The organism is Streptomyces sp. NPDC044063, assembly GCF_056434285.1.
Genome location: NZ_JBWKFM010000039.1, coordinates 1 through 55,144, shown reverse-complemented (window position 1 = coordinate 55,144; position 55,144 = coordinate 1). Strand labels below are relative to the sequence as shown.

Annotated in this window: 56 protein-coding genes (1 of these 56 cut by a window edge); 24 read left to right on the top strand and 32 right to left on the bottom strand. The window is 72.0% G+C overall.

Features of this window, described 5'->3' with window-relative positions; genetic code table 11:
• The 12 genes in view from AC07BS_RS31885 to AC07BS_RS31830 are tightly spaced (at most 52 nt apart) and all read left to right on the top strand, a layout consistent with a single transcriptional unit that may run on beyond the window.
• Window positions 1-524, top strand: the 3' portion of a protein-coding gene (locus AC07BS_RS31885) for a DUF6668 family protein (protein WP_478935236.1). It extends 667 nt beyond the left edge of the window; the window shows 524 of its 1,191 coding nt (coding positions 668-1,191); its start codon lies beyond the left edge, outside the window; the stop codon is at window positions 522-524.
• Window positions 521-778 carry a hypothetical protein gene (locus AC07BS_RS31880; protein ID WP_478935235.1) on the top strand — a complete coding sequence of 86 codons (258 nt, stop codon included), beginning with the start codon at window positions 521-523 and terminating at the stop codon, window positions 776-778. The genes AC07BS_RS31885 and AC07BS_RS31880 overlap by 4 nt, the downstream gene beginning before the upstream one ends.
• Before the next feature lie 34 nt (window positions 779-812).
• Window positions 813-1,580 carry a DUF8175 domain-containg protein gene (locus AC07BS_RS31875; RefSeq protein ID WP_478935234.1) on the top strand — a complete coding sequence of 256 codons (768 nt, stop codon included), beginning with the start codon at window positions 813-815 and terminating at the stop codon, window positions 1,578-1,580.
• Entirely contained in the window at window positions 1,580-3,025 is a 1,446-nt protein-coding gene (locus AC07BS_RS31870) for a TrbL/VirB6 family protein (protein ID WP_478935233.1), read from the top strand. The genes AC07BS_RS31875 and AC07BS_RS31870 overlap by 1 nt, the downstream gene beginning before the upstream one ends.
• On the top strand, window positions 3,015-4,544 hold the full coding sequence (locus tag AC07BS_RS31865; protein WP_478935232.1) for an SCO6880 family protein: 1,530 nt from the start codon (window positions 3,015-3,017) through the stop codon (window positions 4,542-4,544). Before AC07BS_RS31870 ends, AC07BS_RS31865 begins: the two co-directional genes overlap by 11 nt.
• Before the next feature lie 52 nt (window positions 4,545-4,596).
• The gene (locus tag AC07BS_RS31860; protein WP_478935231.1) at window positions 4,597-6,198 is read left to right on the top strand and encodes an ATP/GTP-binding protein; all 1,602 of its coding nucleotides are present in this window, start codon (window positions 4,597-4,599) and stop codon (window positions 6,196-6,198) included.
• Complete coding sequence (locus AC07BS_RS31855; RefSeq protein ID WP_478935230.1) at window positions 6,195-8,186, top strand: type IV secretory system conjugative DNA transfer family protein; 1,992 nt, start codon at window positions 6,195-6,197, stop codon at window positions 8,184-8,186. The genes AC07BS_RS31860 and AC07BS_RS31855 overlap by 4 nt, the downstream gene beginning before the upstream one ends.
• The gene (locus AC07BS_RS31850; RefSeq protein ID WP_478935229.1) at window positions 8,183-8,827 is read left to right on the top strand and encodes a hypothetical protein; all 645 of its coding nucleotides are present in this window, start codon (window positions 8,183-8,185) and stop codon (window positions 8,825-8,827) included. Before AC07BS_RS31855 ends, AC07BS_RS31850 begins: the two co-directional genes overlap by 4 nt.
• A gap of 35 nt (window positions 8,828-8,862) precedes the next feature.
• Complete coding sequence (locus AC07BS_RS31845; protein ID WP_478935228.1) at window positions 8,863-9,345, top strand: hypothetical protein; 483 nt, start codon at window positions 8,863-8,865, stop codon at window positions 9,343-9,345.
• Between the two features lie 9 nt (window positions 9,346-9,354).
• Complete coding sequence (locus AC07BS_RS31840) at window positions 9,355-10,542, top strand: zeta toxin family protein (protein WP_478935227.1); 1,188 nt, start codon at window positions 9,355-9,357, stop codon at window positions 10,540-10,542.
• 32 nt (window positions 10,543-10,574) lie between these two features.
• Complete coding sequence (locus AC07BS_RS31835) at window positions 10,575-11,042, top strand: hypothetical protein (protein ID WP_478935226.1); 468 nt, start codon at window positions 10,575-10,577, stop codon at window positions 11,040-11,042.
• Between the two features lie 19 nt (window positions 11,043-11,061).
• Window positions 11,062-12,372, top strand: coding sequence for a zeta toxin family protein (locus tag AC07BS_RS31830; RefSeq protein ID WP_478935225.1), 1,311 nt, complete (start codon window positions 11,062-11,064; stop codon window positions 12,370-12,372).
• 4 nt (window positions 12,373-12,376) lie between these two features.
• On the opposite strand, the gene AC07BS_RS31825 is transcribed toward AC07BS_RS31830, so the two are convergent.
• The 7 genes from AC07BS_RS31825 to AC07BS_RS31795 all read right to left on the bottom strand — a co-directional run bounded on the left by AC07BS_RS31825 (window position 12,377) and on the right by AC07BS_RS31795 (window position 21,262).
• On the bottom strand, window positions 12,377-13,822 hold the full coding sequence (locus AC07BS_RS31825; RefSeq protein WP_478935224.1) for an amidohydrolase family protein: 1,446 nt from the start codon (window positions 13,820-13,822) through the stop codon (window positions 12,377-12,379).
• Window positions 13,823-13,924: 102 nt separating this feature from the next.
• Window positions 13,925-15,439 carry a DEAD/DEAH box helicase family protein gene (locus AC07BS_RS31820; RefSeq protein WP_478935223.1) on the bottom strand — a complete coding sequence of 505 codons (1,515 nt, stop codon included), beginning with the start codon at window positions 15,437-15,439 and terminating at the stop codon, window positions 13,925-13,927.
• Entirely contained in the window at window positions 15,439-16,857 is a 1,419-nt protein-coding gene (locus tag AC07BS_RS31815) for an ATP-binding protein (protein WP_478646694.1), read from the bottom strand. The genes AC07BS_RS31820 and AC07BS_RS31815 overlap by 1 nt, the downstream gene beginning before the upstream one ends.
• A 10-nt stretch (window positions 16,858-16,867) precedes the next feature.
• Window positions 16,868-18,424, bottom strand: a complete 1,557-nt coding sequence (locus tag AC07BS_RS31810; RefSeq protein ID WP_478935244.1) for an SCO6880 family protein — start codon at window positions 18,422-18,424, stop codon at window positions 16,868-16,870.
• 2 nt (window positions 18,425-18,426) lie between these two features.
• Window positions 18,427-19,812 carry a hypothetical protein gene (locus AC07BS_RS31805; protein ID WP_478646691.1) on the bottom strand — a complete coding sequence of 462 codons (1,386 nt, stop codon included), beginning with the start codon at window positions 19,810-19,812 and terminating at the stop codon, window positions 18,427-18,429.
• Window positions 19,802-20,656 carry a DUF8175 domain-containg protein gene (locus tag AC07BS_RS31800; RefSeq protein WP_478935222.1) on the bottom strand — a complete coding sequence of 285 codons (855 nt, stop codon included), beginning with the start codon at window positions 20,654-20,656 and terminating at the stop codon, window positions 19,802-19,804. The genes AC07BS_RS31805 and AC07BS_RS31800 overlap by 11 nt, the downstream gene beginning before the upstream one ends.
• Before the next feature lie 294 nt (window positions 20,657-20,950).
• Window positions 20,951-21,262: a hypothetical protein gene (locus AC07BS_RS31795; protein ID WP_478646687.1), complete on the bottom strand. Its 312-nt coding sequence runs from the start codon at window positions 21,260-21,262 to the stop codon at window positions 20,951-20,953.
• Window positions 21,263-21,660: 398 nt separating this feature from the next.
• On the opposite strand from AC07BS_RS31795, the gene AC07BS_RS31790 reads away from it, so the two are divergent.
• The 3 genes from AC07BS_RS31790 to AC07BS_RS31780 all read left to right on the top strand — a co-directional run bounded on the left by AC07BS_RS31790 (window position 21,661) and on the right by AC07BS_RS31780 (window position 25,263).
• A complete protein-coding gene (locus AC07BS_RS31790; RefSeq protein ID WP_478935221.1) occupies window positions 21,661-23,124 on the top strand; it encodes a serine/threonine-protein kinase in 1,464 nt (487 codons plus the stop codon).
• Between the two features lie 138 nt (window positions 23,125-23,262).
• Window positions 23,263-24,270 carry a bifunctional lytic transglycosylase/C40 family peptidase gene (locus AC07BS_RS31785; RefSeq protein WP_478646683.1) on the top strand — a complete coding sequence of 336 codons (1,008 nt, stop codon included), beginning with the start codon at window positions 23,263-23,265 and terminating at the stop codon, window positions 24,268-24,270.
• A gap of 237 nt (window positions 24,271-24,507) precedes the next feature.
• Window positions 24,508-25,263 carry a phosphatase PAP2 family protein gene (locus AC07BS_RS31780; RefSeq protein WP_478935220.1) on the top strand — a complete coding sequence of 252 codons (756 nt, stop codon included), beginning with the start codon at window positions 24,508-24,510 and terminating at the stop codon, window positions 25,261-25,263.
• A gap of 59 nt (window positions 25,264-25,322) precedes the next feature.
• Here the strand turns inward: AC07BS_RS31780 and AC07BS_RS31775 are convergent, their stop codons facing one another.
• Window positions 25,323-26,912 carry an FAD-binding oxidoreductase gene (locus AC07BS_RS31775; RefSeq protein ID WP_478646753.1) on the bottom strand — a complete coding sequence of 530 codons (1,590 nt, stop codon included), beginning with the start codon at window positions 26,910-26,912 and terminating at the stop codon, window positions 25,323-25,325.
• A gap of 139 nt (window positions 26,913-27,051) precedes the next feature.
• Window positions 27,052-27,228, bottom strand: a complete 177-nt coding sequence (locus AC07BS_RS31770) for a hypothetical protein (protein ID WP_478646679.1) — start codon at window positions 27,226-27,228, stop codon at window positions 27,052-27,054.
• A 90-nt stretch (window positions 27,229-27,318) separates the two neighbouring features.
• Here AC07BS_RS31770 and AC07BS_RS31765 point away from each other — a divergent pair, with 90 nt between their 5' ends.
• The gene (locus tag AC07BS_RS31765; protein ID WP_478646678.1) at window positions 27,319-28,356 is read left to right on the top strand and encodes a hypothetical protein; all 1,038 of its coding nucleotides are present in this window, start codon (window positions 27,319-27,321) and stop codon (window positions 28,354-28,356) included.
• Between the two features lie 111 nt (window positions 28,357-28,467).
• Complete coding sequence (locus AC07BS_RS31760; protein WP_478646676.1) at window positions 28,468-28,656, top strand: hypothetical protein; 189 nt, start codon at window positions 28,468-28,470, stop codon at window positions 28,654-28,656.
• 128 nt (window positions 28,657-28,784) lie between these two features.
• Here the strand turns inward: AC07BS_RS31760 and AC07BS_RS31755 are convergent, their stop codons facing one another.
• Complete coding sequence (locus AC07BS_RS31755; RefSeq protein WP_478646673.1) at window positions 28,785-29,159, bottom strand: metal-sensitive transcriptional regulator; 375 nt, start codon at window positions 29,157-29,159, stop codon at window positions 28,785-28,787.
• Window positions 29,160-29,435: 276 nt separating this feature from the next.
• Here AC07BS_RS31755 and AC07BS_RS31750 point away from each other — a divergent pair, with 276 nt between their 5' ends.
• Complete coding sequence (locus AC07BS_RS31750) at window positions 29,436-30,056, top strand: DUF47 domain-containing protein (RefSeq protein WP_399932210.1); 621 nt, start codon at window positions 29,436-29,438, stop codon at window positions 30,054-30,056.
• Between the two features lie 6 nt (window positions 30,057-30,062).
• Window positions 30,063-31,061: an inorganic phosphate transporter gene (locus AC07BS_RS31745; RefSeq protein ID WP_478646671.1), complete on the top strand. Its 999-nt coding sequence runs from the start codon at window positions 30,063-30,065 to the stop codon at window positions 31,059-31,061.
• Between the two features lie 118 nt (window positions 31,062-31,179).
• Here AC07BS_RS31745 and pstB read toward each other — a convergent pair whose 3' ends face one another.
• The 4 genes from pstB to pstS form a co-directional block, all read right to left on the bottom strand.
• Window positions 31,180-31,959, bottom strand: a complete 780-nt coding sequence (gene pstB, locus AC07BS_RS31740) for a phosphate ABC transporter ATP-binding protein PstB (RefSeq protein WP_478646668.1) — start codon at window positions 31,957-31,959, stop codon at window positions 31,180-31,182.
• A gap of 33 nt (window positions 31,960-31,992) precedes the next feature.
• Complete coding sequence (pstA, locus tag AC07BS_RS31735; RefSeq protein WP_478935243.1) at window positions 31,993-33,057, bottom strand: phosphate ABC transporter permease PstA; 1,065 nt, start codon at window positions 33,055-33,057, stop codon at window positions 31,993-31,995.
• An 11-nt stretch (window positions 33,058-33,068) separates the two neighbouring features.
• A complete protein-coding gene (gene pstC, locus AC07BS_RS31730) occupies window positions 33,069-34,064 on the bottom strand; it encodes a phosphate ABC transporter permease subunit PstC (RefSeq protein ID WP_478646666.1) in 996 nt (331 codons plus the stop codon).
• A gap of 123 nt (window positions 34,065-34,187) precedes the next feature.
• Window positions 34,188-35,315 (bottom strand): phosphate ABC transporter substrate-binding protein PstS, encoded by a 1,128-nt coding sequence (gene pstS / locus AC07BS_RS31725; protein ID WP_478646663.1) that lies wholly within the window; start codon window positions 35,313-35,315, stop codon window positions 34,188-34,190.
• Between the two features lie 420 nt (window positions 35,316-35,735).
• On the opposite strand from pstS, the gene AC07BS_RS31720 reads away from it, so the two are divergent.
• Entirely contained in the window at window positions 35,736-36,857 is a 1,122-nt protein-coding gene (locus AC07BS_RS31720) for a C40 family peptidase (protein WP_478646662.1), read from the top strand.
• A gap of 266 nt (window positions 36,858-37,123) precedes the next feature.
• On the top strand, window positions 37,124-38,389 hold the full coding sequence (locus AC07BS_RS31715; protein ID WP_478646660.1) for a PP2C family protein-serine/threonine phosphatase: 1,266 nt from the start codon (window positions 37,124-37,126) through the stop codon (window positions 38,387-38,389).
• Between the two features lie 21 nt (window positions 38,390-38,410).
• Here AC07BS_RS31715 and AC07BS_RS31710 read toward each other — a convergent pair whose 3' ends face one another.
• The 3 genes from AC07BS_RS31710 to AC07BS_RS31700 all read right to left on the bottom strand — a co-directional run bounded on the left by AC07BS_RS31710 (window position 38,411) and on the right by AC07BS_RS31700 (window position 39,885).
• Window positions 38,411-38,755, bottom strand: a complete 345-nt coding sequence (locus AC07BS_RS31710) for a DUF2516 family protein (RefSeq protein WP_478646658.1) — start codon at window positions 38,753-38,755, stop codon at window positions 38,411-38,413.
• Window positions 38,756-38,857: 102 nt separating this feature from the next.
• On the bottom strand, window positions 38,858-39,472 hold the full coding sequence (locus AC07BS_RS31705; protein ID WP_478935219.1) for a hypothetical protein: 615 nt from the start codon (window positions 39,470-39,472) through the stop codon (window positions 38,858-38,860).
• 17 nt (window positions 39,473-39,489) lie between these two features.
• On the bottom strand, window positions 39,490-39,885 hold the full coding sequence (locus tag AC07BS_RS31700) for a helix-turn-helix domain-containing protein (RefSeq protein WP_478646655.1): 396 nt from the start codon (window positions 39,883-39,885) through the stop codon (window positions 39,490-39,492).
• Between the two features lie 196 nt (window positions 39,886-40,081).
• Here AC07BS_RS31700 and AC07BS_RS31695 point away from each other — a divergent pair, with 196 nt between their 5' ends.
• On the top strand, window positions 40,082-40,957 hold the full coding sequence (locus AC07BS_RS31695; RefSeq protein WP_478646653.1) for an AraC family transcriptional regulator: 876 nt from the start codon (window positions 40,082-40,084) through the stop codon (window positions 40,955-40,957).
• 22 nt (window positions 40,958-40,979) lie between these two features.
• On the opposite strand, the gene AC07BS_RS31690 is transcribed toward AC07BS_RS31695, so the two are convergent.
• The 6 genes from AC07BS_RS31690 to AC07BS_RS31665 all read right to left on the bottom strand — a co-directional run bounded on the left by AC07BS_RS31690 (window position 40,980) and on the right by AC07BS_RS31665 (window position 46,854).
• Entirely contained in the window at window positions 40,980-41,783 is an 804-nt protein-coding gene (locus AC07BS_RS31690) for a putative protein N(5)-glutamine methyltransferase (RefSeq protein ID WP_478935218.1), read from the bottom strand.
• Window positions 41,784-41,997: 214 nt separating this feature from the next.
• Entirely contained in the window at window positions 41,998-42,930 is a 933-nt protein-coding gene (locus AC07BS_RS31685; protein ID WP_478935217.1) for an LAETG motif-containing sortase-dependent surface protein, read from the bottom strand.
• Window positions 42,931-43,071: 141 nt separating this feature from the next.
• Window positions 43,072-43,662, bottom strand: coding sequence for an NADPH-dependent FMN reductase (locus AC07BS_RS31680; protein WP_478646647.1), 591 nt, complete (start codon window positions 43,660-43,662; stop codon window positions 43,072-43,074).
• A 68-nt stretch (window positions 43,663-43,730) separates the two neighbouring features.
• On the bottom strand, window positions 43,731-44,981 hold the full coding sequence (locus AC07BS_RS31675; protein ID WP_478646646.1) for a GNAT family N-acetyltransferase: 1,251 nt from the start codon (window positions 44,979-44,981) through the stop codon (window positions 43,731-43,733).
• A 148-nt stretch (window positions 44,982-45,129) separates the two neighbouring features.
• A complete protein-coding gene (locus AC07BS_RS31670; RefSeq protein WP_478935216.1) occupies window positions 45,130-46,167 on the bottom strand; it encodes an asparaginase in 1,038 nt (345 codons plus the stop codon).
• A 60-nt stretch (window positions 46,168-46,227) separates the two neighbouring features.
• A complete protein-coding gene (locus AC07BS_RS31665) occupies window positions 46,228-46,854 on the bottom strand; it encodes an RsiG family protein (protein ID WP_478646643.1) in 627 nt (208 codons plus the stop codon).
• Window positions 46,855-47,007: 153 nt separating this feature from the next.
• Between AC07BS_RS31665 and dtd the strand changes: the two genes are divergently transcribed.
• Window positions 47,008-47,433: a D-aminoacyl-tRNA deacylase gene (gene dtd, locus AC07BS_RS31660; RefSeq protein WP_478646641.1), complete on the top strand. Its 426-nt coding sequence runs from the start codon at window positions 47,008-47,010 to the stop codon at window positions 47,431-47,433.
• A gap of 4 nt (window positions 47,434-47,437) precedes the next feature.
• Here the strand turns inward: dtd and ygfZ are convergent, their stop codons facing one another.
• The 6 genes from ygfZ to AC07BS_RS31630 form a co-directional block, all read right to left on the bottom strand.
• Window positions 47,438-48,418 carry a CAF17-like 4Fe-4S cluster assembly/insertion protein YgfZ gene (ygfZ, locus tag AC07BS_RS31655; protein WP_478935215.1) on the bottom strand — a complete coding sequence of 327 codons (981 nt, stop codon included), beginning with the start codon at window positions 48,416-48,418 and terminating at the stop codon, window positions 47,438-47,440.
• Between the two features lie 9 nt (window positions 48,419-48,427).
• Entirely contained in the window at window positions 48,428-48,865 is a 438-nt protein-coding gene (locus tag AC07BS_RS31650; protein WP_478646638.1) for a Fur family transcriptional regulator, read from the bottom strand.
• Between the two features lie 19 nt (window positions 48,866-48,884).
• Window positions 48,885-49,925 (bottom strand): ABC transporter substrate-binding protein, encoded by a 1,041-nt coding sequence (locus AC07BS_RS31645; RefSeq protein WP_478935214.1) that lies wholly within the window; start codon window positions 49,923-49,925, stop codon window positions 48,885-48,887.
• A gap of 7 nt (window positions 49,926-49,932) precedes the next feature.
• On the bottom strand, window positions 49,933-50,700 hold the full coding sequence (locus tag AC07BS_RS31640; RefSeq protein ID WP_478646634.1) for an ABC transporter ATP-binding protein: 768 nt from the start codon (window positions 50,698-50,700) through the stop codon (window positions 49,933-49,935).
• Window positions 50,700-51,803: a FecCD family ABC transporter permease gene (locus tag AC07BS_RS31635; protein WP_478935213.1), complete on the bottom strand. Its 1,104-nt coding sequence runs from the start codon at window positions 51,801-51,803 to the stop codon at window positions 50,700-50,702. Before AC07BS_RS31635 ends, AC07BS_RS31640 begins: the two co-directional genes overlap by 1 nt.
• Before the next feature lie 167 nt (window positions 51,804-51,970).
• Entirely contained in the window at window positions 51,971-52,567 is a 597-nt protein-coding gene (locus AC07BS_RS31630; protein ID WP_478646630.1) for a heme-binding beta-barrel domain-containing protein, read from the bottom strand.
• Window positions 52,568-52,850: 283 nt separating this feature from the next.
• Here AC07BS_RS31630 and AC07BS_RS31625 point away from each other — a divergent pair, with 283 nt between their 5' ends.
• The gene (locus tag AC07BS_RS31625; RefSeq protein WP_478646627.1) at window positions 52,851-53,216 is read left to right on the top strand and encodes a DsrE family protein; all 366 of its coding nucleotides are present in this window, start codon (window positions 52,851-52,853) and stop codon (window positions 53,214-53,216) included.
• Here the strand turns inward: AC07BS_RS31625 and AC07BS_RS31620 are convergent.
• The 3 genes from AC07BS_RS31620 to AC07BS_RS31610 all read right to left on the bottom strand — a co-directional run bounded on the left by AC07BS_RS31620 (window position 53,210) and on the right by AC07BS_RS31610 (window position 54,822).
• A complete protein-coding gene (locus AC07BS_RS31620; protein WP_478646626.1) occupies window positions 53,210-53,491 on the bottom strand; it encodes a DUF3099 domain-containing protein in 282 nt (93 codons plus the stop codon). The two genes, AC07BS_RS31625 and AC07BS_RS31620, sit on opposite strands and share 7 nt — an antisense overlap.
• Window positions 53,492-53,656: 165 nt before the next feature.
• The gene (locus AC07BS_RS31615; protein WP_478646624.1) at window positions 53,657-53,947 is read right to left on the bottom strand and encodes a DUF1416 domain-containing protein; all 291 of its coding nucleotides are present in this window, start codon (window positions 53,945-53,947) and stop codon (window positions 53,657-53,659) included.
• A gap of 32 nt (window positions 53,948-53,979) precedes the next feature.
• Complete coding sequence (locus AC07BS_RS31610; RefSeq protein WP_478646621.1) at window positions 53,980-54,822, bottom strand: sulfurtransferase; 843 nt, start codon at window positions 54,820-54,822, stop codon at window positions 53,980-53,982.
• Between the last annotated feature and the right edge of the window lie 322 nt (window positions 54,823-55,144).

Below are 55,144 nucleotides of genomic sequence, written 5' to 3'. Positions count from 1 at the left end.
CCGCCGGCCCGTCGGCCGAGCACGCATCCGCTCCCGTGGCGGGACCGGTGAACAGCCCGGCCCCCGGCCCGGTGAACAGCCCGGCCCCCGGCCCGGTGAACGCCTCGGTGCCCGGCCCGATGCCGGTGCCCACGCAGCCGGTCGTGCAGCAGGCCGCCCCGGGGGACTTCTATCTCCAGCAGCCGACGGCACCTCAGCCGGATCGACCGCAGCAGGCGCACCAGCCGCAGCCCGGGCACCCCGCGCAGGCGGTTTACCAGGCGCAGCCCGTTCCATCGGCGCAGCCCGGCCCGGCTGCACCGGCCGCAAGGCCCGAACCGCCTGTGTACGTACCGCAGCCGCTGCATCCGGCACCGCCCGCGCCGCAGGCGTACCAGCAGCATCCGCCGTACCAGCCGCATCCGGCCCCGCCGGCGTACGCGGCACAGCCCACGGCCGACGAGGCCGTGCTCCCTCCACCGGACCCGGCGACCCGTCTGGACGCCCGGCCCGCCCATCACCCGACCTCGGAAGGTAAGCGATGAACGACAAGATCGCCCTCGCCATCGGCAGCTGCCCGCCCGGCGCCTGCGGCAAGATCACCACCATTGGCTCCTGGATCACCTACCTCGCCGCCTGGGCGGCCGGTGTCGCGTTCGTGATCTCCGGCGCGATCCTGTGCTGGGCCTACTTCTCGGGCCACGGCTCCTCGCGCGCGATGAAGGCGCTGGGTGGCGCCTGCGGCGGCAGCATCATCATCTCGGCCGCGTCCGCCCTGGCCAACGCGCTGCTGGCGTAGTGAGGCCCAGCAGCGACGCCTAGGGGGAGTTCAGATGGCTGACAGGAACGAGGGGCGGGACCGGGGAAGGCTCGGCGGCGCCCTGTTCATCACAAGCGCCGTGTTCATCTTGTTGGTGGTCGTGCTCGGTGTGTTCGTGGTCGTCACCGACGACGACACCAAGGGGGACAACAGCGCCGCTTCGGGGGCGTCCGCCACTCCGGCGGCGCCCGCTTCCGGGGGCGGCAATGCTTCGTCGTCCGCGCCGCAGAAGCCCGCGGACGGCAGCTGTACGCCCACCGACACCGACACCAAGGTCCCCACGACAGCACCCAAGGACGTCTCTTGGGAGCTCTTCAACTCGGCCGCACTGCCGCGTTCGAAGAGCGCGGGGCCCATGAAGTTCGACGGCCTGACAGCCAGCTGTTACGCGCACACGCCCCGTGGTGCGCTGATGGCGTCCATCAACGGCTACTACCGCAGCATCGTCGCGTTGCCGGACAGCAAGCCGATGCAGGAGATGCTGCTCCCCGGTCCCGGCCGAGACAAGCTGCTGGAAGGCGCGAAGAAGGTCACGCAGCCGGTCCCTGCCGGTGAACTGGCACAGCTCGCCGGATTCCAGGTGGTGACGTACACCGCGGAGACCGCGGTCGTGTCCCTGGTCAACGGGGAGGCGGCCGGCGGCACGCTGAAGGTCTTCCAGGTGACCGTGCGCTGGGCGGACGGGGACTGGAAGGTGGTTCCCGCCGATGACGGCCATCTGACGTCGTCGAGCAACGCAATTGGTGACATGGCCGGTTACACCCAGTTCAGGGGGTTGTGATGCCGAGTTGGAATCCCTGTGACTGGGAATATGTCTCGACCGGGTGCAAGAAGGTCAAGGAGGTCGCCGGCAAGGTGTCCGACACGGTCACCGACGCCGTCGGCGGCGTGGTCGGCGGCTTTGTCGAAGACCTGCTGAAGATGTTCGCCGCGGGTCTTGGCAAGATCGTCGCCGCCATGACCTCGTTCTGGGTCTACGCCCCGACACCCGGTGTGGCCTCGACGGACGGCGAGGGGAAACCGATCAACCCCACCGGGGCCGCCGATGTGGCCAAGTGGCTGGCTGATCACACCCTGTGGCTCACCTTCATCCTCACCGTCATGTCGCTGACGTTCGCCGGCGCCAGGATGGCCTACGAGGCGAAGGGCTCCGGCGACCAGCTGCGCAACATCGGCCAGGGCATGGTCAAGCTGGTCCTGCTCAACGGCACGTTCACCGTGGGTGTGCAGCTCGCCATCGAGGCGGGTGACGCCTACAGCAAGTGGATCATCAAGGAATCGCTCGGCGGGGATGCCGACGCGAAACTGGGTGCCGCTGTCGTGGCCATCAGCGAACTGTCCAGCGCTCTCGGCGGCCCGATCGTGCCGCTGCTGCTGGTGATCGTCTGCGTCTGCGCCTCCCTGCTGCAGCTCATCCTCATGTACTTCCGCGCCGCCATCCTGGTGCTGCTCGCCGGAACCATCGCCATCCCGGCGGCGACCGCGTTCACCAGCATGGGTTCGCGCTGGCTCAGCCGCTGGCTGACCTGGGTGCTGGCCTTCCTCTGCCTCAAGCCCGCCGCCGCGACCATCTACGCGGCCGCGTACCGGCTTCTGGGCTCGGGCGTCAACAAGGACCTCGGGTCCGGCATCACGGGCTTCGTCCTGCTGGCCGGTGCCGTGGCCGTCCTGCCCGCGCTGCTCAAGCTCTTCCAGCCGGCGGGTGTCGCCATGGCCGGCGGTAGCGGCTTCAGTAGCGGCGGTGGCGGCGGCGACAGCTCCTCGAGCTCCTCCGGCAAGGGTCCCTCGGGCTCCGCTTCGTCCCCGTCCGGTGGCCAGGCGTCGTCCGGCGGAGGCTCGCCGAGCGGTGCGGGCCAGGCGGGTCTGTCCTCCCCGGGTGCGTCCGGCATCTCCGGTGGTGGCGGCGGCCTCGGCGGCAACATCTCCGGCGCCGCGGGTGGATCCGCCGGCGGTATGGGCGGAGGTGCGGGCGCCGGTGCCGGTGCGGGCGGCGCGGGCGCTGCCGCGGGTGGTGGTGGCGCGGCCGCCGGAGCCGGTGCGGGTGCCGGTGCGGGCGCGGGTGCCGCGGCCGGTGCCGGTGCGGGTGCCGCGGGTGGTCCGGCCGGTGCGGCGGCCGTCGTCGCCAAGAAGGCGGTCGACACCGCCAAGGCCCAGATGATCAACGGCCTGAACGATTCCGCAGCTGGTCTGCACCAGGAACTGGACGGAGGCCCCAGTGGGTCCTGAAGTGCAGCAACTCCGCACTTACGGCAACTTCCGGCGGCCCCGTTCGGCCGGTCTCGGCGGGCTGGGGCTCGTCCCCACCGCCGTGCTGTTCGTGTTCATGGCCATCGCCGGCACCCTGGCGCCGCTCGACATGCTGATGGCCGCAGTCGTCGCCCTCATCGGTGCCGTCGTGCTCGTACCGCTCGCCGTGCGCGACCGGTACGGGCGGCACCTGGGCACGCTGATGTATTCGCGCCTCGCGTGGGGCGTGGGAGTGATGAAAGGTCAGAACGTGTACCGCTCCGGAGTGCTCTCGAAGGTCCCCGGCGGCAAGTCGCTGCTGCCGGGCCTGGCGATGGCCAGTGACATGTACGAGGCCACCGACGGCCTCGGCCGCCCCTTCGGGATGATCCACTACCACGACGTGGAGCACTACGCGGTCACCATCACGTGCAGCTCCCAGGGCGGCAGCCTGGTCGACCAGGGCGACATCGACTCCTGGGTCGCCAACTGGGGCCAGTTCATGCGCACCATGAGCGGCGAGCCCAGCCTCGTCGGCTTCCAGGTCGTCGTCGAGGTGGCCCCGGACAGCGGCGAGAAGCTGCACAACGAGATCAACCACCAGGCGGCGGACACCGCATCGCCGCTGGCCCGCCATGTGATGGCCGACATCGACCGCGACTACCCGTCCGGTTCGCCGACCATCAACACCTACGTCTCGCTCGTCTACGACGCCTCCTCGGCGATCGGCCGCAGCAAGCGTGCAGCCAGCGACATGGCCGTCGAGATCGGTCGTCGTCTGCCGTCGCTGACCGCCCGCCTGGCCACCACCGGCGCCGGCGCCTGCGCCCCGCTGTCGGCGACCGAGATCGCCGAGGTCGTGCGCACGGCCTACGAGCCGGGCGTCTCCCAGCTCATCGACCAGGCCCACGCGGCCGGCCGGGACTCGGGGCTCACCTGGTCGCAGGCCGGGCCGACCACCCACATCGCCCGGTCCAAGTCGTACTGGCACGACGGCGCCACCAGCGTCACCTGGATGATGGGCGAGGCCCCGCGCGGCGAGATCTTCTCCGACGTGCTGCGCAACCTGCTGTCGGCCCACGGCGACATCGACCGCAAGCGGGTCAGCCTGATCTACCGCCCGCATTCGCCGGCCGAGGCCGCCACCATCGCCGACCGCGACTTCCGCGCGGCCCGCAGCCGTACGGAGACCACCCGCAACGGCCAGGCCCACGCCGAGGCCGAGTACGTCGCCGCGGCCCAGACCCGCCAGGAGGAGGCCCGCGGCGCGGGTCTGACCCTCTTCGGCCTGGTCGTCACGGCCACCGTGCTCGACCACGACGAGGAGCCGGGCGCCGGCGCCGACGGCAAGAACCGGCTCCAGGCCGCCGAGGTGGCCGTCGAGAACCTCTCGGCGCCCGCCCGTATCGCCCTGCGCTACGCCTGGGGCAGCCAGGACGCCGGATTCCTCGCCGCGCTGCCGATCGGCGTGATCCTGCCGGAGCACGTGACGCTGAAGCTGCCCAAGACGCTGAAGTGACCCGTTCCGGGTCCGACACCTGGTCCATTCGTACGTAAGGGGGAGTGCGCTGATGTTCCGGCGCTCGAAGAAGTCCGACGAGGCGGCCGGAACCGGTCCCGCCGGGGTGGCCGACGGCCCTGTGCTGAGCGGTCGCAACTGGGGCCTGGCGCCCCGCATCGGCGGCCGCGGCATGCGCGGCGCCGGTGGCGGGCGCGTCTCGTACCTCGACATGCCCACCGAATTCCGCGGCACCAGCCGCCAGGTGTGCGGCCTGTGGCCGTACGTCGTCGGCGCGGGCACCCCCATGGTGGGGGTGCCCCTGGGCCGCAACATCATCACCGGCGCCACGCTGTGCTGCGACCCCATCGCCTGGTTCGAGCGGGCCAACCTGATCTCCAACCCGTCGATGTTCACGCTGGCCAAGCCGGGTCTGGGCAAGTCCACGATCAACCGGCGCATGATCGTCGGCCTGGACTTCCGGGGCACCGTCTCGCTCGTCCCCGGTGACACCAAGGGCGAGTACACCGCCCTGATGCGCGCCCTCGGCGGCCAGGTCATCCAGCTCGGCCGCGGCATGGGCGCCCTCAACCCGCTGGACCTCGGCGAGATGGGCTCCGCCGCGTCCCGGCTCGTCGGCAGCGCCCGGCACAGCCTGCTCCAGGAGGCCACCGGCCGCCGCTCGACGATGGTCGCCGCGCTCATCGCGATCGTCCGCAAGTCGCTGATCACCGGTGACGAGGAGGCCCTCCTCGGCCGCGCCATCGACCTGCTGGACGACACCGACCTCGGCCGCCCGGCCATCCTGGGCGACCTGGCGCAGCTGCTGAAGGACGGCCCGGAGGCGCTGCGCCGCATGGTGCTGGCCGACGGCAACGACGACAAGTACCGGCTCGCCATCGAGCCGCTGCTCAAGTCGCTGATGTCGCTGGTCGAAGGCCCGCTCGCGGGCACCTTCAACCGCCAGACCAGCGAGCGGCTCTCGCTGGACCGGCCGGTGTCCATCGACCTGTCCTCGATCCCCGCCAGCGAGAAGACGCTGGAGGGAGCCGTCCTGCTGACCTGCTGGGCCGAGGCGTTCGCGTCCATCGAGGCGCACGACCGGCTCACCGCGGCCGGGCTGGAGCCGCGCCGCAACTTCTTCCTCGTCCTCGACGAGCTCTGGCGCATCCTGCGGGCCGGCGTGGGCCTCGTCGACCGCGTCGACGAGCTCACCCGCCTCAACCGCCAGATCGGCATCGGCCAGTCGATGACCACCCACTCCACCGCCGACCTGCTCTCCCTGCCCAACCCGGAGGACCGGGAGAAGGCCAAGGGCTTCGTCGAGCGAAGCGGCATGGTCTTCCTCGGCGGTCTGCCGCGCGCGGAGATGGACGCGCTGAACGCGATCGTGCCGCTCTCCAGCCGGGAGCGCGAGCTGATCGTCGAGTGGTCCATCCCGCCGGGCATCGACAACAAGACCGGCAAGGAGATGCCGCCCCCGGGACGTGGAAAGTTCCTGGTCAAGGCCGGTGCCAACGCGGGCATCCCGATCCAGACCGCGCTCACCCAGGCCGAGATCAAGCTCAACGACACCAACGAGCGCTGGGCCAACCGCATCGCCGACGACGACGAGCCGGTGCCCGCGGGCCCGGCCGGCGGCCGGGGCGTGTTCACCGCGGGGGCGAAGCGATGAGCTCGATGGGCCCGATGGGACCGCGCCGGCCCGACCAGGCCGGCGCCGGGCAGATCTTCGCTCTCGTCGGTGTCGGCGCGGTCGTGCTGCTGGTCGGCGGCTGCTACCTCGCGCTGGTCGGTGCCCAGTGGTGGGCCACCGGCGAGTGGCCGGCCGTGGGCCTGTTCGTCCCGCTGTTCGGCCTGGCCACCGGCGACTGGCACTGGACCACCGCCGCCACCGTCATCGCCCTCCTCGAACTGGCCGTCGTGGCCGGCGCGGCGTTCGCGGTCGTACGGGCCGTGCGCCGGAGCTGGCGGGCCGGCGTGTCGAAGAAGTCCAACAACGACGCCGCCCGCCGCATGACCACGCGCCGCGACCAGGTCGCCCTCCAGGCCGCCGCCGAGCGCACGGCCGGACGGCTGGGGATCGACACGCCCGAGCCCGGCCTCCGCATGGGCCGCTCCGTGACGACGGGCCAGCGCGTCTACGCGCCGTGGGAGTACCTCCACCTGACCATCGCCGGCCCCGGCCGGCACAAGTCCGTGGCCCAGGTGATCCCCGCGATCCTCAGCGCCCCGGGCGCCTGCGTCGCCTCGTCCAACAAGAACGACATCGTCACCCTCACCCGCCTCGCCCGCTCGTACAAGGGCAACACGTGGGTCTTCGACCCGCAGCAGATCGCCGAGGAACCGACGAGCTGGTGGTGGAACCCGCTGCGCAGCATCCGCACCCTCTCGGACGCGGAAGAGCTGATGAACACCCTGGTCGACGCGAGCAAGGACGCGGAGGCCAAGGCCCGTTCCGACGGCTTCTTCGACCCCAAGGGCCAGCAGCTGCTCAGCTGGTGCCTGCTGGCCGCCGCATTGGACGGCCAGCAGATGACGAGCGTCTACCTCTGGCTTTCCGACTCACAGAACACCGAGCCGGACGCCATCCTGCGCGCCCACGGCGCCGCGGTCGCGGCGACGGGCCTGGAGACGATGCGGCGGCTGCCGGACAAGACCCGGGAGTCCATCTTCGCGACCGCCGAGATCTTCGTGCGGTGGCTGACGAACGACCAGATCACTCGCTGGGTGACCTGCCGGCCGGAGGAGCTGGCCACGCGCCGGGAGTTCCGCCCGGACGAGTTCGTGGCCTCCGCCGACACGGTCTACCTGCTCTCCCGCAAGGGCGTCGGCTCGGCGGCACCGCTGACCACGGCGCTGTCCGCCGCGATCCTCACCACCGCCGACCGCACGTCGGAGAAGATCCCCGGCGGCCGCCTCAACCCGCCGCTGCTGGCGGCGCTCGACGAGGTCGCCAACACCTGCCGCTGGAGCCAGCTGCCCGACCTCTACACCCACTACCGCTCCAAGGGCATCATCGTGATGGCCTGGCTGCAGTCCTGGGCCCAGGGTGAGGACACCTTCGGCGAGTTCGGCATGAAGACGCTGTGGGACGCGGCCGCGTGCAAGACGTACGGCGGCGGCTCGTCGGACACCGACGGCCTGCTGAAGAAGGTCTCCGAGCTGATCGGCCAGTGGGACGCCCCGCAGATGACCCGCAACAAGGACTCCCGTACGTTCATCGGCGGCGAGACGTCGACCTCCGAGACCACCCGGCGCGAGGACATCCTGACGGTCGCCGACCTGGCGGCGTTGCCGGAGCGGCGGATGGTGGTCATGATGCACGGCATGCGGCCGATGCTGATCGAGGCGGAGCCGTACTGGGAGACGGACCAGGGCGCGATCGTGGACGAGTCGAAGCGGCTGTACGGGGCGCAGGCGGTGCCGGTGGCGGCTGCGCCGGTGGTGGAGGCGGTGCCGCCTGGCGCGTATGCGGCGCCGGCGTCGTATGAGGCGCCCGCCTCGTACGCGACGCCTGTCGCGCCTGTCGCGCCGGCGGTGCCGCCGGTGGCTCCGCCGGCCGTTCCGCCCGCTGCCCCGCCCGTTCCGCCGGCTCCGCCCGGGCTGCCCATGCCGCAGATGCCCTCGATGCCGACGATGCCGTGGGAGAAGCGACCGTGAGCGAGGCTGTCGAGCAGGACTTGCCGGTGGAGCAGGTCGAGCAGTACGAGCCGCCGACGATCGGGGGGCTGGAGGCCCAGCTGATCGAGGTGGTCGAGCTGGTCGGCCAGATCGCCGACCAGGACTACGAGCGCGCGCAGCGGCTCGAGGACCTGATAGCGGGGTTGCAGGAGCAGATCGACGAGCTCGCGGGCGGTGTCGCGAACGCCGGGGGTGCCGGCGCGGCGATGCCTGTCGGCCTGGCGGGCCCGGACGGCGCGGAGGAATCGGAAGAACCTATTCCGAGCCCGTGGGCGGCACGCGCCACGGCACGTGAGTGGTCGGAGCTCGCCGACTGGGTCGACTGGCTGCAGAACTACTACCAGCTCAACGGCGAGCAGCAGGTGCCCGTGTGCTGGCCGCAGCACGGCGGGGCGGTGGAGGAGCTGGCGGGCCTCTACTCGTCCTGGAAGGCCGCGATGCTCGCCGACGAACGGGCGGAGGGCACGGGCGACCAGTCCGCCTACTGGCACGACCGCGGCCTGTGGGACACGCTGACCCGCGTCGCCCAGGCGGTCCCCAACGCCTGCCGCAACACCGGTCACATGCCGCCCCGCCCGCTCCCGGTCACGGACCGCCGCATGCTGCCGCAGCCGCGGTGACGCGACCACACGTACAGCACCACCTTGGAGGAACCATGTCCGCGCACCTCGACCGGGCCCGCGAGGCCTACGAGTCCGAGCGCCGCGTCCAGGCGGCCGGCAAGGCCCGGGAGACCCTGGCCCACGAGCGCAAGGCCGCGGCGGCCCTGGCGGCCGCCGAGGCCGGCGAGAGCCTGGAGGCGATCGGCGGCGCCGTCGGGCTCAACCCCGCGGACACCGCCGCCCTGCTCGAGGAGGCCCGCCGCCTGGAGCCGGACCTCCCCGGCCGCCCGGGCCGCAGCCCCCGGCACGTGGTCACGCGGTACGTGGCGGGCGAGATCGGCCGCGACGAGATGATCGAAACGCTGTCGACGTGGCCGTACGCCGCGGCCGGGCCGGTCGCGGAGAACCTGCTGAACGACTTCCGGCCGCGTGTGTCGGGGAGCTTCGACGACGTGCGATCCGCCGTCTACCAGGGCCACATCGACGACGACGCGTTCGACACCATCGTCGAGCGTTTCGCCGCGCGGCAGCGGTAAGGGCGCGGGATGGCACCGAACGTGGATCCCGAAAAGGTCACGGCTCACCGGGAAGCCCTGGAGAAGGCCGCGGCCGATGGGCGCATCGGCCTCAAGGCGCCGACCGCGACCACCAACAATCCCGCGTGGTTCACCCGCGCCGGCGACGAGCTGATCCCCACGAGGGAGCGGCGTGCCGTGCACAACCAGATCCTGGCCGAGTGGAAGGACAAGGTCCCCAACCCCGGCAAGGACCGCATCGCCATCGTCACGGCGGGCCCGCCCGGCGCGGGCAAGTCGTCGGTGCTGCCGGGCGTGCAGGAGCGCCTCAGTTCCGAGGGCTGGCGCCAGGTGGACCCGGATGCCTTCAAGGACAAGCTCCTCGAACAGGCGCTGCGCGACGGGTCGTTCGAGAAGATGATTCCCGAGGGGCTCGGGCAGCCCGGGGAGCAGTTCTACCCGCGTGAGCTGGCAGCCCTGGTGCACACCGAGTCCGGCATGCTGGCGATGGAGGCCCAGGCGCAAGCGCTCCAGGCCGGTGAGAACGTCGTCATCGACGGCACCCTGGCCAGCGAGCAGTGGTCCAACGACCTCGTCGGCATGCTCGACGAGGCCGGCTACACGGTCCACGTCGTCGACGTCGAGACGTCCCAGGACGTCGCCCAGGGACGCGTCAATGGTCGTTGGCAGGAACCGTACGAGGAGGTCCTGGAGAAGGCCGAGAACGGTCAGGACACTTCGAAGGAGCTCGGCGGCCGCTGGGTGCCGAACGAGGTCGTCGGGTACATGTACCCGAACGGCAGCGAAGGCCGGGCGATATCCGCCGACAACGCCGAGAAGCTGATCCAGAACCACGCCGCGGTCAAGGAAGTCGACCGCTACTACACGCCCCACGCCAAGGCCGCCCCCGAGCGCCAGGAGAGCTGGCAGCGCGACGCGAGCGGCAAGGTCACCCACAAGACCTACGAGAACTCGCAGACGAAGGAACAGTCGACCGAGAAGTCGAAGGAAGCGCGGAGCGTCGCCTCCCAGTCGCGGATCGATCAGCTGCGGGACAAGGTCGGTGGCCGGGAGACCGAGTCCCGCTCCGTCGCCGGCGGCCGGGCTTCCGGGCGGCAGCAGCAGTCGCAGGTGAAGAATCTGCCCCAGGCCCAGCGCAGCGCGCAGCAGCGCGACGACCGGCGGCGCCAGGAGCGCGGCCGCGGCCAGGAGCGCTGACGACGATGAACGAACGTACTACCGGAGGAACGATGCCGACTCATCGTGAGCGGATTTTCGAGGTGTGCGAGGACGAACGCCGTGTCCTCGCCGTCAATAAGGCACGCGCCGGTCTCGCGCGTGAGCGGAAGGCGCTGGCGGTGCTGGCCGCGGTGGAGGACGGCGAGGACAAGGCCGCACTGGGTCTGCACCCCGCGATCGTCGACGAGCTGGTGGAGGAGGCGCGCAAGCTCTCCCCGGTGCCGCCGGGGCGTCTGGGACGCAGCCCGTGGCACGTCGCCATGCGGTACGCGGCGGGTGAGATCGGCCGGGAGGAAACCGTCGAGGAACTGGCCACGTGGCCGTACCTCCCGTCCGGGCCTCTGCTCGAAGGCCCCTGGGACGACCTCGCGGTGACGCAGCCGGGGACGTTCGACGAAGTCGAGATCGCGGCCGACCAGAAGTACATCGACGACGAGACCTACGAACTGATTCTGCGCCGCATCGCGCAGCCGTTGTGAGGGGGGAACGGGGGAACAGGTGGATGCCGAGAAGATAGCCGCGCATCGCGCGGCGCTGGAGCAGGCGGAGAAGGACGAGCGGCTGGGCAGCAGGGCCCCGACCGCTTCGGTCAAAAATCCCGAGTGGTTCGTTCGCCAGGGCGACCAGCTGCGCCTCACCCCGAGTCGGCGTGCGGTCCACGACAAGATCCTGAGCGATTGGACCAACAAGGTCTCGAACCCCGGCCGGGACCGGATCGCCATGATGACGGCCGGCCCGCCGGGCGCGGGCAAGTCGTCCGCCCGGGACGCGGCGATGAAGCGCCTCAGTCCGGACGAGTGGCGGGTGATCGACCCGGACGAGTTCAAGGAACAGCTCCTCCACCAGGCCCTGGAGGACGGCTCCTATGCCCGGATGGTGCCCGAGGGCATGGGGCAGCCGGGTGAGCGGTTCTACCCGTTCGAGCTGGCGCCTCTGGTGCACGAGGAGTCCGCCATGCTCGCCGACAAGGCGAGGGAGCGGGCGATCGCGGCCGGTGAGAACGTCGTCATCGACGGCACGCTCGCCGGTCGCGCCAAACCCGACGCGCTTGCCGAGAGGCTCAGCGCCGAGGGCTACACCATCCACATCGTCGACGTCGAGACCACCGCCGATGTCTCCCGCGAGCGCGTCATGGGCCGCTGGCAGGGTGGCTACGAAGCCGTGGAGAAGGACGCGGCGGAGGGCAAGGACGTCTCCAAGGAGATGGGCGGCCGTTGGGTGAACGGTCAGGTCGTCGACTTCATGTACCGCGACCGCGGTCCGGACGACCTGAGCATCTGCGCCGACAACGCCCAGGCGCTGATCGACAAGCACCCGGCGGTTCAGGAAGTCGACCGCTACTACACCCCGTACGCCCAGGGCGGGGCCGAGCGGCTGGAGAGCTGGGAGCGGGGCGAGGACGGCAAGGTCACGCACCGAACCCACGAGGGCTGGCAGACGCGCGAGCGGGTGAACGAGGAGCGGGCTCAGCAGCGGGCTCAGCAGCAGGCCCCTCAGCAGCAAGCTCCTCAGCAGCGGGCTCAGCAGCAGGCGCCCCAGGAGCGGACCCAGCAGCAGGCCCCCCAGGAGCGCTCCGCGAACACCCGCAGTGCCACCGCCCAGTCGCGGATCGAGCAGGTCCAGAACAGGGTCGGCGGCCGGGAGGCCGAGCCGCGGGCCGTCGCCGGTGGCCGGGCCTCCGAGCGGCAGGCACCGGGGCAGGGGCAGACGAGGAACCAGCCCCAGGCCCAGCGCGGCGGCGCGCAGCAGCAAGCCGCGCAGCGCGACGACCGGCGGCGTCAGGATCGCGGGCGCGGCCAGGAGCGGTGAGGGGCTAGGCCTCCGCCTCCGCCGCCTCCTCCGCCGCCCGCTCCAGTTCGGTCAGTAGGCGGTGGCGCTCCTCGGTGTCGATCAGGCGGCCGCGGGTCACCACCGCCTCCACGCACCGTGTGTTGCGGATGTCCGTGAGCGGGTCGGCGGTGAGGATCACCAGGTCGGCGGCGCGGCCCGGGGCGACGGCGCCCAGGACGGAGCCCTTGCCCAGGGCCGCGGCCGCGTCGGTCGTCGCGCAGCGCAGGGCCTCGGCCGGGGTGAGGCCCGCCGTGACCAGGAGGTGGAGCTCCGTGTGGAGGGAGAAGCCGGGTACGAGGAAGGGCGTGCCGGTGTCGGTGCCCGCCAGGAGGGTCACCCCGTGCCGGTGGAGCTCGCCGGTCAGGCGGAGGCGGTGCTCCTCCAGCTCCCGGGCGCGGGCGGTCTCCTCCGGTGTGCGGGTGCCCGTGATCTCCTCCACCTGCCGCCGCCAGCCGCCGGTGACCGTGGCCGGGAGGTAGCGCCACTCCTCCTCCCGCTCCGGGAGCGTCTCCGGGCGTTCGAGTACGTGATGCCCCCTCAGCGTGGGGGTGACGTACGTGCCGTTGCGCGCCAGCAGGTCGAACGCGCGCCCGGCGCGGCCGGGGTCGTAGGAGCGCGCGGCCTCCCATTCCAGCGGCCGGACGCGACGGGTCCAGGACCGGAAGCGGCTCGCCGTGCTCGGGTCCGCCGGGTCGGTCCGGACGGTCGCCAGGGTGCGCCGCAGCGCCTCCTCGTGCTCCGACGTGGCCAGCGTCAGCGGGTGGAGGTGCTCGAGCGTGCGCTGCCCGGCGTTGGACGCCTCGGTGACCGGGACCGTGTCGGGGCAGTGGCCCGCGTACGGGATGCCCCGGCGGCGGGCCTCGGCCGAGAGGGCGAGGTAGGCCTCACGGGTGAGGCGGGAGTAGACCTTGATGAAGTCCGCGGTCCCCTCGGCCGCGATGCGGCGCACGGCCTCGCGCGCCTCGGCCTCCGTACCCGCCTCGATGACCGGTTCCGGTGAGATGTCGCCCGTCCACAGGCTCGGCGCGCCGTCCACGAGCGTGCTGGCGATCACCCAGCGCGGGCCCAGGACCTCGCCCCGCTCGGCCCGGTCCCGCCAGCTGCGGATCGCGGGCGTGCCCCACATCTCGCGCACCGTCGTCACCCCCGCCAGGGGGTAGAGCGGCGAGGCGAAGGCGGCCGGTCCGACGCTGTGCGTGTGCGCGTCGATCAGCCCCGGGATCACGTACCGGCCCGTCAGGTCGACCGTCCGGGCCCCCACCGGCACCGCCAGATCGGCGCTGCGGCCCACGGCGGTGACGCGGCCGTCGCGGATAAGGATCGTCCGGTCGGGCTCGGCCGGGCGGCGACCCGGTGCCGCGATCAGCGTGGCGTGGGTGAGAGCGAGCGTCTCCTCCCCAGGCCTTCCATTCGTCGGAGTTCCACCCATCTGCCTGCCCCCGTCCGCTGTGTACTTCTCGCCTCACCCACTGTGGCGCAGCGGTGGACGCGCGGGCTGTAGGCAGCTCTGCCCCATTGACAGAACCGTGCGTCAGCCCGCCGTCAGCTCCTGCCGGGGCCAGCGCGCCCGCGCCTGTTCCTCGGAGCGCATCAGCGCGAGGACGGGCAGTCCCTGTGCCTCGCCGGCCGCCAGCAGCTCCGGCAGGGCCGGTATCGGGGCCACGGCGGCCACGTCGTCGAGGACGAGGGTGAGTGGTGGGTCGAGCCGGCCGGAGGATGACCGTGCGGCCATGCGGCGGCCGTGCTCGACCACGCTCGAGGCGAGTGCGGTGAGCAGCGGCATCGCACCCGGGCGGGTGCGGGGATCCTCAATCGCCTCACCCACCACGAACAGCGTTCCCCCTTCGGCCACGAATGATTCCACCGCCGCCGAATTGGCTCGATTCGGGTTACAGGCGTCACGGATGTGAACAGAGGTGAGCGCGTTGAGCGCACTCGCGGCCAATTGCATGGCCATGTCGCGCCGTTCGGGGTGCCCGGTGAGCGCCGACTCCAGCTCCCCCGCCGCTCCGCCGCCCGCCTTGGGATGCGTACGCAGGATGCGGACGGCCTCGTGGGCCGACGTGCCCTGCGCCCAGCGGTGCACCTGCCGGAAGGGGCGGCCGTCGACCGCCGCCGCGTGCAACCAGCAGCGCAGCAGGGTCTCGGCCGTGTCGGCGGTGGCCGAGTCCAGTGCGCTGAGCGGGCGTACGGGCGCGAGCAGCGCCACCGCCCGGGCGGCGGCCGTGTCCCGCGCGGCGCAGCCCGCCGCCGGGTTCCAGCGGAGGCGGTCCGGGGTGTCCAGCAGATGGCACGGATCGAACGCGAGCACGGGCCCGAGCTTCGCGCGGGCCGTCCTCGTGGCCACCCACACCCCCGGGTCGCTGGTCACGACGAGCGCGGGACCGGCCGCCTCCAGCACCGCCCGCGTCGCGAGGTCCCTGCGGTCCGTGGTGTAGACGAGGCGTCGGGGGGCGGGGATGTCGGGGACAGGGACAGGGGCCGGGGCCGGTGCCGACGCCGGTGCGGGCACGGGAGTGAGTGCCGGCTCCTGCACCGGCTCCGGCACCGGTTCCGGCGTACGCGGCTCCGGTACGGGCGCGGGCCCCGCCGCTTCCTCCTGCGCCCCCGCTCCAGCTCCCGCCCCCGCTCCCGCTCCCGCCTCCGCCTCCGCCTCCGTCGCCCTCGCCCGTACCCCCCGCCACCGGGCCACCGTCCCTATCGCGAACGTCGTCAGCACCAGGGCCACCAGCACCTCGCTGATGAGCACCCCCCAGAACAGCCCGTACCCCGGCAGCTCCGTCGCGTCCGCCTCCGGCCAGGCGGCCGGCAGGTCGCGCGGCTGCGTCATCAGGTGGCGCAGGGCCTGCGGGGTGCGGACGAACGTCACGCCGTCCGGCCATCCGCCGTGCGCGAAGAACGCCGAGCAGCCCGTTGCCGTCCAGACCAGCAGGGTGATGCCCAGCAGGAAGGCCAGCACGCTGATCAGCAGGCCGTCCGGAATCCCGCGTTCTATGCCGGGGTCCCGGCTGTCCCGGCCGCCGCCCCCGTTCCGCGCCGGGGCCATCAGGCCACCGTCGACTCGGAGGGCTCGGCCGCGCCGGCCGGCCCGTACGCCTCCAGCGCCGCTGCGGCCCGTTCCGCCGCCGCGGCCTCCGCCGCGAGCTCGCGCGCGAGGTCGGCGCCGTCCTCGGTCATGGCCCGGTCGGTGTAGACCAGCGGCCGTTCGGCGTCGGTGATGAGGTGTTTGACCACCTGGACATTGCCGTTGACGTCCCAGACCGCGATGCCGGGGGTGAGCGTCGGAATGATCTCCACGGCCCAGCGCGGCAGCCCCAGCACCTGGCCCGTGGCCCGTGCCTCGTCGGCCTTCTGGGCGTAGACGGTCCGGGTCGAGGCCATCTTGAGGATCGCCGCGGCCTCCTTGGCCGCCGCCCCGTCGACCACGTCGGACAGGTGGTGGACCACCGCGACGAAGGACAGGCCGAGCCGTCGCCCGAACTTCAGCAGCCGCTGGAAGAGCTGGGCCACGAACGGCGAGTTGATGATGTGCCAGGCCTCCTCGACCAGGAAGATGCGCTTCTTCCGGTCCGGCCTGATCCAGGTGTGCTCCAGCCAGACGCCCACGATCGCCATGAGGATGGGCATGGCGATGGAGTTGCGGTCGATGTGGGAGAGGTCGAAGACGATCAGCGGTGCGTCGAGGTCGATGCCGGCCGTCGTCGGACCGTCGAACATGCCCCGCAGGTCACCGTCCACCAGCCGGTCCAGCACCAGCGCGACGTCCAGGCCCCAGGCCCGTACATCGTCTATGTCGACGTTCATCGACTCCGCCGACTCGGCCTCCGGGTGGCGCAGCTGCTCGACGATGTCCGTCAGCACCGGCTGCCGGCCGATGATGGTCTCGTTGACGTAGGAGTGGGCGACCTTGAGCGCGAAACCGGCCCGCTCGTCCAGTCCTCGTCCCGTCGCGACCTCGATGATCGTACGGAGGAGGGCGAGCTGGCCGGTGGTGGTGATCGCCGGGTCGAGCGGATTGAGCCGGATCCCGCCGCTGAGGGCGGCCGCGGGGTCGAGCCGGATGGGGGTTATGCCCAGCTGCTGCGCGATGAGGTTCCACTCGCCGACGCCGTCCTCGCCCTGGGCGTCCAGGACGACCACCTGCCGGTCGCGGAAGCGCAGCTGGCGCAGGACGTACGTCTTCTCCAGCGCGGACTTGCCGTTGCCGGACTCGCCCAGGACGAGCCAGTGCGGGGCGGGCAGCTGCTGGCCGTAGAGCTGGAAGGGGTCGTAGATGTAGCCCTTGCCGGAGTAGACCTCGCGCCCGATGACCACGCCCGAGTCGCCCAGGCCGGGGGCCGCGGTGGGGAGGTAGACGGCCTGCGCCTGTCCGGTGGAGGTGCGGACGGGCAGCCGGGTGGTCTCGACCTTCCCGAAGAGAAAGCTGGTGAAGGCGTCGGTGATGGCGGCCAGGGGATCGAGCACGGCATTGCCCCTATCGTCGGATGCCGGTCGCGAACGGCAGCGTGTTGACGAACGCCCTGTGGTGCTCGCGGTCGCACCACTCGAGCTTGAGGTAGCTCTTGCCCGCCGATGCTCTTATGGTCCGCTTGTCGCGCGCCAGCGCCTCCGGGGAACGCGAGGAGACGGTGATGTAGCCGACCAGGTTGACGCCCGCCGCGCCGCTGGCGAGGTCCTCGCCGCGCTGGTCGACGCGGGAGTGGTGGGCGACGTCGCGCGGGTCGACGACCCGGTTCATCTTGGCGGCGCGCGAGGCGTCCGCGTCGTCGTTCGTCTTCTCGGTGAGCATCCGCTCGATGGCCACGTCGGTCGGCTCCAGGTCCATGCAGACCGCGACCGTACGGATCACGTCCGGGGTGTGCACGAGGAGCGGCGCGAGGAAGTTGACGCCCACGGGCGTCATCGGCCACTCCTTCACCCACGCCGTCGCGTGGCACCAGGGCGCGCGCGTGACCGACTCCCGGGTCTTCGCCTGGAGGTAGGTGGGCTCCATGGCGTCCAGCTCGGCCGGCCAGGCGTTGCGCTTGGTCATGGCCTGGATGTGGTCGATCGGGTGGTCCGGGTCGTACATGGAGTGGACGAGGGAGGCCAGCCGTCCCTGCCCCAGGGGCTGCCGCACCCTGATGTCCGCCTCGGCGAGCCGGGCGCAGATGTCGGTCAGCTCGCGGGCCATCACCACGGCGAGGCCCGCGTCGCGGTCCAGACGGTGCTTCCCGCCGCCCTCGTGCCGCGAGGCGCGGGCGATGGCCTGCGCCTCGGCGGCCAGCTCGCGGCTGTAGTGCATGCAGGCCACGAGGTACGCGCGGTGCTGCTCGGAGGAGGTGGAGACCATGGACTGGAGCTGGTCGTACGACTCCTTCAGCCAGGCGGGGGCGTTGTCGTCGCCGCGCCGCTCGACGTCCTTGGCGTGCGCGTCGGGGTCGGCGGGCAGCGTACGGGCCAGCATCTGGAGGCGGGTGACGTAGCCGTCGCCGTTGGCGACGTGCTTCAGGAGCGTGCCGAAGCGCTCGACGAGCGCCTCCTGGTCCTCCGAGTCGCGCAGGCCGACGCCGGGCCCCTCGATCTCGATGGCGGCGGTCACGGTGCGGCGGTCGGCGTGCAGCAGCACGGCGATCTCGTCGGGCCCGAAGGGCGCCGACAGCCAGTTGATGCGGCCGATGCCGGGCGGCGGGCCCACCTCGACCTCCCGCCCGTCCAGCCGCGTGCCGGCCTCCATCGCGAAGGAACGGTAGCCGGCGCCCCGGCGGAGGATGCGCTTGTACGAGCGCTTGATCTCGAACCACTTGTAGAACGTGCGGTTCTTGTACGGCACGTAGACGGCGGCCAGGGAGAGGGCGGGGAAACCGGTGAGGGTGACGATCCGCAAGGGGAGGAAGGGCACCAGGAGACCGCACATCATCCCGAGGAAACCACCGGCGATGATCAACGCGATCTCGCCGGACTCCCGGTTCTTGCCCACGACCGCGTTGGGACGCGCACGGCCGATCAAATACGTACGGCGGGCCGCGATCGGCTGGGACTGGGCCGGGATCGTCAACTCCGCTCACCTCCGGATGTATTGCTCTTGCTGTTGTTCTGCGCACGGGGCGCGGCGGCCGGTGCTGCGGAGGGAGCGCTTCCGTTGCCGCCGGCGGGGGCGGCGGGACGGGCGCTGTGCGCGGCCACACCGCCGGACATGGCGGTGGCGGGGCGCGCCGCCTGCTGAACCGAGCCGCCCCCGCCGTTGCCGCGGGCGCTGTGGGTGGTGATGCCCTGCTTGACGAGGGCGGCGGGCGAGGAGATCACGGCGGCGGCACGCCGGGAGGCCGCGTCGTTGCTGGCGTTGCGGCTGCTGACGATCTCGTCGCCGAAGCCGGGCACGAAGCGGTAGATCATCGCGCTGGCGAAGATGGCGAGGATGATGATGGCGAGGCCGGAGACGACCGCGGACATGGCGGTCGGTCCGTCCCCGCCGGCCAGCGCGCCGGCCAGACCGAGCACGATCACGATGATCGGCTTGACCAGGATGACGGCGATCATGATGCCGGCCCAGCGCCGGACGTGGCCCCACATGTTCTTGTCGACCAGGCCCGCGTAGACGGCCGTACCGAGGATGGCGCCGACGTAGAGCAGCGCGGCCCGGATCACCAGCTCCAGCCACAGCACGCCGGCGGCCAGCACGGACACGAGCGACACGACGATGAGCATGATCGGCCCGCCGCCGATGCCGGTGCCCTTCTTGAGGGCGTCGGCGAACCCGCCGAAGAACGCGTCGTTGTTGGCGCCCGAGCCCTTGGCGATGACGTCGGTGACGGCGTCGGTGGCCGAGACGACGGTGTAGAGGATCAGCGGCGTGAACGCGGACGCCAGCACCGTCAGCCACAGGAACCCCACGGCCTCCGTGACCGCCTCCGAGAACGGCACCCCGCGCACGGCCCGCTTGGCGACCGCCAGCAGCCACAGGATCAGCGTGAGGATGGTGGAGGCGGCGAAGACGACGGCGTACTGACGGAGGAAGGGCGCGTTGGTGAAGTCGACGTTGCCGGTGTTGTGGACGGCGTCGGACAGCTTGCCGATGATCCACGAACCGGCATCGGCGCATCCCTTGGCCAGGGAGGCCAGGGGGTCGAGGGCGTTGGGGGGGTCGGCGGGGGTGGTGCCTTTGCCGGTGCCGGCGCCGGCTCCGCCTTTGCAGTACTCCTTGGCGGGGCCGCGGATGAGGTCGCAGGGGTCGCTGCCCGCACTGGCGCTCGGAGCGGGCGTGGGGGCGGTGCTGGCACCCGGCGAACCCGACGGCGTGGGGCTCCCCGAGCCCGAGGGAGCGGGAGTCCCCGGCGGCGAGGGAGCGGCGAAGGCCCTGGCCGACAGCACGACGATCGTCGCTTGCGCGGTCGCCAGAACCGAGGCGAACTTGAGAGCGCAACGGCTGCTACCGCGCATACGTGAACCCTCCGAACCCTTCAACGGCGTCGGACATCTCCTTGGCCGTGGAGGCCGTCTGATCCCGGCCGACCGGAGCCGGTCCGTCCTTCTGCGTGAAGTCGGTGACCTTCCAGTCGTCCCCGGTCCACTTCAACTCGAAGGTGTTGGTGTACCAGCTCTCGGCGACGGGGTTGGTCGAGCTCTCGCCCGCGAGACCGAACAGCGAGGAGAACCAGACCGCGACGCTGGCCGTCTCCCCCTCGTACTTGACGATCTTGGTGCCGACGGGATTCGTCCGCGAGACGAACGTCATGCCCTTGGGCGCGCTGCCCTTGGCGTCGAGACCGATCTTCTTGAGGAATCCCGGGTCGGAGTAGACCTTGTCGAGGTCGCCCTGCCGGGCGGCGGCGACGTCGGGTGCGTACACGGTGCCGACGATCTCGCGACGACTCTCCGCTCTGAACATCCCGTCCCCCCCCAACGCCACCGCGAAGTTCGCCGCCGCCGACTGTGCCCCCTGCTCCGAATGGGCGAAGCCCGAGGCGATGCCGCCCGTCCGGCCTTCGGCCGGTTTCGTGCCGGTGGGGGCCGTGGCGTGGGCGCCGGCCGGGGTGCGGTTGCCGTCGGCGTCGTCGTTGGAGGAACCGGAGCCTCCGCGGTTGGCGAAGGCGATGGCCGCGATGAGCAGCACCACGACGCCCACCACAGTGATCAGGCTGCGGTTGGAGCGGCCGCTTCCGCGGCGGGGCGGGGCGTAGGGGTCGACCTCGCCCTCCGGGAGCCGCGTCCGCGTCCCGTGGTGGTGGCGGTCGTCGCCGTAGTCGCTCTGGCCGCTGCCGTAGCCGTCGTCGCCGAGACTCATGCTCCGCCTGCTCCCTCATACGTCGTGGCTGGCTTGCCGCCCGTATATGACGGTAGCGGTGTGGAGGAAATCCCGGGGGTGGACGACGGGGTGTGAGGGGGCATCAGGTGGCAGCCTCGGTGCGGGGGGACTCGGGGACGAGAGGGTCTGCGCGGGAACGATGCGCGGTGGGGCGGAGTGGAGGCGGTCGGGAGGCGGTTCGGGAGGCGGTCGGGAGACGGCCGGAGAGGCGGTGGGGGCGGCTGGAAGCGGAAGGGTGGGGGACGGCGGGCAAGGGGCGCGTACGAGGGGTGCTCAGACCGCCATGCCGTAGACGATCGTGAACAGCGTGCCCAGCGAGCCGATGATGAAGACGCCCGTCAGGCCCGCGACGATCAACCCCTTGCCCTGTTCGGCACTGAAGGTGTCGCGGAGCGCCGTGGCGCCGATGCGTTGCTTCGCCGCGCCCCAGACGGCGATGGCCAGGCACAGCAGGATGGCGGCCGCCATGATGACCTCGATCATCACGCGCGCTTCCTGGCCGAGCTGACCGAACGGCCCCCATTTCGGGGCGATTCCGCCAATGATGGTGTTGATGTCGCCCTTGTTGCCGGCAGCCAAAAACATTTCTAACTCACCGCCCCTTATGGGTAGTTGTATCCCCCCTGCCGCACGGCAAAGGTCAGGACCTATCTTGGCCGACAAAGCCGCCGTGCATGTCGATTTGGCGGCATTTTTTGCCGGAACCCGTACGAGTGATCGGCCGCACCGTCCCGACCTGCGGCGAAACCCGTTGCCCACGGGGGTCCTGAGGTGACTCTGTGTATCACGCGTGTGGACGCCGAGCAATGAAAAGGTCGGGGGCGGGGCCCGGGAGACGTTCGGCGGAGCCGTTCAAACGACAGTCTGTTCGGTGGGTACCCTTCGTGATCTGTACGGGGAACCGCGTGCGGTTCGGATCGAGGGTGGTACGAGTGCTGGTTGCCGGTCGTTACCGGTTGGGGGAGCCGCTCGGCCGGGGTGGGATGGGCGAAGTCTGGCGGGGCCAGGACGAGGTGCTGGGCCGTCAGGTCGCGGTCAAGCTGCTCCTGGGGGACGATGCCGACGAGGCCGCCGCGATGCGGTTCCGGATGGAGGCCCAGACCGCCGCGCGCCTGAACCACCCTCAGGTCGTCGCCGTGTACGACTTCGGCGAGTGGGAGGGCCGCTTCTACCTGGTCATGGAGCTGGTCCAGGGGCCGAGCCTCCATGGTGAGCTCTCCGCCCAGGGCACGCTCGCCGTGCGGCGGGTCGCCGACATCGCCTGCCAGACGGCCTCCGGTCTCGCGGCCGCGCACGCGCAGGGCGTGGTCCACCGCGACGTCAAGCCCGGCAACCTCATGATCGACGCCGCCAGCGGCGCGCTGAAGATCGGCGACTTCGGCATCGCGCGGTTCGTCGACGAGACCTCGGCCCAGCTCACCCGGGCCGGGCAGATCGTCGGGACGAGCACCTACCTCGCCCCCGAGCGGGCGCTGGGGCGGACGGCCGGCCCCGAGTCGGACGTGTACGCCCTCGGCTGCGTGCTCTACCAGCTGCTCGTCGGGCGGCCCCCGTTCTGGTCGGAGAACCCGACGACGCTGCTCTACATGCACGTCGACAACGCCCCCGAGTCGCCGCGGCTGCAACGCGGCGAGATCCCGTACGCCTTCGAGGCCTTCCTGCTGCGCCTGCTGGCCAAGCAGCCGGAGGAGCGACCCTCCGCTCAGGAGGTCGCGGACTTCTTCGCCTCCGACGCCTGGCAGGACCGCCCGCAGCCGCTGCCGAACGCCGTGCCGCCCCATGCCGCCCACCCCGCGGGCCCCGGCGGCATGGCCCCCACCGCCGTCTCCGCCGCCGTGCCGCCGGGCCCGGCCGGCCCGCCGTCGGGGGCGTTCCCGCCGCCCGGGCCCGCCGGTCCGCCGTCGTTCGGCGGGCGCACCGCCCCCTTCGCCCCGCCGCCGGGGGCCGGTCGGCCGGGGCACGGCGCCACCAGCGCGTACGCCCCCGTGCCGCCCCCCGCCGCACAGCCCCCGCACGCCTCGCACGTCCCGCACCCGCCCGCGCGGAAACGGAAGACGCTGTTCGGTGTCGTCGCCGGTGCCGCCGCCTTCGTCGTGGCCGCCCTGATCGGTGTTGCCGTGTTCGAGTCGGGTGGCGACGGCGGGAACGGCCAGGGCGGCTCCGCCCCGTCGTCGGCCCCGAGCGCGGACGGTGGACAGTCGAACGGCGACGCGCGGTCGCCGGGCACGGACGTCAACACCGGGCCCACGGAGCCCGCCGATCCGGCGAACACGCCCCGGCACGGCAAGAAGCCCAAGCCGTCGAAGACCGCCGGGCAGGGCGACGCCTCGCCGCGTCCCTCCACGCCCTCGTCCGCCTCGCCCCGGCCCTCGTCGTCGGCGACGAAGCACAAGAAGCCGCGCGACGGCGCCCCGCTGGAACCCGACGGCAAGCCCGCCGGCGACTGACGCCGTGTCGCGTTCGCCACGAGGCCGTCTGGATCCCGCTCCTCCGGTGATGCACCCTGAACCGTCGGAGCGCGACGGAGACTGACGGACCGTACGGAAGTCCGGATACACGGTGGGCCCTTGGGGGAGGATGGCGGGGTGCGGAAGCTCTGGGTGGGCGTGGGAGCCGGCATCGGCTTGGGCCTGAGTTTCATCGGGCTGTTGGTGGTCGGGGTGTACGTGGCCGCGGGCAACGTCGTCGGCGGCGGGGGCAGGGGGACGGTCGGGCTGGCCAAGGGCGCCGTGCCCGAGCAGTACCAGGCGCTCGTCGCCCAGTGGGGCGACCTCTGTCCCGCCCTCAACCCCGCGATCCTCGCCGCCCAGCTCTACACCGAGAGCAACTGGAACCCCCGGGCCGTCAGCCCCGCGGACGCCCGCGGGATAGCGCAGTTCATCCCGGAGACCTGGGCCGGGCACGCCGTCGACGGCAACGGCGACGGGAAGCGCGACATCTGGGACCCGGCGGACGCCATCCCGTCCGCCGCGACCTACGACTGCGACCTCGCGAAGTACGTCAAGGGCGTCCCCGGCGACCTCACGGACAACATGCTCGCGTCCTACAACGCCGGTTCGTACGCCGTCATCAAGGCGGGCGGCATCCCGCCGTACAACGAGACCCAGGGCTATGTGAAGTCGATCCGGAGCCTGGAGAAGAGCTTCGCCCGGCCGGTCGGCCGGGTGGCGCCCTCGCAGGCCGCCGCCGGGGCGATCTACTTCGCCCAGGAGAAGCTGGGCACGCCCTACCTCTGGGGCGGCGACGGGACGAAGGAGGACAACGGCCGCTTCGACTGCTCGGGGCTGACGAAGGCGGCGTACGCGACGGTGGGCGTCGAACTGCCGCGCGTGGCCAACGACCAGTGGAACGCCGGGCCGCACCCCAAGCGGGACGAACTGCTCCCCGGGGACCTGGTCTTCTTCGCGCACGACCTCAACGACCCGCGCAGCATCCACCACGTGGGCCTGTACGTCGGCGGAGGATACATGATCAATGCTCCGTACACCGGAGCTGTCATCAGGTTCGACAAGATTGATTCACCTGACTACATCGGGGCGACGCGGGTGACCCAGGATGGCGCGAAAGCGCTCCCCAAGCCCAAGTCGGTCTGACGGTGGGACAGGGCCGGGGCCGGGGACGGTGCCAGGGACGGTGCCGGTGACAGGGGACGGGACCCGCGCCCATGGGTCACCCTTCGGTAACGTCACGGTGATCATTGGGTGGAGAGTGGAACGCCGGGCTGGAGCCGGGCGTTCCATTGGAGTGGGTGAGCAGCGCCGCGAGCCGCGGCGCGAGGACCACGGGGGGCAGCAGCTGGACGTGGCGACAGACAGATAGGGGCCGGGGCGATGGCTGGACTCGTGACGGGAGACTCCATGCCGATGGCCGGGGGCGGTGGCAACCCCGACGAGAGTCTGCTCTACGGGATCAACGGCCTCGCGAAGTCCGCGCCGAACTGGGCGGACCGCGCGATGGAGTTCATCGGTGAGTACGGCATCGTCGCCGGCCTCGCCGTTCTGATGCTGTTCGCCTGGTGGAGCGCGCGCCGCGGCGACGACGCGCCCGCCGGTACGGCCGCCCTGCTGTGGGCGCCGATCGCGGCGGGGACGGCCCTGCTGGTCAACATCCCCATCCGGGGCTTCGTCCGCCGCCCGCGGCCGTTCCTGGAGCACCAGGGCCTGGACGTCCTGGTCAAGGGGAAGACCGACTTCTCCTTCGTCAGCGACCACGCGACGCTGACCATGGCGCTGGGCGTGGGCCTCTTCGTGGCCAACCGGAAGTACGGCTTCATCGGGATCGGGCTGGCGCTGCTGGAGGGCTTCTGCCGCGTCTACATGGGCGTGCACTATCCGACGGACGTCATCGGCGGCTTCGCCCTGGGCACCGCCGTCACGCTGCTGCTCGCCCCGCTCGCGATGATGCTCCTCACGCCGCTGACCCGGAGGATCGCCGGGACGCGGATGGGCCGGCTCGTACGCTCCTCCGCCGCCCCCGTGGCCGTGGTCCCCGCCGGGCCGGGGACCGGTGCCGCCGAGGACGGCACCGCCCTCCCCGGCCGCGTCACCGGCCCCGGCCGGCGCGACGACCGCGACCTGGCCGCCTGAGCCCGCGAAGCTCCGCCGGACAGGCCCCGCGGACGGACGCCGTGGGCCTTGAGCAAGCCCTACAGCGCCTGCGGGAAGTCGAAGACGCGCTGCGGGTCGTACCGCCGCTTGAGCTCCGTCAGACGGTCCGCCGCGGCGCCGTAGTACGCCGTCCGCCAGTCCTTCAGACGCGCGTCCGTGTAGTTCTGGTACGCGGCGCCCGAGGCGTGCCGGCGCATGGCCGCGTGGGTGCCGTCCAGCCAGTCGGTCTGCGCCGCGCCCGTGCCGCCCGCCGCCCACGACGTGAGGTACTGCGCCAGCATCCGCTGGTTCCGGTGCACGAAGGCGGTGTCCAGGGGGCGTACGCGGTTCACGGCGCCGCCCAGCGCCGTCAGCTGGATCGAGAGGCCGCCGCCCTTCACCCCGCGCGCGAAGCCCTCGATCCGGTCGAGCAGGGTGTGGACGCCCGTCGTGTCGAGCGCGCGGTCGAAGAAGTCGGAGCGGGCCGCGTAGGTCTCGCGCTCCAGCTTCCCGGCGGACTGGCGGCCGGGTGTACCGCCCGGGAGGTGGCACTGCTCGGTGGACTTGTCGCCGCAGCCGGCGTAGCCGCGCACGGTGTCGAGGTAGGGGCGGCGGCGCAGGCTCGGGGTGTTGATGCCGGCGCCGCCGCCGCTCGCCTTGGCGACCTTGCCGATCAGTTCGTCGTACGCGTTCTCCAGGTCCGTGGGGGAGCCGATCGAGAACGCGGCGACCGAGATGCGCGGCGAGCCTCCGGCGGCGGCCGACAGGTCGCAGGCGGACCAGATCTCGTCGGGCCGGGTGGGGCCCCACTCCTGCCAGGCGGCGAGGACGGCCGCGGCCTTGGACCAGGGGAAGGAGAGGTAGCCGGTGACCGCCTCGCCGACCGGTCGGGTGCGGAAGCGGAGTTCGGTGACGACGCCGAAGTTGCCGTTCCCGGCGCCGCGCAGGGCCCAGAAGAGGTCGGGGTCGTTCGTGGCGTCGCAGTCGACGGTCCGGCCGTCGGCGGTGACCACGGTGGCGCCGGTGAGGCTGTCGCAGGTGAGGCCGTAGGCGCGGGTCAGGACGCCGTGGCCGCCGCCCAGGGTGAGCCCGGAGACGCCGACGGTCGGGCAGGAGCCCGCCGGTATGGTCACGCCGTGCGCCGCCAGGCCGGTGTAGACGTCGATGAGCTTGGCGCCGGCGCCGATGACGGCCGTGGACGCGGACGGCGTCCGGACGGTGGCGAGCCGGGAGACGTCGAGGACGAGCCGGTCGTCGCCGCTGGACCAGCCGGCGTAGCTGTGGCCGCCGTTGCGTATGGAGACGGGTATCGAGAAGCGGCGGGCGAAGGCGAGGGCCGTGGTGATGTCCCCGGTGCCGGCGACGTAGGCGATCGCGGCCGGGCGCAGCCCGTCGAAGCGGGTGTTGTAGAGCTGGCGGGCGGCGGTGTAGTCCGCGTCGCCGGGGCGGACGAGGCCGCCGGCGAGGCCCTTGCCGAGGGCGGTCCAGTCGCTCGCGCCCGCCCGGGGTGCCTTCGCCGCCCTGGCGGCCGCCCGGGCGGAGTCGGCCGCCGGGTTCGTCGTGGTGGCGCCCGCGGTGCCCGTCGTGGTGGCGCCCCAGGCGGCCGCCGCCAGTCCGGTGCCCGTCGCCAGTAGTCCGCGCCTGCTGATGGCCATGTGCCGTCCCGCCCCTGGTGCGTCGTGCGTCGCGCGTGGTGCGCTGTCGCGTCTGTCTGCGTCCCCGTTGATCAGACAGATGGCACGGCGGGGCGGCCGGTTCCGGACCGGCCCAGGGCGGCTCCAGGCGGCTCTAGGGCGCGTCCGGCGCGTCGTGGAGGTGGGCGTCCGCGTCCGCGCGGGCCAGGGAGCGTGCCCGGCGGGCGGGGCCGTACCAGCCGCAGGAGCAGCGGGCGGTGCAGAAGGAGCCGCGCTCGCTGGTGCTGATGCTGTGGTCCGCGCCGTGCCGCGCGGTGGAGGGATCGGACACGGGTCCACGCTACCGGGCCGTGACGGGCGGCCCCGGGCGGTCGTTGAAGAGAACGGGTTCCACCAGCGTGCGGGCAGGGGGCTTACGGTCATGGCTGTGCCGAGGCGCAGACGCGGGAGTGCGGTCGTCGCCGGTGCGCTGGCGGGCGGTCTCGCCGTCGGCCTGCTCGCGGTGTCCGGGTGCGCCGGGCGGGAGCCGGAGGCGGACGTGGAGGCCGGTTCCGCGGGCAGCAGTCTGGTCCGGCAGGCCCGCGAGGCCGCGGTGCCCGCCGCGGCGGACCCGGCGCGGGCGCTGTCCGCCGTACGGCACGCCTCGGCCGCGCTGGCCCGGGCGGGCGGCGCGCGGGTGCGGACGTCCATGGAGACCGTCAGCGGCGGCACCCGGCTGACCATCCACGGCCGGGGGGTCTACGACTTCGAGCGGCCCGTCGGGCGGCTGACGGTGCTGCTGCCGGAGGGCGGCGCGGGCAGTGCCGGGCACCGGCCCATCACGGAGGTCTTCGCGCCGGGCGAGCTCTATATGAAGAACCGCGGCGCGGGTGTGCCCGCCGGGAAGTGGGTGCGCCTCGACACGGGCCGGCTCGCGGACGGGGACCTCCTCACCAGCGGTGCCACGGACCCGCTCGCGGCGGCCCAGCTGCTGGGCGGCGCCCGCGAGGCGGCGTACGCGGGGGAGGAGCGGCTCGGCGGCGACCGGGTGGACCACTACTGGGGCACGGTCGACCTCCACCGGGCCGCGCGGGCCGCGCCGGCCCGGGACCGGGCGCCGCTGACCGCCGCGGCGAAAGGGTTCTCCAGTGGGACCGTCGCGTTCGACGCCTATCTCGACCGGGACGGCCGGCCGCGGCTGCTGCGCTACCGCTTCGGGGTCGCGGGCCGGAAGGGGCCGCTGCGGGCCGACGCCGGGGCCGCGCGCGGTCCGGTGACGGCGACGGCCGCCTCAGCCCCGGCCGGCGCGGGGCCGGTGGCCCCGGCTCCGGCGGCGGCGACGGCCACGGTGTCGGCCCCGCCGTCACCGATGACGGTGGTCTCCACGGTCGAGCTCTTCGGCTTCGGATCCCGTCCGGAGATCGAGCTGCCCGCACCCGCCGAAATCTATGCGGGCACGGTGGCTTCGCCGCAGAAATAGCGCGGGAGGGCGTAGTTGGCCATGGAAATGGTCCTTCTGTGCCATGCGCGGCGTGTGTACCGATCACTACGCTGGAAAGCGGTCCCGAGAAGCCCCGAGGAGGTGAATCACGTGGTTTCGCGACGCGGTTCGACCGGCGGGCCGGACCCCGTGGCCCTCATCGAGATCGATCTCTACGGCGATTTGATGATCGCCGCGTCGAGCGCGGTCGAGGAACGGCTGAGCTTCGACCGGATCGATGAGGTGTTGCGGGTGGTCCGGCGGCGTACGTCCGGGCCCGAGGCCGACGCGGACGGCTGACGGTCGCCGGCTGACGGTCGCCGGCTGACGGCGCCGGCCCGCCGCCCTCACGTCCGTATGCCCGCCGCCCCCACGTCCGTATGTACGTCCGTATGCGGGTCCGCAGGTACGTCCGCTGTACGTCCGCGTCAGGTGCGCAGCAGGCGGGCGATCGCGGCGCTGGCCTCCTCGACCTTCGCGTCGATCTCCGCGCCGCCCTTCAGGGCCGCGTCGGCCACGCAGTGGCGCAGGTGCTCCTGGAGGAGCTGGAGGGCGAAGGACTGGAGGGCCTTGGTGCTCGCCGAGACCTGGGTGAGTATGTCGATGCAGTAGACGTCCTCCTCCACCATGCGCTGGAGGCCGCGGATCTGCCCCTCGATGCGGCGCAGTCGCTTGAGGTGCTGGTCCTTCTGCTTGCTGTAACCGTGCGGCCCCGGGTGGTCACCCGGCGCGGCCGACTCGCCGTGGCAGGAGGCCGCCGCCGGCTCAGTGGTGCTGGTCACTGTGGCTTCCGTGGCCGTCATGGCGTCCTCCGTTGTCCTGCGGGTCCGTGTCCGGCCGTCGGGGCCGGTGAACAGGGGGATGACGGGGGGTGAGGGCGGCTCGCCGCCCGGAGTCCCCGATGCCCGGTTCACATACCCCGGGTGGGTATATCGTACCCAAAATCGGCGCCACGGGCCCGTACCGGCTTCATGAGCACTCTGCCCGATGGGCGACACTGAGGGAATGCCAGTTAGCTGTGGCTGGATGATGCGCCTAGCATCAACGAGACCGAATCCGCTGCACCCCGAGGATCCCACGTGCGCTTTCGTCTGACCCCCAGGGAGACGAGCTTCTACGACATGTTCGCCGCCTCCGCGGACAACATCGTCACGGGCTCCAAGCTCCTGATGGAACTGCTCGGAGCGGAGACCTCCGCCCGGGCCGAGATCGCCGAGCGGATGCGGGCAGCGGAGCACGCCGGGGACGACGCGACCCACGCGATCTTCCACCAGCTGAACTCCTCTTTCATCACGCCGTTCGACCGCGAGGACATCTACTCCCTCGCCGGTTCGCTCGACGACATCATGGATTTCATGGAAGAGGCCGTCGACCTGGTCGTCCTCTACCAGATCGAGGAATTGCCGAAGGGCGTCGAGCAGCAGATCGAGGTGCTCGCGCGGGCCGCCGAGCTCACCGCCGAGGCGATGCCGAACCTGCGGACGATGACCAATCTGACCGAGTACTGGATCGAGGTCAACCGCCTCGAGAACCAGGCCGACCAGATTCACCGCAAGCTCCTGGCGCACCTCTTCAACGGCAAGTACGACGCCATCGAGGTGCTCAAGCTCAAGCAGATCGTCGACGTGCTGGAAGAGGCCGCCGACGCGTTCGAGCACGTCGCGAACACCGTCGAGACCATCGCGGTCAAGGAGTCCTGACCTCCGGTGGACACCTTCGCGCTTGTCGTGACCATCGCGGTCGCGCTCGGATTCACCTATACGAACGGCTTCCACGACTCCGCGAACGCCATCGCGACCTCGGTCTCCACGCGGGCACTGACCCCGCGCGCGGCCCTGGCGATGGCGGCGGTGATGAACCTCGCCGGTGCCTTCCTGGGCAGCGGTGTGGCCAAGACGGTCAGCAAGGGGCTGATCGAGACCCCGGTGGGCGACAAGGGGATGGGCATCCTCTTCGCCGCCCTGGTCGGCGCCGTCGTCTGGAACATGGTCACCTGGTACTTCGGCCTGCCCTCGTCCTCCTCGCACGCCCTGTTCGGCGGCATGGTGGGCGCGGCGCTGGCGGGCGGTACGACGGTCATCTGGTCGGGCGTCGTCGAGAAGGTCGTCATCCCGATGTTCCTCTCGCCGTTCGTCGGCCTGATCCTCGGCTATCTGGTGATGGTCGCGATCATGTGGATGTTCCGGCGGGCCAACCCGCACAAGGCCAAGCGGGGCTTCCGTATCGCGCAGACCGTCTCGGCCGCCGGTATGGCGCTCGGTCACGGTCTGCAGGACGCGCAGAAGACCATGGGCATCGTGGTGATGGCCCTGGTCATCGGTGATGTGCAGGGCATGGACGAGGCGATCCCGCTGTGGGTCAAGCTCGCCTGCGCCATCACCCTGTCGCTCGGCACCTACGCGGGTGGCTGGCGGATCATGCGCACGCTCGGCCGCCGCATCATCGAGCTGGACCCGCCGCAGGGCTTCGCCGCCGAGACGACGGCCGCCTCCGTCATGTACACGGCGTCGTTCATGTTCCACGCGCCGATCTCCACCACCCATGTGATCACCTCCGCGATCATGGGTGTGGGCTCCACCAAGGGCACCCGCGCGGTCCGCTGGGGCGTCGCGAAGAACATCGTGATGGGCTGGTTCATCACCATGCCGGCCGCGGCGCTCGTCGCCGCCTTCAGCTTCTGGCTGGTGAACCTGGCGTTCGGGTGACCCACCCGGATCTCGTCCGTTGAACGGATCGGGCCCGCCCCCTGGTACGAACAGGGGGCGGGCCCTTTGCCTTGCGGCGGCACCGCCATGCAGCACCGCAAGGCGGCTGGGGGAGGGCTCAGCCGAAGCGACCGGAGATGTAGTCCTCGGTGGCCTGGACCGACGGGTTGGAGAAGATCCGCTCCGTGTCGTCGATCTCGACGAGCTTGCCCGGCTGGCCGACGCCGGCCAGGTTGAAGAAGGCGGTGCGGTCGGAGACGCGGGCCGCCTGCTGCATGTTGTGGGTCACGATGACGATCGTGAACCGCTCCTTGAGCTGGCCGATCAGGTCCTCGATGGCGAGGGTGGAGATCGGGTCCAGTGCCGAGCAGGGCTCGTCCATCAGCAGGACCTGCGGCTCGACCGCGATGGCGCGGGCGATGCACAGACGCTGCTGCTGGCCGCCGGAGAGGCCGGCGCCCGGCTTGTTCAGCCGGTCCTTGACCTCGTTCCAGAGGTTGGCGCCCTTGAGGGACTTCTCCACGATGTCGTCCATCTCCGCCTTGCGGACGCGGTCGCCGTTGAGGCGGACGCCGGCGACGACGTTCTCGTAGATGGACATGGTGGGGAAGGGGTTCGGCCGCTGGAAGACCATGCCGACCATGCGGCGCACGGCGACCGGGTCGACGCCCGGGCCGTAGAGGTTCTCGTCGTCCAGCATCACCTTGCCCTCGACGCGGCCGCCGGGGGTGACCTCGTGCATGCGGTTCAGGGTCCGCAGGAAGGTGGACTTGCCGCAGCCGGACGGGCCGATGAAGGCGGTCACGGAGCGGGGCTCGACGGTCATCGAGATGTCGTCGATGGCCTTGTGGGAGCCGTAGTAGGCGTTCAGGCCGCTGACGTCGATTCGCTTGGCCATGGGGATCACTGCTTCTTTCGTAGAACGACCGCGTCAGCGGCTCTTCGGGGCCTTCCAGCGGGCGATGCCGCGGGCCACCAGGTTGAGGATCATGACGAAGGCGATGAGGACCAGGGCCGCTGCCCAGGCGCGGTCGTAGCTGGCCTCGTTGCCGGCCGCCCACTGCTCGTAGATGTAGTACGGCAGCGAGGACTGGGCGCCCTCGAAGGGGTTGTTGTTGATCAGCTGGGAGCCGAAGACCAGGAGGACGATCGGGGCCGACTCACCGGCGATGCGGGCGACCGCCAGCATCACGCCGGTGGCGATGCCACCGATGGCGGTGGGCAGGACGACCTTGAGGATCGTGCGCCACTTGGGCACGCCCAGGGCCAGGGAGGCCTCGCGCAGCTCGTTGGGGACGAGCTTGAGCATCTCCTCGGTCGAGCGGACGACGACCGGCATCATCAGGATCGCCAGGGCCATGGAGCCGGCGAACCCGGAGTAGCCGTTGTCCAGCATCAGGATCCAGAAGCTGAGGATGAACAGACCCGCGACGATCGACGGGATGCCCGTCATGACGTCGACGAAGAAGGTCACCGCCTTGGCGAGCCGGCCGCGGCCGTACTCCACCAGGTAGATCGCCGTCAGCAGGCCGATGGGGGCCGCGATGGCGGTGGCGATGCCGACCTGCTCCAGGGTGCCGATGATGGCGTGGTAGACGCCGCCGCCGGGCTGGATGGTCAGGACGCCGGCCATGGAGTGGCTGAGGAAGTCGCCGTCCAGCACCTTCACGCCGCGGGAGATCGTCTCCCAGATGAGGGAGACCAGCGGGACGACGGCGATCAGGAAGCTGACCCAGATCATGCTGGTGGCCAGCCGGTCCTTGGCCTGGCGGCGGCCCTCGACGCGGGTGGCGAGGGCGAACATGCCGGCGACGTAGAGGACGGCGGCCAGCAGGCCCCACTGGAAGCGGCTGGAGAGCCCGGCGGCGAGACCGATGCCGACGCCGGCGGCGATCGCGGCGGCGGCCAGGGCGGCCGGGGTCCAGCGGGGCAGCCGGGGCTGACGCAGGACCGCCGGGTGGCGCGGGGTGCTGTCGGCGACCAGGGTCTCGTTCATGGTCACTCCGCTCATGCCGTGTACTCCTTGCGGCGCGCGATGATCATCCGGGCGGCGCCGTTGACCAGCAGGGTCAGGACGAACAGCACCAGGCCGGAGGCGATCAGCGCGTCCTTGCCTATCTCACCGGACTCCTTGAAGCTGCTCGCGATGTTCTGCGCGAACGTTCCGCCGCCCGGGTCCAGCAGGCTCGTGCCGATCTCGAAGCTGGGGGAGAGCACGGTGGCCACGGCCATCGTCTCGCCGAGGGCGCGGCCCAGGCCCAGCATCGAGGCGCTGATGACGCCCGAGCGGCCGAAGGGCAGCACCGCCATGCGGATGACCTCCCAGCGGGTCGCGCCGAGCGCGAGGGCGGCCTCCTCGTGCATCTTCGGGGCCTGCCGGAAGACCTCGCGGCTGACGCTGGTGACGATCGGCAGGATCATGATCGCCAGCAGGATGCCGATGGTGAAGAGCGAGCGGGCGGCACCGTCGTGGTACTCGAAGATCCCGGTCCAGCCGAAGTAGTCGTTCAGCCAGCCGTAGAGCCCGCCCAGGTGCGGCACCAGGAAGAGGGCGCCCCACAGGCCGTAGACGATGGACGGCACGGCGGCGAGCAGGTCGATGACGTACGACAGCGGGGTGGCCAGCCTGCGCGGCGCGTAGTGGGAGATGAAGAGCGCGATGCCGATGGCGACCGGCACGGCGATCAGCATCGCGATCAGCGAGCTGACGACGGTGCCGAAGGCCAGGACGGCGATGCCGAAGACCGGCGGGGTGGAGTTGGCGCTCCACTCGAAGGTGGTGAAGAAGTCGCCCTCGTTGTGGGAGAGGGCGTTGGTGGCCCGCACGGTGAGGAAGACCGCGATGGCGGCCATGATCACCAGGAGCAGGATGCCCGATCCGCGCGAGAGCGCGAGGAAGACCCGGTCGCCGGCGCGTGCGGCGGACTTCCGCGCGGCGGGGGCCGGGGCGCCGGCGGGGCCCTGGGGCGGGCCGGCTGCGGTGGCTGAGGAGGTTATGTCCATGGGTTTTCTCCGGTCTGCGGAGCCCCGGGCGGGTGGTGCGACACCCGTGGGACCCCTGGCGCGGCGGTGCACCGGACGGGGTGGCGGGCCGCCGGTTCACCCGGCGGCCCGGCCACCTCCGTGTCAGGAGAGGGTCGCGACGGTCTCGCGGACCTTCTTGGCGATCTCGGCGGGCAGCGGCGCGTAGCCGAGCTCCTTCAGGACCGACTGTCCGTCCTCGCTCGCGATGTAGGTGAGGAAGGACTTGGTGGCCGGCAGGGTCTCGGCCTTGTTGCCCTTGTCGCCCACGATCTCGTACGTGACCAGGGTGATCGGGTAGGCGCCCTCGGCCTTGGTGGTGTAGTTCAGCTTGAGGGCGAGGTCCTTGCCCTCACCGACGACCTTGGCCTCGGCGATGGCCTTGGAGGCGTTGTCCGAAGAGGCCTCGACCGGGGCGGAGGCGCCGGTGTTGAGCTTCACCGTCTTGATCGAGTTGGCCGTGGCGTAGGACAGCTCGAAGTAGGAGATGGCGCCCTGGGTCTGCTTGACCTGCGAGGAGACACCGGCGGAGCCGTCCGCGGACTGGCCGCCCTTGGCCTTCCAGGCCTTCGCGGGCTCGTACGGCCAGGACTTGTCGGCCGCTGCCTTGAGGTACTTGGTGAAGTTGTCCGTGGTGCCCGACTCGTCGGAGCGGTGGAAGGCCTGGATCTTGAGGTCGGGAAGCTTGGCGTCCTTGTTGAGCTTCGCGATCGCCTCGTCGTTCCACTTCTCGATCTTGCCGTCGAAGATCTTGGCGATGGTGTCGGCGTCGAGGACGAGGTTGTCCACGCCCGGGACGTTGTAGCCGATCGCGATCGGGCCGCCGACCATCGGGAGGTTGATGCCCTGGCCGCCCTTGACGACGTCCTTGGACTTGGCGACCTCCTCCGGCTTGAGCGCCGAGTCGGAGCCCGCGAAGGCGGTCTTGCCCTGGAGGAACTCCTGGATGCCCGCGCCGGAGCCGGTGGCCTTGTAGTTGATCTGGATGTCCTTGCAGGCCTGGGAGAAGTTCTTCACCCACAGGTCCATGGCGTTCTTCTGCGCGGACGAGCCGGAGGCCAGCAGCTGACCCTTGCCCTCGCACTTGATGTTGCCCGCGGCCTTGGTCGAGCTGCCGCCGCTCGCGCCGCCGCCGTTGTCGTCGGAGCCGCACGCCGTGAGGACCAGGGCGCCGGAGACGGCGATGGCGCCGAGGGCGACGGTGCGAAGCCGGTTCTTGCGCTGAAGCTTCACTTGGGGGTGTTCCTTCCGGGAGCCGCCGCGGGGGCGGCGTGCGAGAGGTTGGTGGAGCTGTTCCGCGGAGTGCGGCGTCCGGCGGCGGGTGGTTCACCTGAGTGGTGTGGCCCCCACCTTCCACGGCCGAAATTAGGCAGATGAGATGAAGGGGTCGATGGGGCGGAGTGAACGGAGGGTGAACCTCACCCGTCGGGGTGGTAGCTGCGCGGACGGCTTGATTCCACCCCGCAGTGTGACGCAGGTCTCTGTTGATTTACGGGTAGCCATGGCAGCATCCCCACTCGCGTGACACCACGTCAGGCGAGTGGGCGGGGTCGTGGAGGGGGTTTCGTGGGGCGGAACGGTGGCGCGTACGACGGGGTCACGGACTCTGATGGCGCTGTAACCGGTGTGGCTGCTGATGTGAAGGATGCCGGTGTGGCTGGTGTCGCCGGTGTGTCGGATGGGGTCGGATTCGGAAGATCCGGTGCCCGGCGGCTCGCCCTCGCGGCCGCGCTCGTCTGCGCCCTCGGCGCCGGCGTGCTCACGGTCCCGGCCGTCGCCCACGCCGACCCCGGGCCCCCGGCCGCCCCGCCCTCGAGCTCCCCGCCCGCGCCCGGCTCGCTGGAGGAGGTCCACAAACAGGTGGAGTCCCTCTACCGCAAGGCCGAGGCCGCCACCGACGACTACAACGCGGCCGGCGAGCAGGAGCGCCTCCAGGAGAAGGCGGTGTCCGATCTCAACCGCCAGGTCAAGGACGCCCAGCAGCGCCTGGACCTGCTCCGCTCCCGCACCGGCGCCCTCGCCCGGGCCCAGTACCGCAGCGGCGCGCTGACCCCGCCGGCCCAGCTCTTCCTCAGCGACTCGCCCGAGACCTTCCTCAACGGCGTCAGCCTCGCCCGCAAGGGCGAGCAGGCCACCCGCGACCTGCTGAACCGCCTCGCGGCCACCCGCGCGGACCTCGGCCGCTACGCCAAGGCCGCCGAGGAGCGCCGCAAGGCGCTCGAAGGGGACCGCAAGAAGAAGGAGGCGGCGAAGAAGGAGATCGAGAGCCGGCTGGAGGCGGCACGGAAGCTGGAGTCCACGCTGGCCGAGAAGGAGCGCGAGCGGCTGCGGCGGCTGGAGGAGGACCGCGCCCGCCAGGCCCAGGAGAAGTGGCTGGCCGGCGCCGACGGCAAGCGCCTCATGGGGCTGAAGGGCGGCCCGGCCACCGGCGCGGGCAAGGACGTGGTCGAGTTCGCCTCCGCGCAGATCGGCAAGAACTACGTCTGGGGCGCCGAGGGCCCCGACACGTACGACTGCTCCGGCCTCACCCTCAAGGCGTGGGCGGCGGCCGGGCGCGCGATCCCGCGCACCTCGCAGGAGCAGTGGCGGCAGCTGCCGAAGGTCGACGTGAAGGACATGCGCCCGGGCGACCTGATCATCTACTACGGCGACGCCAGTCACGTCGGGGTGTACGCGGGTGACGGCATGATCGTCCACGCGCCGCGGCCGGGGCGGCAGGTGACGCTCGCGGGGGCCGGTTCCATGCCGATCCTGGGGGTCGTCCGGCCGGGGTGAGGGCGGGGGGAACCGGCCGGGCGTCGGTCGGGCGTCGGCCGGTGTGACGCATATGACGTGATGTTCCCCATGACGTGATGTTCGTCATCGGGGACTCACTCTTCCGGGTCGCCTTTCCTCGTCAACTTCCCTTGTGGCTGGGGCATATGACAGGGGCGGGTGGCTCCGTACCATTCCGTTGGGTCGGGCTCTGGCGCTAGGGTCACCCTCGGTACTCGCCCGCCGATGAGGCGCCGTGCCCTCGGGGGGAGGGAAGGAAAGAAGTGATGCCCGTACCCGCGCCGAGGACCGCGGAGCCGACCGCCGCGCTGCCCGACGGCGGGCTGACGCTGCTCGTCATCGAGGACGACCCCGGCGGTGTGCTGTCCGGCCCCGACATGGCGGCGATGACGGGCACGGCGGGCACACCGGTGCGCATCCGCGCCGCCCGCAACCTCACCGAGGCCGCCCGGCTGCTCACCGACGACGTCCAGTGCATCCTCCTCGACCTGGCCCTGCCGCCCGCCGTGTCCTGCGAGGAGACCCCCGGCACACCGCCCGGCGGCCGGTCCGACGAGCCCCGCGACGAGCTGGACACCCTGCGCCGGGTGCTGCGGCTCGCCCCCCACCAGGCCGTGCTCGCGCTGACCGCCGAGGCGGACGCCGAGCGGGCCGTCGCGGCCGTACGCGTCGGGGCGCAGGACTACCTCTTCCGCGACGAGCTCGACGGACGGGTGCTGAACCGGGCCATCCGCTACGCCGTCGAGCGCAAGCGCGCCGACCTCGCGCAGCGGCAGCTCGCCGAGAGCCGGCTGCGCGCCCAGGAGAACGCCCGGCTGGAGCGCGGCCTGCTGCCGCACCCGCTGCTGGACGGCTCCGACCTGCGCTTCGCCGCCCGCTACCGGCCCGGCCGCAGCCGTGCCCTGCTCGGCGGCGACTTCTACGACACGGTCCGCACGCCCGACGGCACGGTCCACGCCATGATCGGCGACGTCTGCGGGCACGGCCCCGACGAGGCGGCCCTCGGGGTCTCGCTGCGGATAGCGTGGCGCGCCCTGACGCTCGCCGGGCTGTGCGGCGACGAGCTGCTGCGCACCCTCCAGCAGGTGCTGGAGCACGAGCGCGCGGACGAGGAGATCTTCGCGACGCTGTGCACGGTCGACATATCGCCGGACGGCCGCTCGGCGTCGCTGTGCCTGGCCGGCCACCCGGCCCCGCTGCTGGTCCGCCCCGGCCTGCCGCCGACGCTGCTGCCGCAGGACGACGGGGGCCCGGCGCTCGGCCTGCTCGCGGACGCCCGCTGGACGCGCCGGGAGGTCGCGCTCGACGACGCCTGGGGCCTGCTCATGTACACCGACGGCCTGATCGAGGGCAGGATCGGCGCGGGCACCCGGCGCCTCGGCCAGGAGGGCATGATCGAACTGATCACGCGCCTGGTGAAGGAGGGATTGCGGGGGGAAGACCTGCTGGAGGCGGCGGTCGCGGAGGTCCGGGCGCTCAACGGCGAGGAACTGACCGACGACCTGGCGGTCCTGCTGCTGGAACGGGCCTGACCGACCGGGCGGGGAGTGGGTTCAGCGTCCGCCGTTGAACGGTCCGTACGGGCCGTCGGAGCTGGAACCGCCGCGCCGGCGGGGGCCGCCGCGGCCGGAGACGTGGCGCAGCGCCGGGCGAACGTCGACCATGTAGACGATCGTGGCGATCAGTCCCAGGATCGGCAGGAAACTGAGGATGCCGAAGAAGACGTTCACCGCGGCCGCGATGGCGAGGATGATCAGCCAGAAGGGCTTGGTCTGCTTGTCGGCGGCGCGGAAGGCGTCCTCCCGGCGGACGGCGGCGTCCAGCAGCGCGAAGAGCGTGAGGACGAGCAGGCCGAGCGACACCCAGGAGAGGGTCTCGTGGAAGCCTTGGATCAGCATGCCGCTCACCTTCTGTCGGGTCGCCTCCCGCCCACCGTACCGGGAGAACGTCCCGGGCACGTCGGATGTGCCCGGAACCTTCCCTTCCGGTGCTGACCGCCGTTACTCGCCGGTCTTCGCGTCCGCCTTCTTCGCGGTGGTGGCGGCGGGCTTGCGGGTCGCGGTGCGGCGGGCGGCGGGCTTGGCGTCGGCGTCACCCCCGTCGGCGGAGCCGGCGGCCTCGTCCTTGGCGGCGGAGTCCTTCGCCGCGGTGTCCTTCGACGCCGTGTCCTTCGCGGCCGGCTCGTCACTGTCGGGCTCCACGGCCACGGCGATCTCGCTGATCTCCTCGGCGGCCTCACCGCGCCACGTCTTCACGGCCCCGCGGCCGCGCTCGGCCATGGCCTCGAACTTCTCGCTCGCCTGCGCCGCGAACGCCAGGGCCTGGCCGACGCCCTGCAGGGTCAGGTCCTGGGCCGCCTGGCCCAGCTTCCGGGCGTCGGTGTCGAGAGTGCCCACGATCTCGCTGAACTTGGTGCTCACCTGCGTCTGGACCTGCTTGGCCTGCTGGGTGAGGCGCTCGCCCACGGCCTTCGGGTCGGTGTTGCGCAGCTTCTCGAAGCGCTCGGGGGCGTCGACGACGAGCTGCCCGATCTTCTCCGCCGTGAGGTCGGCGGCGCCGGCCGCGGCGTAGGCGGTGTCGGTGGCGGCCTTGCGGATGTCCTGAGTGATGGCCATGGCGGTGGTCTCCCGGATCAGCTCGGAGGGTTGCCGGCATCGTTCGTCCTGTCCGTCCCGCCCGTCGCGAGCCCGTTCTCCTTGCGGAAGGAGTCGTAGATCTGGAGCAGCACCTGTTTCTGCCGCTCGTTGATCGAGGGATCGGCGAGGATCACGCTGCGGACCTCCGCCTCCTCCCGGTCGCGCTCGTCGAGGATGCCGGCCTGCACGTAGAGCGTCTCGGCCGAGATCCGCAGGGCCTTGGCCAGCTGCTGGAGGATCTCGGCGCTCGGCTTGCGCAGACCGCGCTCGATCTGGCTGAGGTACGGGTTGGACACTCCCGCGGCGTCGGCGAGCTGCCGCAGCGTCAGCTGCGCGGTGCGCCGCTGCTCGCGGAGGTACTCGCCGAGGTTGCCGACGTTGAGTGATGCCATACGGCGATCCTGCCGGAGCTTGCTAACTTTTGCAAGCAGCCTGCTTGCAAAAGTAGCCATGTGTCGTGGTCGGCCGGGCCCGCGGTCAGGGCGCCGGCCGGCGCCGCGCGCACCCGACTTCATCGGGCACAGGATGTCGGGTGCGGTGGGGTGGGCGCTGCCTAGCGTGGTGGGTGCCGGAAGGAAGGGGACGGGAGTGCTGGAGCGGCTCAATCTGGCCATGGAGCACATCGAGCGCCGTCTCGAGACGGGTGTCGACGTGGGGGAGTTGGCGCGCATCGCGGCCACCTCGGAGTACCACCTGCGCCGGATGTTCTCCGCGCTGGCGGGCATGCCGTTGTCGGAGTACGTGCGGCGGCGCCGGCTCACCCTCGCGGGTGCCGATGTGCTCGCGGGGCGCGGGACGCTGCTGGAGATCGCCGTGCGCTACGGCTACGGCTCCGGCGAGGCGTTCGCGCGGGCGTTCCGTGCCATGCACGGCGTCGGGCCGGGCGAGGCCCGGCGTACCGGTGCCGTGCTGAGCTCCCAGTCCCGGATCTCCTTCCGTCTCACCGTCGAAGGGAGCAGCGGTATGCGATACCGCGTCGTGGACAAGCCGGATTTCACCGTCGTCGGGTTCAAGGCCCGGGTGCCGTTGGTGCACGCGGGACCCAACCAGGCGATCATGGCGTTCGTCCGCGCGATCGACCCGCGGGATCAGGAAGCCCTGGTGAAGCTGTCGGACCAGGAGCCGCGGGGCGTCGTCGCCGTCTGCGACGACCTGGACCCCAGCCGCGCCGAGGGCACCGAACTCGACTACTACCACGCGGTGGTCACCTCCGCCGAGGCTCCCGAGGCCCCCGAAGGCATGACCGCCCTCGCCGTCCCGGCCGGCGCCTGGGCGGTGTTCACCGTCTCCGGGCCGATGCCGGGGGCCGTCCAGGAGCTGTGGCGGGACGTGTTCACCGAGTGGTTCCCGTCGAACCCGTACCGCGGCCGCCCCGGCCCCGAGATCCTGCGCACCCGCCTGTCGGCGGACGGGACCGAGGCCGACGCCGAGCTGTGGCTCCCGGTGGAGCCCGAGCGCGACTGAGCCCCGATCCCCGGACAAGCCCCTACGGCCGGGTGCCGATGACCACCGTCGCGTCCAGGTCCTCGCAGGTCGTGACGCGGGTGGTCAGGCCGTGGCGGGCGAAGGCCGCGGCCGTCAGGGGGGCCTGGCGTTCGCTGGTCTCGATCAGGAGGTGCCCGCCCGGGGCCAGCCACCGGGGGGCCGCCGCGATGACGCGGCGCTGCACGTCGAGGCCGTCGGTGCCGCCGTCGAGGGCCACCCGCGCCTCGTGGTCGCGGGCCTCGGCGGGCAGCAGGCCGATGGCGTCGGTGGGGACGTACGGGGCGTTGGCGACCAGGATGCCCACCCGTCCGCGCAGGGTCGCGGGCAGCGGGTCGTAGAGGTCGCCCTCGACGACCAGGGCGCCGGTGCCGGCCAGATTACGGCGGGCGCAGGCGACGGCCGCCGGGTCGACGTCGGCGGCGTGGAGCTCGGCGCCGTCGAGGCCGGCGGCCAGTGCCGCGCCCACCGCGCCGGTGCCGCAGCACAGGTCGAGGACGACCGGGCGCGGTCCGGCCAGGGCGAGGGCCTGGCGGACGAGGAAGGCGGTGCGGAGCCGGGGGACGAAGACGCCGGGGTCGACGGCTATGCGCAGGCCGCAGAACTCGGCCCAGCCCACCACGTGTTCGAGGGGCAGGCCCGAGGCGCGCCGTTCGGTCAGGGTGGCGAGCTCGTCGGGGGTGCGGGCCGTGGCGAGCAGGATCTCCGCCTCGTCCTCGGCGAAGACGCAGCCGGCGGCTCGGAGCCTGCTGACGACGAGGGGGAGAAAGGAGGCCGGAGAAGGGGCCAGGGAGGGTGATGCCGACATGGGAGGGAACCTTCCGGATACCGGAGGGTGCTCTCGCGGCCCGCCTACGCCTGGGGGGCCGTGCGCCCGTGCGGTGAGAGCACCCGGACTACTGCAGCGGTAATGGGTCTCACCTCCTGGGTCGTTCACTGCTGACGGCGGTCACTGTACCGGACCTGACCCCGGTTCAGCCGGAGTCAGGTCGGCGGACAATCGGCGGACAAAGAGTCCCGGCTCAGCGGCCGGACAGCCGGCGGCGGGTCAGGACGACCAGGCCCGCGCCCGCCGCGACGGCGACGACGGCGGCCCCGACGACCCAGGGGGTCGCCTTGCCGGCGCCGGTGGTGGCGAGGGAGTCGCCGCCGCCCTGGGCGGAGACGTCGGTGGCGGCCGCCGGGGACGCCGAGGGCGCGACCGAGGGAGCGGCCGAGGGGGGCACCGAGGCCGAGGCGGAAGGCGTGGCCGACGGCTTCGTGCTCGCCTTGTCGGAGGGCGACGGCTTGGCGCTCGGAGTGGCGGAGTCCGTCGGCTGCAGGACGGACGGCGAGGGCTTCGGCCTGGCCTTGGCCACGACGTCGATGGGGTCGAGCTTGTGCACCGTGGTGCCCGAGATGTCGACCAGGGCGGTGGCCGGGCCGGTCGGGTAGTCGGCGGCGAGCTTCACGCGCAGCTCGACGGTGGCCGTCGCGCCCTTCGCGACCTTGCCGGCGGTGGTGTTGCCGACGAACGTCTCGCCGGGGGTCTTGTCGTCGATGCGGATCCAGGAGCCGTCCGTGGAGCGGTACTCGATGTGCTGGGTGCTCTTGACGCGCTTGTCGCCGTTGCCGTTGAGCATGAACGTCAGGCGCAGCGGCTCGATGTCCTTGTCGCCCGCGGTGTTGTCGACGGCGAAGCCGAACTCGGTCCAGTCGCCGCCCGCGGTGAAGGAGCGGGGGTAGTTCAGCAGCTTGATGGTGGCCTTGACCGGGGCCCTGTCCTGCTTCTGGGGGTCGTCGGCGGGCTTCCCGTCCGTGCCGGTGCCGCCCGCGGCGGGGGCGTCCGGTGCCGTGACGGCCGGGTTCCGCGCGGCGTCGGCGTCGGCGTCCGCGGCGGCGGCGGGGACGGCCAGGAAAGCGGCCGGGGCGATGACGGCGGTGACGGCCATCGCCGTGATCCGGGACAACGTCATGGAAGGCGACCTCTGTTCGGAAGAATGTCCGGTAATCGTATGCGGGAGGTCGCCGGAGAGGTGTGTGCGGGGGTGGGCCCGGGGGCGGGGGGGGGGGGGGGGGGGTGCCGCCCCCCCCCCCCCCCCGGCCGGCCCGGGGCCTCACGCGCCGTACGGGCGCTTCTCGCGGGCCTCGCGCAGCGAGACGGCCCACCAGGTGAGCTGGTCGAGCATGGCCTTCGCGGCACCCGCGGCGGCCGCGCCGGCCTCCTCGTCGAGGTGACGGCCCGACTCGTCGAACTTGCCCCACGGGCTGTGGAAGCTGATGGTCTCGCGGATGGTGACGGCGTGGAGCTCGGCGAAGACCGGGCGCAGGTGCTCGACCGCGCGGAGGCCGCCGGACAGGCCGCCGTACGAGACGAAGGCGACGGGCTTGGCCTGCCAGGGGGTGTAGTTCCAGTCGATGAGGTGCTTCAGGCCGGCCGGGTAGCTGTGGTTGTACTCGGGGGTGATGACGATGAAGGCGTCCGCCTCCGCCAGCCGGGGGGACACCGCGGCGAGGAGCGCGGCGTCCTCCGGGCCGGGCTTGCCGGACAGGCTGACGGGCAGCGGGTGGTCGGCGAGGTCGATGACGTCGACGTCGATCTCCGGGTGCTGGGCGGTCTGTTCGGCGAGCCAGGCGGCCACGGTGGGGCCGAAGCGGCCCTCACGGGTGGAAGCGACGATGACGGCGAGGCGGTACGAGGTCTTCATGGGGAACACTCTCGTACCTCAAGTGCACTTGAGGTCAAGCCCTGATCGAAGAAAGCGAAAAAGATCGATCAGAACTGGTCGGGGCACCACGGCCGTCGGGCCGTCCGCAGCATCAACTCGGCCCGCCCGGCCGCTCCCGGCCGCTCCTCGGTGACGCGGCCGAGCGCGGCGAGCCGTACGGCCGACTCGTCGCCGAGGTACAGGGCGCCCAGCTCGCCCACGCCCAGGGCGAGTTCGGCCGGGCGGGACGTGGGCACGCAGCGCGCGCCGTCGGGGCCCGTCTCCAGCAGATAGCGGCCTCCGGCCAGGCCGGCGGGGTCCGTGACGTCCAGCACGAGCGAGCCGGACGCGGAGTAGGAGCGGGCCCCCAGGAGGGCGGGGACGTCGAGGGGGCGCAGCCAGAGGTAGTCGGCGTGGGTGACGACCTTCGCGGCGCGCGGGTCGGGCAGCAGCAGCGGCAGCAGGTCGTCCGGGGCGCGCAGGCCCGTCCGGACGTGGGTGATCCAGTCGACCGACAACAGGTAGTGCCACAGGGCGCGTTCGGCCTCGGCGGAGACCGCGATCAGGCTGCGTACGTCGGCGGAGTTCCGCGGGCGCTTGGCCTCCCAGTCCTCGGTGGTCGTGTAGGTGAGCAGCCCCTCCGGGGTGCCGTCGGCGGACCGGTGGAGGGCGTGGAACGGCTCGGTCCAGTCGGGCTGCGAGGGGTTGGGGATCTCGCCCGTGGCGAAGCCCCACCAGCGCGTGTTGCGGTCGACGACGCCGTGCCGCACCGCGCGCATCCGCTCGTGGAGGGCGGGTCCTGTCTCCCGGACGGTCGGCAGGTCCACGAGGTCGACGCGGCCGCCGCAGGGCGGGCCCGCGTAGCGCGCGTCGAGGCCGGCGCGGGCGACCTCCACCTCCCACTCGGTGGTCCAGGTGGCCGGGCCGAAGCCGTACCGCCCGTAGATGGGGTACTCGGCGGAGATGAGGGTGGCGGCGGCGTCGCCACGCTCCTTGGCGGCCCGCAGGTCGCGGTCCATCATGCGGCTGAGCAGGCCGCGGCGGCGGTGGGTGGGCGAGACGGTGACGCTGGTGACCGCGCTCGTGGTCACCGACGCGCCGCCGGGCACGGACAGGCGCTGGGTGAAGCTGCGCAGCGTGCCGACGCAGCGTCCGGTGGTGGTGTCGAAGGCCCCCTGCGAGCGCTCCAGGTCCATCCCCGGCCGGCGTATCGCGGCCTCCTCCTTGGACACCGAGGGGGGCCTGAGGAAGCCGGTGCGCACCGCGCGCATCCAGTCGATCAGATCGGTGTCGTCGATGGTCCGCACGTCCAGGCTCATGACAGCACGTTAGGTGCCGCCCAAAGCCGGACGCACGTGATTTGTGGCGGTCGTCAGGAGGACGGCACGCGCGCGTGGCGGCGCCCACGCCGCGCGCGCCCGCCTGTGGGGCGCGCGCGTCCCCACAATGGGGCAGAAGGGTGGCGGATCAGAACGCCGCGCGGATCTCGCCGACCGGGAGGGCGCCGCCCAGCAGCGGCTGCGCGGCGATCCGGGCGAGGACGGGCGAGGAGACGCCCATCAGCTCCAGCGCGCGGGCCAGGACCGGGCCCGAAGCACGCAGCGCACCATCGTCGATCTTGAAGGCCAGGGCGCGGCCGTCCGGCAGCGCCACGGCCTGGACGGCCTCGGCGCCCATCTTCGACAGCACGCCCGGCACCTCGCTCATCAGCCAGGTGTCGGGGCGGCGGGTGCCGGCCACGTACTCGGGGTGGGCGCGCATCGCGTCGGCGACGGCGCGTTCCGGGGTGCCGGGCGCGGCCGTCACGAAGCTGCGGAAGGCGCGGGCCAGACCGGTCAGCGAGAGCGCCATCAGGGGCGCGCCGCAGCCGTCGGTGCCCACGTGGGCGACGGTCTCGCCGCTCGTCTCCTGGACGACGTCCAGCACCAGGCGCTGGAGCGGGTGGGCGGGGTCGAGGTAGCCGGCGGTGTCCCAGCCGTTGAGGGCGCACGCGGCGATCATGGCGGCGTGCTTGCCGGAGCAGTTCATGGTGACCCGGTCGCGCACCTTGCCGGAGGCGAGGTAGAGCTCCGCCTCGACGGCGTCGTACGGGAGGTCCGGCGGGGTCTGGAGCTCACCCTCGGGGAGGCCGAACTCGTCGAGCATCGTGCGCACGAGATCGAGGTGGAACGTTTCGCCGGAGTGGCTCGCCGCCGCCAGCGCCAGCCGCTCCCCGGAGAGCTCCAGCCCCGCGCGGAGCACGGCCGCCGCCTGCATCGGCTTGTTGGCCGAGCGCGGGTAGACCGGGGAGGAGACGTCGCCGAGCGCGAAGTCGACACTGCCGTCGGCCGCCAGGACGACCAGCGAGCCGCGGTGGAGGCCCTCGACGAAGCCCGAGCGGACCACCTCGGCCAGGACCGGGGACGTGCCGGTGCCGGGGGCACCGCCGGATATGCCGGAGCCGAAGCCGGGGCCCTGCGCCGGTACGGCGGCGGGCGTGGGCGACTCGGGGAGCGTGGAGGTCATCGTCGGCCTTCCGGGGTGGTGCGCGACCCGGTCCCGGTGCCGATCGGATGCATCGGATGATCACGAGAGCAGGTCGTCTACTTGTGCTTCTCCTTCACGGTACCTGCGTGCGATCTCGGCACTGCAATCGTCGGCGGTGCGCTGCACCCCCTGACGGCGCAGGGACACCCGGCGCTCGTACCCCGCCAGGCGGGCCATGGCCTCGCCCAGCTCGCGGTCCGTGCGCGCGCCCAGGTCCGACAGCTCGACCTCGGCCAGCATGTCCTCCACCACCCGCCGGTGCTCCTCGCTGTGCGGGGTCCGCAACGTCACGTGACGGGCGGAGGAGCGCTGCGTGGAGGGGCCGTCGGAGAGGATCTCCGTCAGCCGGTCGACCAGCAGCCGCTCCACGGCCGGGGCGGCCGGGGCCGCCCGGCGGGCCAGCTCGGCCCGCAGGATGTCGACGCGGCCCTGGAGGAGCCGGCGGACGTAGCTGAGGTCCGCCTCCTCCCGCTGGGCCTCGCGCCGGGCCGCCCGCAGCTCGGCGAGGCTCAGCTCGTGGGTCCGGCGGCCGGGGACGTCCGCCAGCCGGCCGGAGCGCTGGGTCGGTGGTCTGGCGTGCAACGGTTCACCTCCGCCGGCGCGGCGCTCCATGGCCGTACGGTCCGCCGCCGTGAGCGTTCGGCCGTCTTCGGTCGGTGTGGTCATGCGGCTCCGTCCCCTCGGGCGGTGTGCGGCCGGATCGTCCCGCCGTTGCCCGCATGGGGCACCGCCTGCACGCATCGTGCCATTGGGGACGCCCCGGCCGCAGGGTCTCTCCGGCCGAACAGACCCGTACGGGCGCAGGGCATCATGGTCCGTATGCGTGCTGTGGTGCAGAGGGTGGACGGGGCGAGCGTCGCCGTGGACGGCCGGGTGGTCGGCGAGATCATCGGCGAGGGCCTGTGCGTGCTGGTCGGGGTGACGCACGACGACACCCCGGAGCACTGTGCGCGGCTGGCCCGGAAGCTGTGGTCGCTGCGCATCCTCAAGGACGAGAAGTCGTGCTCCGACGTGGGGGCGCCGCTGCTGGTGATCTCGCAGTTCACCCTCTACGGTGACGCGCGCAAGGGCCGGCGCCCCACGTGGAACGCGGCGGCCCCCGGGCCGGTGGCCGAGCCGCTGGTCGACGAGGTGGTGGCCCGGCTGCGGGAGCTGGGCGCACAGGTGGAGACGGGCCGCTTCGGGGCGGACATGAAGGTCTCGCTGACGAACGACGGCCCGTTCACCGTTCTGCTGGAGGTCTGAGCCCCTACGGTTCGACCACGACCTCCTGCGCCGCCGCCGTCCCCTCGCCCACCAGCAGGGTCGCGTCCACCGGGACGTTCCGCTTGACCAGTGCGAGGGCGATCGGGCCCAGCTCGTGGTGGCGGGCCGCCGTCGTCACGAAGCCCAGCTGGCGGCCCTCCGGGCCCTCCGAGGCCAGGCGGACCGGGGCGCCGTGGGCGGGCAGGGTCACGACGCTGCCGTCGAGGTGGAGGAAGACCAGGCGACGCGGCGGCTTCCCCAGGTTGTGGACGCGGGCGACCGTCTCCTGGCCGCGGTAGCAGCCCTTCTGGAGGTGGACGGCCTCGCCGATGAGCCCCAGCTCGTGGGGGATCGTGCGGTGGTCGGTCTCCAGGCCCAGCCGCGGGCGGTGGCCCTCGACGCGCAGCGCCTCGTACGCCAGGGCGCCCGCCGCGGGGCCGTGCGCCGCGGCGAACTCCTCGAGCCGCTCCCGGGGCAGGAAGAGGTCCCGGCCGTACGGCGTCTCGCGCGCCACGACGCCCTCGGGCGTCTCGACGACGGACCCGGCGGGCAGGTGGACCACCGCGAAGTCGTCCGTGCGGTCGGCGACCTCGACCCGGTAGAAGAACTTCATGCTCTCCAGGTACGCGATCAGGTCGTCCTGGGCGCCGGGCTCCCCGTGGGCCCAGGTCGTCTCCCCGTCGTCGACCAGGTACAGCTGGTGCTCGACGTGGCCGTGGGGGGAGAGGATCAGCGCCTGCGTGGCCTGGTGGGGCGGAAGCTGGCTCACGTGCTGGGTGAGCAGCAGGTGGAGCCAGGTCAGCCGGTCGGCGCCGGTGACGGTGACGACACCGCGGTGGGAGAGGTCGACGAACCCGGAGCCGTTCGCGAGCGCGCGCTGCTCGCGGAACGGGTCGCCGTAGTGCGCGGCGACGCCTTGGTCCGGGCCCTCGGCGGGGACGGCGCCGGGCAGCGACAGCAGAGGGCTCTTCGTGTGAAGCGGCATGACGCCAGCCTACGGCGCCGCGCCGGGCTCCTTCGAGGCGCAGCCGGAGCACCGGCCGAAGATCGCGAAGTGCTTCATGTCGGTGTCGAACCCGAACTCCTCGCGCAGCTTCGCGGCGAAGCCCTCGGCCACCTCCAGGTCGGCCTCGATCACGTCCGTGCAGTCCCGGCACACCAGGTGTATGTGGTGGTGCCGGTCCGCGAGGTGGTACGTGGGGGCGCCGTGCCCGAGATGGGCATGGCTGACCAGCCCCAGCTCCTCCAGCAGCTCCAGCGTCCGGTAGACCGTCGAGATGTTCACCCCGCCCGCGGTCCTGCGGACCTCGGTGAGGATGTCGTCCGGCGTCGCGTGTTCGAGACGGTCGACGGCTTCCAGGACGAGCTGGCGCTGCGGGGTCAGCCGGTAGCCGCGCTTACGGAGATCGCTCTGCCAGTCGGTGTCCACCACGCTCCCAGTCTAGGCAGCCTCAGCCCTCCCGTACCCCGTTCAGGTAGCCGGCGAGCGCGGCGACGGCCTCCGGGTTGCGGGGGCTCTCGACGAGGTCGACGTAGTCGAGGACGAAGACGCGCTTGTTCCTGATGGCCGAGACCCCGGCCAGCGGCGGGTAGGAGAGCAGGAACTTCTTCTTCTCCTCCGCGCTGACGTCCCCGTAGTTGTTGATCACGATGACCTCGGGGTCGCGGTCGACGACCGTCTCCCAGCCGACCTGGACCCAGGTGTCCTTGAGGTCCTTCATGACGTGGTCGCCGCCGGCCCGGGTGATGATGTCCTGCGGCCCGCCGTACGCGCCCGACGTGAAGGGCTTGTCACGCCCGTCGTCGTAGAGGAACACCCGGGGCCGCGCGCCGTCCTTCGGCACCGTCGCCTCCGCCTCCGCGACGCGCCTCTGGAAGCGGGCGACGAGCTTCTCCGCCCGGTCCTCGACGTCGAAGATATTCCCCAGCGTCCTGAGGTCCGTGTAGAGCGCCTCCAGCGGCGGCATCACCCCGCGCGAGGTGCCGCTGCCGCCGTTGTGGCAGGACTCGGTGAGCACGTACGAGCCGACGCCGACCTTCTTCAGGGCCTCCGGGGTGAAGCCGTTGCCCTCGCCGAAGCCGTAGTTCCAGCCCGCGAAGACGAGATCCGCCCGCGCGTCCAGGACCAGCTCCTTGTTGATCTCCTTCTTCGACAGCCACTTCACCTTGTCGTAGCCGCTCTTCCAGGGCACTGTTTTTTCGTCGCCTCTGCCGTCCCGGCCCGTGCGGTAGTCCGGCGCCACATAGCCGGCCATCCGGTCCTCCAGACCGAGCGCGAACATGATCTCGGCGATGCCCACGTCGTTCGTCACCACGCGCCGCGGCGCCTTGTCGTACGTCGTCCGCACCCCGCAGTTGGAGATCGTCACCGGGTAGTGGCCGCCGGGCGCGGCCTTCGGCCGTCCGTCGTCGGGAGCGTCCGAGACCTTGGCGCCGCAACTCGTGAGGGCGATGGCGGTGAGCAGGGTCAGTGCGACGCGAGCGGTACGCATGGTGTCCTTACGGCAGTCGGTCGAAGAGCAGCTGCGGGGCGCCGGAGGCCGGGTGCGGCACGCGGTGCGCCCGTACGGAGAAGACGTCGGCGAGCAGCTCGGGCGTCAGTACGGAGTGGGGCGGGCCGGAGGCGACGATCCGGCCGCCCGCGATCACGTACAGGGCGTCGCAGTGGGTGGCGGCGAGGTTCAGGTCGTGCAGCGCGGCCAGGACGGTCAGGCCCGAGCCGCGCACCAGCGAGAGCACCTCCAGCTGCTGGGCGATGTCCAGGTGGTTCGTCGGCTCGTCCAGCACCAGCACCTTCGGCTCCTGGGCCAGGGCGCGGGCGATCAGGACGCGCTGCTTCTCGCCGCCGGAGAGGGTGAGGAAGGACCGGCCCGTGAGGTGGTCCGCGCCCACCCTGCACAGCGCCGCCGCGCACGCCTCGCGGTCGGCGGAGGTCACCCGCCCGGCCGCGCTCTGGTGCGGCAGCCGCCCCATGGCCACGACCTCGTCCACGGTGAAGCCGAACTCGCCGGCCGTCTCCTGCGGCAGCGCCGCCAGCCGGCGGGCCCCCTCCCGGGCGGTGAGGGCGTGGAGGTCGTCGCCGTCCAGCAGCACCCGTCCGGCCGCCGGGCGCAGCGCCCGGTAGACGCAGCGCAGCAGCGTGGACTTGCCGCTGCCGTTGGGCCCGACCAGGCCCACGACGTGCCCGGCGGGGGCGCGGAGCGTGACGTCCTCCACCAGCCGCGCGCCGGCGATCTCCACCGACAGGTCCTCGGCGTCGAGGCGCATCACGAGCCTCCGAAGGTGTAGCCGCGCCGGCGCATCAGCACGACGAAACAGGGCACCCCGATGAGTGCGGTGATCACCCCGACGGGCAGTTCGACGGGGGCCAGCAGCAGCCGGGAGACCACGTCGACCCACAGCAGCAGCACGGCGCCCAGCAGGGGCGCCACGGCCAGCACCCGGCGGTGGTCGGCGCCGACGAGCATGCGGGTGACGTGCGGGACCATGAGCCCCACGAAGCCGATCGCGCCGCTGACGGCCACCACGGCCCCGGTGACGGCGGCGGTCACCACGAACAGCACGCGGCGCAGCCGGTCCGCGTCCACGCCCAGCGCGGCGGCCGTCTCGTCGCCCATGGCCAGGGCGTTGAGCCCCCGCGCGGCCCACAGCAGATAGCCGAGCCCGGCCAGCACGACCGCGGCGGCGATGGGCACGGACGACCAGGTGGCGCCGCCCAGGCTGCCGAGCAGCCACATCATGGCCGAGCGGGCCGCCTCGCCCCGGTCGGCGCTGAAGACCATGAGCGTGGTGATCGCGGAGAAGCCGTAGTACATCGCGCTGCCGGTCAGCACCAGCCGCAGCGGGGTCAGCCCGTGGGCGGTACGGGCCGCCGCGTAGACGAGGGCCATGGCGGCGAGCGCGGAGACGAAGGCGGCGGCCGACAGGGCCCAGACGCCGAGCGAGGCGAAGGCCCCGAAGAGCAGCACGGCGTTGGCGCCGACGGCGGCGCCCGAGGAGATGCCGAGGGTGAAGGGGTCGGCCAGGGCGTTGCGGACCATGGCCTGGACGCCCACGCCGATCGCGGACAACCCCGCGCCGACGACCGCGGCCAGCAGGGCGCGCGGCAGGCGCAGCTCCCAGACGATGGTGTACGCGGAGACCTCGTCCGGGGCGATGGTGCCGCCGGTCAGGCCCGCGCGCAGATGGCGCAGCGTCTCGCCCCAGCCGATGTCGGAGGCGCCGAGGGCCACGCAGCACAGCAGCGAGACGAGCAGGGCGGCGGTGAGCCCGGCCAGCAGCGGGGGTAAGGGCAGCCGCCGGGGCGGCGCGGCGACGCCGGGCGCCGGTTCCGGCGTCCGCGTGGCCGGGGCCGGGGTGGGTGTCGGCACGGGCGGGTCCTCTCGCAGTCCACGGCGAGGTGTGCGGAAAACTGCTCGCGCCGCGGGCGATCGGGCTCGTGCACGGCCCCCGAGGGGGCGGTGCACCTACCGTTGCGGGTCAGCGCCGGAATTCGACCGGCTTCCCCCGCGGGGCGAGTCGAGGGGCTCGGGGCCTCTCAGGGGTTGTAGGGCGTGCCGTCCTCGCGGAAGAAGGAGACGCCGTCCGGGAGGTCGTCGGGCAGGTTCTTGGCCCACTCCTCCAGGCTCTGCTGCGTGGCGACCTTCTTCAGGTGCGCCGACATGTAGGGGCGCAGCGGCACGTCGGGGGTGGCCTTCTCGCCGACCCACATCAGGTCGCCGTTGACGTAGCCGTAGAGGCGCTTGCCGCCGGAGTACGGGCCGGAGGCCTCGGTGCGGGCGACGGCGTCCGTGGCCAGGTCGATCTGCGGCTTCTGGTCGGCCAGCTCGCCGTACCAGACCTCGGCGACACCGGAGTGGCGGACCATGACGACCTCGACCTTGCGGTCCTTGTCGACGCGCCAGAAGCCGGACTCGGTCTCCAGCGGACGGACCATCCTGCCCTCGCCGTCGAGCACCCAGGTGTGGGAGGTGTACTCGATGAAGTCACGGCCGTCGTGGGAGAAGGTGACCTCCTGCCCGAAGTTGCACTTCTCCTCGCCGGGGAAGTCCGCGACGCCGGCGCCCTCCCACTTGCCGAGGAGGAAGACCAGGGGCACGAGGTCGGGGTGGAGGTCGGACGGAATCTCGATCATGAGCTCAGGCGATCTCTAGAGGTGAGGTGCGGAACGGGGCGGGTCAGCGCTGGCCCTGGTACAGCTTCTTCCAGGTCAGGCCGGCGAAGGCCATGACGCCGACGGCGACCAGGACGAGCAGGGTGGTGAAGAATGCCTCAAGCACGAGCGCGCTCCTCGGTCGGATGAGGATGGGTGGTACGGACCGGCACGAGTCTAGTCGGCCGCCCCGCGGGCGGCGCTGTGAGGTTGACCGTTCGCCCTGGACCGTTCGCCCTGGACCGTCCGCCCTAGAGTGAGCCGCATGACGAAGAAGCTCGTGATCAAGGTGACGGCGGGGGCCGACGCTCCCGAGCGGTGCTCGCAGGCGTTCACGGTGGCGGCCGTCGCGGCGGCCAGTGGCGTCGAGGTGTCGCTGTGGCTGACCGGCGAGTCGACGTGGTTCGGGCTGCCGGGGCGCGCCGCGGAGTTCGAGCTGCCGCACGCGGCGCCGCTGCCGGACCTCATCGACGGCATCCGGGCCGGCGGCGGGATGATCACCGTGTGCACCCAGTGCGCGGCGCGCCGGGACATCGAGGAGAAGGACCTGATCGAGGGCGCGCGCATCGCGGGCGCGCAGGTCTTCGTCAGCGAGATCATGGCGGAGGGCGTCCAGGCGCTCGTCTACTGATCGCGGCCCCAGGGGTCGCGCGGCCCCGGGTGGCGCTTGCCGTCGAGCTCGTCCCACCACTCGTCGGACTTCGGGTCGCCGGACGGATCGTCCCACCAGCGGTCGTCCGGCCCCCGGCGGTTCGCGACGATGGCCGCGACCGGCGGGATGACCATGGCGAACAGGCACAGCCCCACGGCGGCCGGCACCGACCACAGGCGTACGACGGCCCATGCCATGACGAAGAGGAAGATGCAGGTCCCCATCATGGCGAAGTAGAGGTGCCTACGCCGCATGAAGGAGGAGCGGCGCGGAGCGCCTCGATGAGGGGTGGTGGTCGGGCGACGGGCGGGCACACCTTCACGGTACGACCGGCGGGCGGGTGACGCGAAGGGCCGCACCCCCTCACGGCGTCCAACCCCGGGGTGCGGCCCTCCGCGGGCCTCGACGCGCTTCCGCGCTCAGACGGCGATGGCGACCTCGGCCAGCGCGCCCTTCTCGGTGAGCACGACCGTCCGGTCGGCCGTGGCGCCGGGGATCAGCGCCCGGACCGTCCACGTGCCCTCGGCGGCGTAGAAACGGAACTGCCCGGTCGCGGACGTGGGGACCTCGGCGGTGAACTCGCCGTCCGCGTCCAGCAGCCGCACATAACCGGTGACGGGATGGCCGTCGCGGGTCACCGAGCCCTGGATGGTGGTCTCGCCGGGCTTGGCGTTCGAGGCGTCCGGGCCGCCGGCCTTTGCTCCACACATGAGAGTGATCCTTAACTGTCGCGGGCGGTGGGTCAGTTGGCGCCGAGCTCGATCGGCACGCCGACGAGCGAGCCGTACTCGGTCCAGGAACCGTCGTAGTTGCGCACGTTCGGCCGGCCCAGCAGCTCGTGGAGCACGAACCAGGTGTGTGCCGAGCGCTCGCCGATGCGGCAGTAGGCGATGGTGTCCTTGGCGAGGTCCACGCCCGCGCCCTCGTAGAGCTCCGTGAGCTCGTCGTCGGACTTGAAGGTGCCGTCGTCGTTGGCGGACTTCGACCACGGGATGTTGCGGGCGGTCGGCACGTGGCCGGGGCGCTGCGACTGCTCCTGCGGGAGGTGCGCCGGGGCGAGCAGCTTGCCGCTGAACTCGTCGGGGGAGCGGACGTCGACGAGGTTGAGCTCGCCGATGGCGGCCAGGACGTCGTCGCGGAAGGCGCGGATGGAGGCGTCCTGCGGCTGGGCCCGGTACTCGGTGCGGGGGCGGGCCGGCACCTCGGCGACGAGGTCGCGGGAGTCCAGCTCCCACTTCTTGCGGCCGCCGTCGAGGAGCTTCACGTCCTGGTGGCCGTAGAGCTTGAAGTACCAGTAGGCGTAGGCGGCGAACCAGTTGTTGTTGCCGCCGTAGAGGACGACGGTGTCGTCGTTGGCGATGCCCTTGTCGGACAGCAGCTTCTCGAATCCGGCCTGGTCGACGAAGTCGCGGCGGACGGGGTCCTGGAGGTCGGACCTCCAGTCGATGCGGATCGCGGTCCGGATGTGGTTCTTGTCGTACGCGGAGGTGTCCTCGTCGACCTCGACGATGACGGTCTTGGGGTCGCCCGCGTCGATGCGGTCCTGGACCCAGTCGGCGTCCACCAGGACGTCACTGCGGCTCATGCTGTTCTCCTCCGGGGCAGTTGCGGACGTGCGTCAGCGAATGCGAGTGCGGGTGCGCGGCGGTCGGGTGCGCGGCGCCGCGCGACGGGTGCGGCGTTGGTGCGGGGAGGCGGCCGGAACGGCCGGAAGGAAACCGGAAGAACGGCTTCGGTCAGACACGGCGACAGAGCATGGCGGAGACGCGGCACAGGTCGACTGCCCGCCGCTTCGTGAGGTCCGCCTGTCGCTTCATAGGGGCGATCGTAGGGAGGGCGGCGGGCGCTGTCACCAGGGCGCCGAATAATGAGACAAGATATTCCGGATGGTGGGATGGGTGGTCACC

Excerpts from the sequence above, each read along its gene's own strand:
- AC07BS_RS31880 (WP_478935235.1), top strand. The coding sequence starts at position 521 with ATGAACGACAAGATCGCCCTCGCCATCGGCAGCTGCCCGCCCGGCGCC.
- AC07BS_RS31875 (WP_478935234.1), top strand. The coding sequence starts at position 813 with ATGGCTGACAGGAACGAGGGGCGGGACCGGGGAAGGCTCGGCGGCGCC.
- AC07BS_RS31870 (WP_478935233.1), top strand. The coding sequence starts at position 1,580 with ATGCCGAGTTGGAATCCCTGTGACTGGGAATATGTCTCGACCGGGTGC.
- AC07BS_RS31860 (WP_478935231.1), top strand. The coding sequence starts at position 4,597 with ATGTTCCGGCGCTCGAAGAAGTCCGACGAGGCGGCCGGAACCGGTCCC.
- AC07BS_RS31855 (WP_478935230.1), top strand. The coding sequence starts at position 6,195 with ATGAGCTCGATGGGCCCGATGGGACCGCGCCGGCCCGACCAGGCCGGC.
- AC07BS_RS31845 (WP_478935228.1), top strand. The coding sequence starts at position 8,863 with ATGTCCGCGCACCTCGACCGGGCCCGCGAGGCCTACGAGTCCGAGCGC.
- AC07BS_RS31840 (WP_478935227.1), top strand. The coding sequence starts at position 9,355 with ATGGCACCGAACGTGGATCCCGAAAAGGTCACGGCTCACCGGGAAGCC.
- AC07BS_RS31835 (WP_478935226.1), top strand. The coding sequence starts at position 10,575 with ATGCCGACTCATCGTGAGCGGATTTTCGAGGTGTGCGAGGACGAACGC.
- AC07BS_RS31825 (WP_478935224.1), bottom strand. The coding sequence starts at position 13,822 with ATGGGTGGAACTCCGACGAATGGAAGGCCTGGGGAGGAGACGCTCGCT.
- AC07BS_RS31820 (WP_478935223.1), bottom strand. The coding sequence starts at position 15,439 with ATGGCCCCGGCGCGGAACGGGGGCGGCGGCCGGGACAGCCGGGACCCC.
- AC07BS_RS31805 (WP_478646691.1), bottom strand. The coding sequence starts at position 19,812 with ATGCGCGGTAGCAGCCGTTGCGCTCTCAAGTTCGCCTCGGTTCTGGCG.
- AC07BS_RS31800 (WP_478935222.1), bottom strand. The coding sequence starts at position 20,656 with ATGAGTCTCGGCGACGACGGCTACGGCAGCGGCCAGAGCGACTACGGC.
- AC07BS_RS31795 (WP_478646687.1), bottom strand. The coding sequence starts at position 21,262 with ATGTTTTTGGCTGCCGGCAACAAGGGCGACATCAACACCATCATTGGC.
- AC07BS_RS31790 (WP_478935221.1), top strand. The coding sequence starts at position 21,661 with ATGGGCGAAGTCTGGCGGGGCCAGGACGAGGTGCTGGGCCGTCAGGTC.
- AC07BS_RS31780 (WP_478935220.1), top strand. The coding sequence starts at position 24,508 with ATGGCTGGACTCGTGACGGGAGACTCCATGCCGATGGCCGGGGGCGGT.
- AC07BS_RS31765 (WP_478646678.1), top strand. The coding sequence starts at position 27,319 with ATGGCTGTGCCGAGGCGCAGACGCGGGAGTGCGGTCGTCGCCGGTGCG.
- AC07BS_RS31755 (WP_478646673.1), bottom strand. The coding sequence starts at position 29,159 with ATGACGGCCACGGAAGCCACAGTGACCAGCACCACTGAGCCGGCGGCG.
- pstB (WP_478646668.1), bottom strand. The coding sequence starts at position 31,959 with ATGGCCAAGCGAATCGACGTCAGCGGCCTGAACGCCTACTACGGCTCC.
- pstA (WP_478935243.1), bottom strand. The coding sequence starts at position 33,057 with ATGAACGAGACCCTGGTCGCCGACAGCACCCCGCGCCACCCGGCGGTC.
- pstC (WP_478646666.1), bottom strand. The coding sequence starts at position 34,064 with ATGGACATAACCTCCTCAGCCACCGCAGCCGGCCCGCCCCAGGGCCCC.
- AC07BS_RS31715 (WP_478646660.1), top strand. The coding sequence starts at position 37,124 with ATGCCCGTACCCGCGCCGAGGACCGCGGAGCCGACCGCCGCGCTGCCC.
- AC07BS_RS31710 (WP_478646658.1), bottom strand. The coding sequence starts at position 38,755 with ATGCTGATCCAAGGCTTCCACGAGACCCTCTCCTGGGTGTCGCTCGGC.
- AC07BS_RS31705 (WP_478935219.1), bottom strand. The coding sequence starts at position 39,472 with ATGGCCATCACTCAGGACATCCGCAAGGCCGCCACCGACACCGCCTAC.
- AC07BS_RS31700 (WP_478646655.1), bottom strand. The coding sequence starts at position 39,885 with ATGGCATCACTCAACGTCGGCAACCTCGGCGAGTACCTCCGCGAGCAG.
- AC07BS_RS31690 (WP_478935218.1), bottom strand. The coding sequence starts at position 41,783 with ATGTCGGCATCACCCTCCCTGGCCCCTTCTCCGGCCTCCTTTCTCCCC.
- AC07BS_RS31685 (WP_478935217.1), bottom strand. The coding sequence starts at position 42,930 with ATGACGTTGTCCCGGATCACGGCGATGGCCGTCACCGCCGTCATCGCC.
- AC07BS_RS31680 (WP_478646647.1), bottom strand. The coding sequence starts at position 43,662 with ATGAAGACCTCGTACCGCCTCGCCGTCATCGTCGCTTCCACCCGTGAG.
- AC07BS_RS31675 (WP_478646646.1), bottom strand. The coding sequence starts at position 44,981 with ATGAGCCTGGACGTGCGGACCATCGACGACACCGATCTGATCGACTGG.
- AC07BS_RS31670 (WP_478935216.1), bottom strand. The coding sequence starts at position 46,167 with ATGACCTCCACGCTCCCCGAGTCGCCCACGCCCGCCGCCGTACCGGCG.
- AC07BS_RS31665 (WP_478646643.1), bottom strand. The coding sequence starts at position 46,854 with ATGACCACACCGACCGAAGACGGCCGAACGCTCACGGCGGCGGACCGT.
- dtd (WP_478646641.1), top strand. The coding sequence starts at position 47,008 with ATGCGTGCTGTGGTGCAGAGGGTGGACGGGGCGAGCGTCGCCGTGGAC.
- ygfZ (WP_478935215.1), bottom strand. The coding sequence starts at position 48,418 with ATGCCGCTTCACACGAAGAGCCCTCTGCTGTCGCTGCCCGGCGCCGTC.
- AC07BS_RS31645 (WP_478935214.1), bottom strand. The coding sequence starts at position 49,925 with ATGCGTACCGCTCGCGTCGCACTGACCCTGCTCACCGCCATCGCCCTC.
- AC07BS_RS31640 (WP_478646634.1), bottom strand. The coding sequence starts at position 50,700 with ATGCGCCTCGACGCCGAGGACCTGTCGGTGGAGATCGCCGGCGCGCGG.
- AC07BS_RS31630 (WP_478646630.1), bottom strand. The coding sequence starts at position 52,567 with ATGATCGAGATTCCGTCCGACCTCCACCCCGACCTCGTGCCCCTGGTC.
- AC07BS_RS31625 (WP_478646627.1), top strand. The coding sequence starts at position 52,851 with ATGACGAAGAAGCTCGTGATCAAGGTGACGGCGGGGGCCGACGCTCCC.
- AC07BS_RS31620 (WP_478646626.1), bottom strand. The coding sequence starts at position 53,491 with ATGCGGCGTAGGCACCTCTACTTCGCCATGATGGGGACCTGCATCTTC.
- AC07BS_RS31615 (WP_478646624.1), bottom strand. The coding sequence starts at position 53,947 with ATGTGTGGAGCAAAGGCCGGCGGCCCGGACGCCTCGAACGCCAAGCCC.
- AC07BS_RS31610 (WP_478646621.1), bottom strand. The coding sequence starts at position 54,822 with ATGAGCCGCAGTGACGTCCTGGTGGACGCCGACTGGGTCCAGGACCGC.